Origin of the sequence: Candidatus Pantoea communis (assembly GCF_011752685.1) — a bacterium.
Taxonomy (GTDB): domain Bacteria; phylum Pseudomonadota; class Gammaproteobacteria; order Enterobacterales; family Enterobacteriaceae; genus Pantoea; species Pantoea communis.
In genome coordinates, this window is record NZ_VWXC01000030.1 from 1 (window position 1) to 57,671 (window position 57,671).

Here is a 57,671-nt window from a genome sequence, read left to right on the forward strand (position 1 = left end):
GTTACATCCGCTGGTACAATAGTCATCGGATCAAGCTGTCGCTGGGTGGAGTGAGCCCAGATATGTACCGGCAAAAACTGGGGTTAATATAATCAATCAGTCCAAGAAATCGTCCGCACCCCCAAAACGGTCAATAATCTTGGCGTTGACACGTTGCGCTTGATGACTCCTCCGCCTGGAATGTAACCGCCGACTCTGACGTAGCTAATCTGGCCTTGAATGGCGGAACCGTGCGATTTGCACCGTCTTCCGGCGACGGCTTTCGCACCCTGTCTCTCGGCACTATCGATGGCGGCGGCAGCTTCTACATGAACACCGACGCCGCAGGCATGCAGGGCGACTTTATCGACGTTGCCGGCAGCGCCAGCGGCAGCTATCTCCTGCACGTCGCCAATACCGGCGCCGAGCCCGCGCAGACCGAAGACGCGCTGCGCCTGGTACGCACCGGCGGCGGCGACGCCGGTTTTACCCTGAACGGCGGGCGGGTCGACATCGGCGCCTGGCAGTACACGCTGGTCCGGAATGGCAACGAATGGGATCTGGTTCAGGCCGGTACCGGACCTGCTCCTGATCCCGAACCGGAGCCAGACCCTGAACCGGGTCCGGAGCCTGAGCCCGGCCCGTCCACCTCTGCGTCCACCGACGCCGTGCTGAGCATGGCCTCCGCCCCCAGGTTCATGTTTTACGGCGAGCTCAGCAGCCTGAGCGCCCGCGCGCAGTCCGTCCGCGGTGGCCATCAGAGCGGCGTCTGGGGCACCTACCTGCATAACGGCGACCGGGTTCAGGGTGCCTTGCAGTCCGCTTACCGGCTGCAGCAGGACGGCCTGATGCTCGGCGCGGACGTCGCGCGCGACAACGCTCACGTCTCGCTGGTGACCGGCGCCTTCGTCAGCTCCTCGTCCGGTCGCGTGAAGCACGCCCACGGTGGAAAAAGTCGTATCGACGCCTGGGGTGGCGGTCTGTACGCTACCCAGCAGTCCGGCACGGGCTGGTACGCCGACGCGGTGCTGAAACTGAACCGCTTTGAGAACAGCCTGTCTGCACGCATGGGGGACGGCGCTGACGTCAGCGGAAGCTGGAACTCCTGGGGCTACGGGGGTTCGCTGGAGGCGGGTCGCCAGCTGCAGTACAGCGGCGGCCTGAGCCTGACCCCCTACGTGAGCCTCACCGGCTATCAGAACCAGTCCGGGCGCGTGGAGCTGAGCAACGGGATGACCGCCAGCACGTGCACCGGGCGCTCGGTGCGCGCCGAAGCCGGCGCCCGGGCGGCGGCCACGCTGAGCGCGGGCGGCGTGCCGGTCACGCCTTACCTGCGGGCCGCGCTGACGCAGGAGCTGGCAAAGGGCGGCACCGTGCGCATCAACGACCGCTATGACTTTGCCGACGACTTCGCCGGCAGTGGCGCGCGGGCGGGCGCGGGCGTCAGCGTATCGGTCACGCCTGCCGCGACGCTGTGGCTGGACGCGGGCTGGGCGCGCGGCGAGCGCAGCGAGTCGCCAGTCAGTGCCAGCACCGGCGTTAAAATCGTATTCTGACGGGATTTTTTTAGACAATACAGAATAGGCCACGGACTCAGTGGCGTCTTTGAATGGCCATGATAGAGAACTTTTCCTGAGTCATTTTTCCTCCCTCAGGCGCCGTGTCCGCGGAAGCGGGCAGGGTGCGGGCGTCAGCGTTTGAGGTCTGAGACAAAGCTCACCGGATTCACCAGCACCGGATTAATTGCCCTCAGCGCTTCAAGTGCACGCTCCTGAGCCAGCCGGCGCGGCATCTTTTTACTTCGTGAACGTTTCCCGGCCGCTTCCTGCTCATCCTGTTTTTCCTGCGCCAGGCGCAGTACGGCACCAAGGCGTTTGTTATCGACGATCTCACCCTGATCCACACAGGCCAGCTTGTCGAAAACCTGATAACTCAGCTCCCGCTGAGCATAGCGGAAGCAGATCCTGCCGTCAGGATATTCAAACACGGTGATTTTTTCACCTGCGATGCGGGTGTTCGCATCTGAAGGGTCGATAAGATAGAGCATTTTATCGTATTGAAAAGTCAGAGATTTTGATAACTTCCGCTGGTCCTGCCAGGCAAAGACATCGTCCAGTTCACCCGGTGACAGGCCTGAAGGACGATGCAGATCCTTCGGATACTTTGGCGGTCGCGAAAATCGGCGGTTAAAGTCATCGATAAAGCCGGTTACCCAGCGGTTCGCTTCGCTGATGGAGCTGATATTGTGCAGCCGCATCTCCTTGACCAGCCGGTCCTGCAGAGTCTGGTTCGCACGCTCAACGCGCCCCTTAGCCTGGCTGCTGTTGGCGCAGATCAGCTCAATGCTCAGATCGCGCAGCGCCCGGCCAAACTGCGTGGTGCCACTGCGGCGTGTCTCCGTTCCGTTAACGCGGAAAACGGCGTGCTTGTCACTGTAAAATGCGACGGGTTTTCCATGAACATCAATGTACTCACGCGTTGCCGTCATATAATCGAACGCAGACTCTGAATCACAGAAACGCAGGTGCATAAGGCGGCCGGTCGCATCGTCAACGTACACGAGAAGGCAGCACTTCGGCGCGCGGTCCTCAAACCAGGCATGGTGATCCGTCCAGCTGAACCAGTTCGCCGAGGCAGTCGCGCCGGTGTCTCGGCTGATAGATGTGTGCCTGTCTTCGTGAGTGAGGCCGCCAGAGCCCGTCTGAAATCATCCAGTTGCGGACAGTCTCAACGGAAACCGGAATGCCGTGTCGTTCGAGAAGCTTCTCGGTGGCCAGCGTTGGACCAAAATCCGCGTGGTGTTGCCGGATCAGATGCAAAGCGGCGCAGCGTAAATCTTCGGGAATGCGGTTGTTGCCGGGACGCCCGCGACGTTCTGATACAATCGACGCCGCGCCATGTTCACGATAACGCCGCAGAACGCGCTGAACCTGACGAACGGTGAGTTCGAGAAGGCGCGCAGCTTCACGCTGCAGCAGAGTGTGGTCGTGAACGCGCTGAATGATGCCGAGCCGGTATAGATCCTTATCTGTCATGGTCACCAACATAAAGTCTGCATCCTGAGCTGAGCCTGAGGAGATTTAAGATTAGTTCAGGGACGACATCTGTGAATTGTTCCGTACGACATTAGCGTTTTGGAGTAACAATATAAGTTCGCAAAATACTTATTATGTTAAATAACTTGTACGCACCTGTATGTTCTTCGCTAGGATGCTAATAGTCGAAAAATCTAGCCGGTGGCGGATAACTATTTTCGACTATCACCATTTTATAAAATCGCTATGAGTCGCTGGGATCCTTAACTTAAAAAGGTAGTTTTGCAAGCAAGCTGTTTACTTTTTGAGTATCGGCAGGATGCAGTTTTAAATACCGTTCACATGCCAGACGGACATATTGATCGCAGGCTTCTTCGCTCACAATGACTGTCTCCGCCTCCGAAGGCGGGTAACCTACAGCAAACTCTACACCCTCAAAATGTTCGCTTTCGTCGAAACTGTTCATGTCGGGAAAATTACAATAAGCCCCATCAGTGTTAAAACCAACCTGACCAACAATATGTTCGATAACTTCCAGAAAATTCCTGCTAGATGACATGATGTTGAAATAGCCTACAACAATCTCGTTCAGACCCGAGTCAACATCTGACATGTCGAATAAGTTTTTACTCATTTCCATCTATTAAATGCCTCAGTTTGGGTGGAAGTTGCGTACCCTACCCGTGGTTTTATCAACATATATCCTGAAGCTAACACCGCCTGATATAACATTTGCTGTACCATTCGGACTATTCATCGCTTCCTTAAAACCATTAGCAGCGGCCTGCTGCCCAAGATCTAGAATTTGTTGATCGGTAAATATCTTTGGGTCGTAAATGGTTTTGGTTTCCGGTGATGGTTTATATTCACCAGTCAAGCTCCCATCCCTATTCTTCGTGGGTATCAGATATTTCACCTCCGTAATGCCATTCACGCCCGTTGGAGTTTCACTGACTATCTTCACGTTATACTCTTTGGCTGCATCATAAAACGCATTCGCATTATGACCGCCTGAGATCCCGTTTTTCTGTGTAAATCCTTCGACAGTTGCCAGATGCTTTGGCTGATTAATGCTGAAATTTATACCCGATGGATAAACTACAACGTTCTCTGCCAGCGCGCTGAGTTTGCTCACGGCCGCCGAACCTATCACTGACGTCATCGATGCTGCAACGGTCTTCATACCATCATAGGTTTCGATGTAATTCTCAGCCGTGGCTTTGTCCACGCCAAGCTGAGCCATCGCATAATTCACCATTGCATCTTTGACCTGCTGTTGATTTTGGGCATCAACACTGGTGATATCAAGTAAGTTAACTATCGCGCCATAAGCATCAGCATACTGTTGGCTAGCCCTTGAGTTATAGTTGCCTGTCGTTTCGTACTCTGTTTTAGCTGCAATCACTTGCAATCTTGCATTAGCGCAACCTGAACTTGCGGCTTTACCATTACCGCAGGCATTGATGACTGCAAGATCGCGGCTTATATCCAACTCCATTAACTCAGCAACTTTTTTTTCAGCCGCTGCACGTTCCTCAGGATCCTTGCTGTTTTTAAGCTTTTGTTTTGCTATCTCCAGCTCTGACTTTTCATTTAAACTCAGATAATTGTTTACAACCTCTGTTTTGCCCGCGAATGCACCACTGCCTGCCCCTGTGCTGCCATCAATTGCTCCCCCAGCTGTAGCGCTCGCCAGAGTGACAATGTTAGCAATCAGCATTTTATCGTCTGAAGACAATTCAGAAGCATCCTTGCCGAATAGCAACTGGCTAAGTTTATTCTCGTAGCTGAGCAACCCAGCCGTCAGGCCGCCAGCAGCACCACCGATGCCGCTCCCACCCTGCGCTTTAGCAATCAGACCCGATGCCAGCGTATGCAGCAGTACACGCATTGGCTCATTACCCTGCGACACCTGCTTGACCAATTGCGCCATCAGTGGCGCGGCACCTGCCGCGATGGCCCCGCTGACGTTGCCGCCCGCCAGCCCGGCAAACAGTCCGCTGATGGCCTGCGCCGCAATCTGCAGGTCAGAACCGATGCCGTACTTCTCTTCAACTTTCTGATCAAAATCATCGAGCGTTTTTTTCTTATCCGCGTCTGAGAGTCCGTTGAACGCGGCATCGGTTTTAAGCTTCTCTCTCTCCTGCTCTTTCTCCTGCTTCTTGAGCGCGTCGAAGGTTTGCTGGATAGCCTGCTGCCCCAGAACCGCCATTTCCCGCTGAATGGCAAGACTGTCTTCCGCTTTCTGCGCATCAAACTTATCCTTCAGCGCATTCTCCGCTGCGGCAGTGTCGCGGCTGATTTGCGATACGTCCTGCTTCTGGGCATCCGGGTTGCGGATCTCAATCGTGCCCGGCGAGATGGCGCTGTATGTCGTTGAACTGGCGCTGTCTTTCGTCTGCTGCAGCGTACCCATGGGCGGCGAGTTGCCGCCCGACGGCTGGGGCTGCCCGGATTTCGGAATGTTGTTGATAAAGCTGTCAGACGCTGGCGTGGTGGTTTTTCCCATGCTGCCGCTGACGGCCACGCTGAAGCCATTGCCGCCTGAATTGGCGTGGTTTTCAATATCGGTCCAGCCGAGCGTACCGGTGCTGAGGTGGTTTTTGTCTGGCGTTGCGGAGGAGGCGATGACCGCGCCATCCAGCTGCGTATGGTTGCCGACGTAAATGTTGTAGCCACCGTCACCCGCGCTGATGCTGCTCTGCTGCTGTACAGAATCAAAATCGTTATAAATTTTGCTGCCGCTCATGCTGGCGCTGCCCTCCACCGGCACGCCCGCACAGATAGGCGGCACGCAGATGCTGGCGCTGAAGCCGGATGAGCTCTGATGACTGTCGTAGCTCGCACGATCCTGCTGGCTGGCAATCTCCAGGTTGCGGCCCGCATCGAGGTCAACGTGATGACCGTTGAGGTTCGCGCCTTTCAGCGTGACGTCCTGACCGGCTTTCACCGTCAGGTCGCCCGCTGCGTTCACTTCACTGTTGTGGTGAGTAATGCTGCTGCCGTTGCCGTTTGCACTGTTCTGGCTGGCGGCCAGCTCAATGGAGAAGCCGTTCTGGCTGCCGCCGAGGCCAAAGCCCACGCCGACGCCATACTTGCTGCCGCCGCTGCTCGATTTCTGGCTGCTGCTGTCTGTGGCGCTGCTCAGAGCGATATCGCGGCCCGCACTCAGGGAGACGTTATCACCGCTGATTTTGACGCCTTCGCCGGTGATGTCCTGCTTCGCCGTGACCGCTACGTCGCCGCCCGCTTCGAGTACGCTGCCGCTCTGCTGCGTGCTGCTCTGCTCCACGGACTGATGGCTGCTGCCTGCGGTGGCGCTGACCGTGACTTTGACGGCGGCGGTGTTCTGGGTATAAGCCGACAGCGCGGTCATGGCCGCCTGCGCGGCATAAATCGCCTGCAGACGTGGATCGTCACTCTGTTTGTGCGACTGAGCGAGCTTGTCTGCCGCCTGTGCCATGCTCACGCCGTAGCCGGAGACCTGCGCGGTGATGCCATACTGCGAGGATTTACTGCTGCTGCTGGCGTCGTGCGTATCTTTCGCCGGGTCGAGGTGGATGTTTTCGCCATTGACGTTCAGCGCGTTTCCGGCATAAACGTCTGCGCCCTGCAGGTTGACGTCTTTAGCCGCATTAACGGTCACGTTACCCAGCGTACTGACGATGCCGCTGCGCACGGTGTTCTGCTGCGTGCCCGCGCTGGCGTTTTTCCAGCTGTTGTGGCCCACGCCCACCGTGCCGCTGTAGCCGTCGCCGCCCAGATCGCCAATAGCATGATCTGACCCGCTGGCCGACGCCTGCTGGCGGTCTTCCCCCGCGACGACGCTGACGTTACCCTGCTCCGCGTTTAGCGAGACGCCGGTGGTGCCGGTCAGCGTTGAGCCGGTAATCGCGATGTCGCCTTTGTGGCTGGTCACGTCAACGCTGCCAGCGGTAATCGATGACGTGTGCTGTGTGAGTATGCTGCTGTCGCCGCTCATCTGGCTGTTTTTTGAGCCGTAGTTGGTGCCCGCCGAACCGTTGTTCGGTGAACCGCCGCCGCTGCGCGCCAGCGCACCTATTGAGGCGGAGGTCGTCGCCGACCAGTTCTTGCTGCTACTGCTGCTGGCCGCCTTCTGACTGTCGGCGGCGCTGGTGATGTCGATATTGCGCGTGGCGTCCAGCGAGGCTTTACCGCCAGCGTTCAGGCTGCTGCCTTCGACCAGAATGTTGCCGGTGGCCGTATCCGCATCGCCACGGGCCTTCAGCGTCAGGTTGCCGGTAGCATTCAGCGTGCTGCCACTCTGATAGACGCTTTCAGTGTTCTGGCTGGCTTTGCTGTCTGAACGACCATAGGTCAGACCCGGTGCGGGTGAATCCAGCGCGCTGGCGCCAAACTCGTTACCCACCTGCTTGACCTGGTCGTACACAGAGCTGGTGTTGCTCATGATGTCGCGCAGGTTGCGCACCGTGTCCAGCGGCCCCAGGTTCAGGCTCAGGCCAAACCCGCTGCTTTTTGACTCCTGTTTCGCGGTTTCGCGTACCTGATCCTGACCCGCCACGATGGCGATGTTCTTCGCCGTTACGCTGATGTCGCCGTTCTGACCGCCTGCGACCACGTCACTGCCCTTAATCAGCGCGTTGTTGCCTGCCGTCAGGGTCACCGCACCGTTGCCTGCGCCCACCAGGCTGCGCGCATCGCTCTGCGTGACCTGCTCGCCGTTGCGCTCGCTTTTCGCCGACTGTTTGCCGTAGCTGAGACCGAGGCCGCCGCCCATCAGCCCGCTTTTCTTCACCTCTTTCAGGCTGTAGGTAGAATCGGTGTTGGTGGCGGTAACGATATTCAGGTCATGGCCTGCGCTGAGTGCGACGCCTTTGTCACCGGCGATTGAAGAACCCTGTACGGTGAGGTCATTGCCCGCAATCACGGAGACCGTGTTTCCGCTCAGCTGCGAGGCCTTTTCGCGGGTGACGCTGTCTTCCTGAATGGTGTGCGTAGTGGTCTTTTTGAGGAAACCTTTTTTGGTTTTGGTCTCTTCGCGGTACGCATAGTCGCTTTCGGTCGCGGTGGTGAGATCCACGTTACGACCGGCTTTCAGAGACAGGTCCTGGTCAGCTGTGATGTTACTGGCCTGGCTGATGATGTCGCGACCAGCCGTAAGGGAAGTGCTGCCCTTGCCAGTGATTTCAGTACCCTGCTGGCGCGCAGTTTCGTTGATAATGATTTTATTGCTGCTGCGTTCGCTGTTGCCGGAACGATTCTCTTCTGCAACGAGGCTAATGTCACGACCAGCATGCAGTCCGATATTCCCCTCAGCCACCAGGGCTGCCGCCTGGCTTGTCAGATCCTGCCCGGCATTTAATGTCAGATTGCCGCCGCTGGACACCATCGTGGGCGCTGCAATGGAGCTATGACTTTCTTTATTGCCGATTTGATCATGGGCGCTGGACTGCTGAGATTTTAAATCGAGGTCATTCCCCGCCTTCAGCGACATGTCCTTGCCTGAATTAAGCTGCCCTGACTCGACTGAAAGGTTTTTGCCTGCATTAATCGTTAATGCCGAACCTGCGGATAGCGTACTGCCTACCGCTGCGGTGCTGGCGTTATCACGATTGCGGTTTTTAAAGTTACTGTTGACAGTATTCGCGCCGAGCCAGACATCATTCACTGCCTGAATTTTCAGGTCATTGTCAGCCTTTAGCAGAGAGGCTGTGTTGAGCAGGCTGTCACCAGCCACCAGAGAGAGATTACCTGTAGAGGTAATGGCTGCCTGATTTCCCTGCTCTGTAATGGCGTATTTACTCCAGATTGAGTTATTGCTGGTATTGGAGGTGTTCGTCAGGTTAATAATATTTCCACCGACGCTTTCAAGTGCCACCTGCTTGCCACTTATGGTTGAGCCAATGTTATTGATATTTCCCAGGGCACTCAGGTTTAAGCCTTCGCCCGCCGTAATCAGGCTGCTGTTAATATTCTCAATTTGTGTCTGACTGGTCAGCGCGACATTCTGTGTCGCGGCAATGGTGCTGCCGTTATTGCGGATATTGTCTGCCGTCAGTGTGACGTTATTGCCTGCAATCACGCTGCCGTTGGCCACGGTGGCATCTTTAGGTGACAGGTAAAGTTTCGGCACCATCACCGTCTGGCCATTTATCGTCGCTTGCTCCCACCACAGTATGCTGTGATCGAGTGCAGCTATCTGTTCAGCATTCAGAGATATACCGAACTCTAATCCCAGAGATTGCTGTGCTTTCGCTGCGTTATCCATCAGATAGGACATCTGTTCCAGATCGGAACCCATACCGTTGATATAGTGGTTCCCGGTCTGGCTCAATAGCGCATTGCTGACATAACGGGTATCAAACGCCGCATCGCCAAGAAAGCGATAATCCTGCTCCGGTTTGAGCTGCAAACGATCCAGCAAATAAGAAGACCCAAGGAATTGACCGGCATCGGTATAGGCGCTTCGCGTCTCAGCCGGAGCGGCTGAAGGCTGGCGATGAAGCAGGGTATTGAGATCGCTAAACAGGGTCTGATCGAGATTTCCCAAGCCATTTAGTTTCGGGTTAACGGTGATCAAATAGGGGCTGGAAGGATCCTGCGACACCGTAAAGTAGCCATTCTGCGTTTCCGGAATCGGATAGGCGCTGGTATCGACTTTCTGCCCCTCGGGAAGTCTTCCGGGCTGCGGTATAAATGCATCGTCTGAGTTACCAACCAGAGTAATTTTTTTGCCGCCGGTTTGCAGGGCTACCGTTTTGTCAGTAATGGTATTCAGCCCCCTGACCGCTGTATCAGACGACACAAGGGCTCCTCCGCCATTCACGGTTTGCACCGCACGTGAAACCTGGTCGATCCAGTCAGGGCTGCCCACGGCGACGGCTGAGGCTTGCTCAAGACCAAGACGTTGCAACCCATTGCTGAACTCAGCGTGAGCCAGACTGGCTATCGCTGGTGCGTTAAGCGTTGGCGTAATGGTGCCACGAACATCGCTCGATTCACTGTTATTAACGACAGAGGTAAAATTAGCGCTGACGTTGCCATTCGCCTGAATAACACCGCGAATCGCGGTGGTGCCTTCAGTTCGATAACTATCTGTAGCGGTAAAGTTGATTGTATCAACAAATAAATCTGGGTCAGGATAAAGCGTGTTGCTGTAAGAGTAACCGGGCACGCCTGTTGGCATATTTTTATATGTGGCTACCGCATCATTGACCGGGTCCAGCGTATAGGTTCTGTAAACCGTCTGACTGCCTGAAAGATAAGATTGGTTATTTAATGTTGTTCCTGAAAGAGATAAAGATTTCCCTGCCAGCAAATAACTACCCAGGTTATCTAATGTCTGCGCTGTGCCTGATAAATTTCCTCCAGCACTTATTCTTCCGGCCGTTCCCGACGTTACCGTTGATGAGTTCACGCGGGATACCGCGACTTCAGTTTGAGTTACACCCTCGCGCAGATCCGCAATCGTGCCGTCAAGAACGCGATTTTGATCGCCAATGATTCTAAAACCAAAATTCAGAAATCTGACCTGGTCCGGGGAAAAAAACGTATAAGGAATCGCATAGGTGCCTGGTTGAGGTGAGGTGAAGCTGTTAGCCAGATTTTCTGTAGTGGTTGTACCGGGCTGAATTGACAGCCACTGGTTGGTCAAATGGCGCGTGTTTAACAGTATGTCACCAGACGTTGTTTCAATTGTGCCCGAGGTGTTGATGATTTCAGCGGTCTGATTTCCCGCTGCATCTTTCTGCATCAGGAGATTATTGCCAGCAAGGATATTACCCTGCTGGTTTCGGATGCTGTTGGCAAAAAGATACAGATTCTGCCCGGCATACAGCAGCGCGGTGTTCACAATGCTGCCCGGTGAGGTGATGGTGAGATTGCCGCTCGTACCGGTAAAGCCATTCAGCGCCACATCGCTGCGGCTGGTCAGCACAACATTGCCTCCCCCCTGCAGTGTGCCTGCGCCGTTCATCGTGATGCGATTGCCGCTCAGGCTGCTGTCGCCGATGCCGGTGGTGAGCTGCCCATTGTTCGACAGATCGCCGCTTGCGTTCAGTGTCAGTGCCTGCCCCTGTAACGTGCCCTGGTTGTCAATCGCACCATTGCTGCTGATGCTGAGACGGCCGCCTGCGGCCAGCGTGTTGCGGGTGGTAAAGCCGTTAATCAGTTTCAGCGTCGCGTCGCCCAGCGCCACCACCTGTCCAAGCTGATCAAATCCCGTGCTTTCCAGCAGCAGATTGCCGCCGCTGAACAGCTTACCCGCGGCCAGCTGGGTCACATTTGTCGCTTTGACATTCAGCTGACTGGCGCCGAGCAGCGTGCCGCTGTTGGTGAGTTGCGCATAGTTCACCGCCAGGTTCCCGCCCTGCGCGGTGCCCTGGTTCTGCAGGCTGTTGCCGGTGAGTGTCGCCTGCTGGTCTGCCATCAGCGTGCCGCTGTTGCTGGCGCTGGCCGCGTTGAGGACCAGCTGAGAAGCCTGCAGCCAGCCGCTGTTGACCAGCTGTGGCGCGTTCAGCGTGAGATCCGCCGAAGAGAGTAACTTGCCGCTGTTGCTGGCCAGGCCGCTGGTGGTAATACGGCTGGTGGCACCCTGGATCACGCCGTAGTTATAGAGTTCGGGCGCGGTCAGCGTCAGGCCGTTCTGACTGAGCAACGTGCCGCTGGCGTTATTGGTGAGGCGTCCGCCGGCGTTGAGCTGCAGGCTGCTGTCGCCCTGCATGCGCCCGCTGTTGGTGACGCCGTCGCTGCTGAGTAACAGATCCTTACCCTGCATGCGGCCCGCGTTATCCACGGTGGCTGCATGCACGTCCAGCGTGCCACCGCTCAGCAGCACCGCGTTTTGCTGCTGCGTCAGCGCGCCCGTCAGGGTGGTGGTCAGGCCTTCAACGCCCGAAATCTCACCGCTGTTGTTCAGCGTCGTACCCTGCAACGTGAGGTTGCGGGCAATCCACTGCCCCTGGTTTATGAAACTCAGGGCATTGAGCGCGGCGGTGCCATTGGCGGAGATTTTGCTGCCCGCGTCAGAGGTGAGCGTGTCGCTCAGATTCAGCTGCAGGTCGCCGGCGCTCTGAATGGCACCGCCGTTGGCGAGGCTTGTGGCATCCAGCAGGATCTGCTGTCCCTGCCAGGTGCCGTTATTCGTCACGGCGTCACCGCTGATGTGCAGCGTGCCCTGCGTCAGCAGCTGGCCGCCAGCATTGTTCATCAGCACGCGCGCGGGCTGAGCCTGAACGGCAAGCAGGCGGAACCCCTGGATGGGTGCCGGGCCGAGAGTGAGTGACTTCAGGCCAATCAGGCTGCCCTGATTGGTGACGCTGGCGGGGCGGATGGCGAGCGCATCACCCTGTACCGTACCGCTGTTGTTAAGCGAACTGCCGCTGAGCGTGACGCCTTTTTCTGCCAGCAGTTTGCCGCTGTTATTCAGATTCTGCGCGCCAATCTGCGCTGCGCCCTGAGACAGCAGCCCACCCTGATTATTTAGCTCCCCGCTGACCGATGCCGTGAGGTCAGCGCCGCTCAGCAGCGATCCCTGATGCTGCCAGCTTCCCGCACTGACATTGACGCCCTCACCCTGCAGCGTACCGGAAGTCTCCAGCGTGCCGGCATTCAGCTGCAGCGCTCCCCCGGTCAGAGTCTGACCACCCGCTGACTGAACCAGACGGTCAGATGCCTGCGCATCAAGCGCCGTCGTGCCCTGCCACAGCCCCTGATTACTCAGCGAATCCCCGCGAAGCGTGAGGCTGTCCGCCATTATCTTTCCGCTGTTCGTCAGGCTGCCGGCTGATATGCTGGCATCTCCAGCGGACAGCAGGCTGCCGTTGTTGTCCAGCAGTGTGTCCGAGGTGCCGCTCAGGGAACCGGTGCCGTTGATGGTGCCGCTGCTGGACAGTGAGGTGAAGTGATAGCCAAGGTTTTTGCCCTGCCACACGCCTGCGTTACTGGCCGTCCCTCCCTTCAGGGAGAGTTCGCCACCGCTGACAAGCTGCCCGTGAAGCAGGTTATCGAACTGGGCAAACTCTGCGCTTAGCAGCGCGTCACCCTGCAGCAGGCCCTGGTTCTGCAGCTTCGCGCCAGAGGTTTTGATCTGCTGTGCGGCAACGGTTCCTGCGTTATTCAGGGTGTTGACCTGAAGATCGGCCTGCTGCTGTGCCAGCAGCAACCCGCCCGCACTGTTGTCCAGCGCCCCGTCCAGGTCCACGTTCAGATTGCTTGCCGTGATGCGACCGCTGTTGCTGACGTTGTGTCCGGTCAGACTCAGGTCGCCTGTCACCTGCAGCAGGCCGGCGTTGGTGAGCGTGACGGGTGCAAGGGAGAGCGAATCACCGGTGATCAGCTCGCCGGTGGCGGTATTCGTAATGTCCGCGCTGCTGAGCGAGAGCGCGCTGTTGCCCTGAAGCAGGCCTGAGTTAGTCAGCCGGGGTGCCATGAGGGTCAGGCGGTCTGCTGCCAGCGTCCCGCTGTTACTGAGCTGGTTGCTGAGCAGGTTCATCGCCTGTTCGCTTATCAGCTTTCCGCTGTTATCCAGCGCACCACTGACACTCGCACTGAGCCCGGAATCCGCACGCGCGCTGCCGGCGTTCTGCCAGCTTTCCAGTTTCAGGTCGAGCTGATCCGCCTGGATGCTGCCCTGGTTGTTCAGCGATGAGCCCTGCACGTCTGCCTTGCCGGCCGTCAGTAATTGCCCGTTGCCTTTATTGACGAGCGTATCGCCCTGCAGCGTCAGGGCATTGGTCCCCTGCATCAGCCCGCTGTTGACCAGATCCCCCTGCAGCGTCAGCGCCTGTGCAAGCAGCCAGCCGCTGTTGTCGGTGCTCCCCGTTATCCCGATGTGCTGCTGGCCCAGTATCTTGCCGCTGTTAGTTAACGTGCCGGCAGTAATCGTTGCATCCCCTTCACTCAGCGCATTGCCGCTGTTCTGCCAGTCGCCTGCGGTCAGGTCAAGCTGCTGACCCTGCATCTGACCGCGGTTATCCAGCCGATCCTGCTTCAGCGTCAGCTGACCGCCGCTCAGCACGGTTCCGCTGTTGGTCAGCTGCTGTCCTGTCACCTGCAGCGACTGTTTGCCCTGCAGCGTGCCGCTGTTCTCCACGGTGTTGCTGCTGATAGCAAGCTGGCCGGCGGCTATCTGCCCGGCATTGGAAAGACTGCCGTTTTTCAGCTGCACGGCGTTATCCGCCAGCAGCAGGCCACCCTGCTGATTGCTGAGAGTGTCGTTGTCTGCCGTGATATCAGTGGCGCTGATTTCTCCGGCGTTGGTCAGCGTGCCGCCGCTCAGGTTCAGGGCCGTACCGCTGGAAATCAGCCCGGCGTTGTTCAGCTCCGGCAGATCGAGCCCGAAACTGTTATCAGAGCTGACGGTGCCGTCGGCCAGGTTCGTGAGGCGCTGACCGCTGAAGCGGAGCGCCGTCGTCCCCTGAATCAGGCCGCTGTTGTCGGTTTCACCGCTGCTGAGCTGCAGCGCCTGCTGGCTGAATAGGCTGCCGGTGTTGTTCAGGCTGCCTGTTGTTAACGTCCCTTCCGCCAGGCTCAGCACCTTTCCGCTGTTCAGCCAGTTGCCTGCACTGACATTCATCAGCCGGCCCTGAAGTGAACCCGCGTTATTAAGCCCGGCGGTATCCAGCGTCAGCTGGTCTTCACTGAGTACGGTCCCGGTGTTAGTCAGCTGCCGGCTTTGCGTCTGCAGCGTCTGTTTTGCCTGCAGCGTGCCGCTGTTACTGATGGTGTCGCTGTTGAGGGTCAGCCCGACGGCGGACATTTTCCCCTCGTTGGTGAGCTGCTGGTTGTTCAGCTGCAACGCCTGCCCGGCGAGCAGCGAGCCGCCCGACTGATTCAGCACCACCGCGTTAAACACGCTGAGGTCTGCCGCGTTAATTTCTCCCGCGTTAATCAGCCTGTCGCCGCTTAGCGTCAGCGTGGTGCCGCTGCTGATGAGGCCGCTGTTACTGAGAACCGGCAGGTTGAGCGTGAAGGCATTATTGGAACTGAGGGTGCCGCCGCTGAAATTGTTCAGGCTGCTGCCGCTGAAGCTCAACGCACTGGTGCCCTGCAGCATGCCGCTGTTATCGGTCTGAGCGCTGCTGATATCCAGCACAGGCGCAGAGAACACGCCCTGATTGAGAAGGCTGTCGCTCACCGTCGTCAGGCTGCGGGTCGCGGCGACGCTCGCGCCCTTACTGTTCTGTAACGTACCCGCTTTGACGCTGATGGTACTCGCGGCCAGCGCGCCGCTGTTGTTCAGCTGGCGGGTATCGGCGGAAAGGCTGTCAGCTGCGGTGAACTGACCGCCGTTGCTGATGTGGTTCTGAGCCTGAAGCTGAATGCTGCTGCCGGCGTTGGCGCGGGTGGATTGATCCGCAGTCAGAGTCACCCCGCTCAGCCGGATGTCACGACCCGCCGTCAGGCTGGTGCCGCCGGTGGTCAGGTTGCCCTTCGCCGTCACGGCGATCCCGGCATCGCTGAGCAGGGTTCCCTTACCCAGCGAGGCATCCTGCTGTGCACTGACGTTGATTTGCCCGGTGGCTTTGTTATCACCGTTCAGCGCAACCGATGCGCCATTCGCCGTCAATGCGCCGCTGCTCAGGCTGTTACTGAGCGTCAGTTTACCGTTCGCATCCAGCTGAATATCGCCCTGCTTCGCGGCCAGGTTGCCCAGGTTCACTCCCACGCCCTTCTCGCTCGACACCAGATGGATGCGGTTGGCGTACATGCCGCCCAGCGCACCTGTATCGACCGCCACCGACGGCACCGCGCCCTCGCCGGCTATCGGTGTGACTGAACCGTTCGCGCCCACGCGGTTGGCCCCCACGGTGACAGACAGATCTTTCGCGTGGATCCCGGCGTTGATCTCGGTGGCGCGCGCGACGATCGACACCGCGTCGGCGCCGCTGCCGTCCAGCCCCTTACCTTCAACGGTGACCGAGCCCTTGGTGACTTCCAGCGAAGAGAGGTTGCCGTTTGCATCCAGCTGCGGCTTCCCGGTGGTCAGCGTGACGTTCGGCGTGTTGATAAAGCCGCAGCCGTTACAGGTAATGCCGTAAGGGTTTGCCACCATCACGTTGGCCGCTTTGCCCGCCACCTCGGTATAGCCCTGCAGCTGAGAGCGGTTCGCGCCCGTCACTTCGTTAATGATCGCCTGCGCTTCGTGCCCGGCTTTCAGGTTGGGGTTGTTCTGGATCAGGCCGCCGAGCTGTGTCTGATTGAGCTGACCAGTGGCATTGTTGAGGATCAGCCCTTCCTGGCCGACGTTGTACTGCTGGTACTGGTTGTGCGAGACGCCGGCTGCGTTAGGCGTGGCGATGTTGACCACCGGCACGCCGTTGCCCGCCGCATCCATCTTCGTGCCGGGCGTCACAGGGGTGATTTGTGCGGCGACGACCGGCAGCATGGGCTGCACCGCCACCAGATAACAGATGAGATAGCTCAGCGCGCGACGGGCGAGGGAAACGGGTTGACGATCGTCCATAATCTTTGCCTCTTAGAAAACCAGCCCGACGCGGGCGTAAATGCTGACGTGATCCGGCTGCAGATGACCGGGATAGCTGAACGGAATACCCACGGTGTACTGGGTAAAGAAATAGCGACTGCGGGTGCTGATGCCCACCGCGCTGCCCCACAGCGTGCCGGTGGACTCGCGGTTCTGCGCGTCGATCTTCAGCCAGCCGCCGTCGACGGCGGCCAGCGCGCTGACCTCGCCCATCACCGGCAGCGTGAACAGGCTGTAGTCCAGTTCGTTGCGCAGGTAGCCACCGGCATCGCCGGAGAGGTACTGCTCCTTAAAGCCGCGCACCGAGCTTTCGCCGCCAAGCGTCAGGCGCTCGCTGCCGTAGAGCCGATCCGGCGACCACTGGCCGTAAACGCTGCTGAGCCACCACAGGCTGTTCGTCAGCGGACGCTGGAAGCTGGCGCTGAGGCTCCACTTGCGGAACTGCGCTTTCGGCAGGTCGCCGCTTTTGCCGTCATCGCTTTCGGCATCAAACCACGGCATGCCGCGGCTGAAGGCCGGATTGAGCGTGGCCACGCCGCCGAAGATTTTCTGCGTGTGGTTGAGGCCGAACTGCAGGCTGGTGATTTTGCGGCTGCTGCTGGTGAGCAGCGTGTTATTCAGGAAGTTGTGGCTGGTGTAGTGGTTCAGGCCGAATTGGACGCCGGTTTTGATGTCCCCGTTGCGGAACAGTACCCAGGAGCCGTTCAGGCGGTGCGCGACGTTGTCACCGTTGCTGAGCCAGGTGAAATCATTGTTGATGAAGCTGCTGTGATAGCTGCTCCAGCTGTAGCTGTAGTCGATCAGGCCGTAGCCGTACGGCACGCTGACGCCCGCCTGCAGGCTCTGCGCGTCGCGCCACTGGCTGAAGGCGCTGCTGCGCGCGCCGCTGATAAACCAGCGGTCGGCGAGGCCCAGCAGGTTGTTGCCGGTGAGCGAGGCGTTCAGCTGGCCCACGCCAGTGCTCTTCTGTCCGCTGTTATCAAAGCCCAGCGAAGCGCTGAGCGGAAACTCCGGTTTTGCCGTGAGGTTCACGACGGAATATCCCGCTTTAGGCGACGGCTGAATTTCAATCTGCACCGGCGTTGAGCGTACGCGGTTAATCTGCTCCATGCCCTGCTCAATATCGCGCAGGTTAAGCATCTTCCCTTCCAGGCCGGGAAACGCCATTAACAGCGCGCGCGGGTGCTGCCCGTCGAGGCGTATTTCGTCGAGCTTCCCTTCCAGCACCGGAATAACCAGCTCACCGGAGGATAAATCCTGTTCGGTTAAAAACGCGCGGCTGGTAATATAGCCGCGCTGCATATACCAGTCTGAAATGGCGTGGACCAGCGAATTAATTTCCGTTAAGTTCAGGCAGCGGTCAATATAGGGCGCAGTGATATTCTGCTGTTGGCTCTGTGAGAGTAAAGACGCATTGCGGATGACGATATGATGGACGGGGAAACACGGACTGGATGCACTTAAACCGCCATCCGGTGCGGCCTGCGGGGCGACAGCGTTCCACAGCGCATCGCGCTGGTTCTGGTCCTGCTGCAGACGCTGTTGCTGCTGATTCTGGATGTAATCGCGGTCGCCCGGATTTAACGGTGCCGCTATTGCTGAAGCAGTTAATAAGCTGACGCTCAGCGCCAGTAACTTCCCTGTATGTGCCATCATAAAGACTTAAGTGAAATTGATTGTAAATTTTTTGTAAGCTTGTTTGTGCAGAATATCACCTAAACAATCAGAAAGTTCCTGATGGCGCTATAAAACGAGAATGGGATTTATATTTAACTTAGTGAAGGGTTATTTGTCTGATTAACTCAAATATAAAGTTGATGGTTTTAGGTTGCAGACAAGAGGAAATATTTATTTGTATTATTTGTATCGTTCTGATTAGCAACTGCACTGAAATAAAGCGCGCAGCGTGTCTGATTGATTAGTAATAGCGTAGCGTAAGCATCTCTGAGAACAGCAAATTGAGTCCCTCACGTGCCCGTCGGAAGGTATCCGTTCTTCAGGCCGGCAGGCTTTTGGGCTTCGCCTGAGATGGGATTTTTAGCGGTTACCGCTGTATCGAAGTGATGAATTGTCGGGGAGCGCGCGAGTGCCGGTGCATGCATACGCACACCTCTTCTCGTGAGCAACGTTATTGCTAGCTTTTTAAACAGCGTCTGGCATTTAGTGGTCACTTACGGCCGGAAGGCACTCAAAATGGCGGGCTGTTCAGCTTCGCTAGGACACGAAGTTCAGAACATCATAATTATGTTAAATAAGGTGTTCAATGAGTTTCAGAACCTGTTCTAAGTTTTACCCATCTTTAATACATGCATTTATCTGTATCAATCAGTTTATCCCTTACACTTCTCCCCCTTTGCTAGTTCTGGAGAGCGAAATGTTAGTTTGGTAACTGCTTAAACTCTAAGCTATGTAACGTTATGATTTTAATGATTATTTTTTAATAAACTTAAATCGACTTTAGGTTTATAATAATAACAGTTTCTCTTTTGCTACCCTAGTTGATTAATTTCTCTTCGGTAAAAGGAGTTATCGCATACTTCTTGAAAAAGTATGGACTTAATCTGGGGGAGCAAATGGCAAACGGAAAAATTCTAAGACAACTTTTTAAAGCTGGAACCGTTGGGGATCCAGATGCTTTTCGTCGAGCTTCAGAGGCAATAATTGAGGAAGAACGTCAGAAGCAGCACCATTTATTAGCAAACGATCTTGAGAAAATTTTATATGGTGGCGGTAGCATTCAAGATAATAAAGTCAAAAGACCTCTGCTGACTTATGATATTCCTATAGATAAAGAACGAGGGCTACCACTATTAGACATTCGTCATCCTAGTCGCTCACTAGATGAGATTATACTGCCGGAGTCAAGTATTTCGATGATTGAGGAATTACTTGAAGAACACCGAAGAGTGGATATATTACGTAGCTTTGGTATAAAGCCATCGGGTAAAGTGATATTTTTTGGCCCACCTGGTTGTGGTAAAACACTTGCTGCCGAAGTTATAGCCTTCGAATTAGATAAGCCATTGGCTATTGTAAGACTTGATGTTTTAGTTTCTTCCTTTTTAGGTGAGACGGCAGCAAACCTTAGAAAAGTTTTTGATTTCATAGCTTCTAATAACTTTGTGGTTTTATTTGATGAGTTTGATGCCATAGGAAAAGAAAGAAATGATAATTCTGAGCATGGTGAGTTGCGTCGTGTAGTTAATGCAGTTCTTCAGATGATGGACTCGTACGATGGGTTGAGTTTAATTCTTGCTGCCACTAATCATGAAACTATTCTTGATTCAGCAATATGGCGCCGTTTCGACGATTCGATAGAGTTTCCACTACCAGATAGACAAATTCTAAATTCGCTTTTGAAACTTAAGCTCCGGGGCGTAAGACGCCAGTTTGAAACTGACGATACAGAATTACTGGATTCTTTAGAAGGTAAAAGCGGTTCTGATATTGAAAGAGTTGTGCGTCGAGCTGTAAAAAGAATGATCTTAAAAGGACAAGAATTTTTAACAATTAAAGAAATTCGAAGTGCCTTAAAAAGAGAAAACTCTCGTAATATTTAAATATAATCAAGGATGAAAAAAATTGCCAACATACAATCATCTAAGCTATTTTAGAGAAGAAATAGATAACCGGCGCCGTTCTAAAACTCCACCACGCTTCGCTAAGCAAGATGACTTAGTGGGACATGGGCAAAAGCTTAATGCTTATTTTGCGAAGGCAGTATCGGTCGCAAAACAACAGGTAAAATCATCATCTGATTCCCCTTACGTTTTAAAGCTGCAGTATGATGGCGCCATGACTTTTGATAATTTGAAAGCTCATGGCTTAGAATTTATAAGCCAAGAAAGTAATCAAGTTTGCATCGTCTTTGCTACAGAGCAAGGATTAGCTACCTTCCAAGATCATATTGAAAAACTAGGTTTTTCTGATAAATCATTTACTTATAAACAGATCTTAGAAGCAATTGAAACTATTGAGAATTGGAACTGCGAAGACCGTAAAAGTTGGGCAATAAAGAACTATGGTCTACCTACTGAAGAGTTTTTCCAACTCGACGTTGAACTATGGCCGATTGATGTAATGAACCACCCATCAAGATTAAAATTATGTGGTAATTTTGAAAAATGGTTAGAATCCAACAATATTAAAAAAATTGACAGGATCAATCTTGATAGTCTATTGATGTTTCGGATAGAAATTAATTTTAGTCAAGTTGACCTAATTCTAAATCATTGTGACGTCAGATACGTTGATCTTCTCCCTGCCACAGGAATCAACTTTCCTCAACTGAATAGAGACATTACCGAACTTCCTCATTACATCCCTTCCCCGCCCCCTCACTCCTCTAAAATTTGTATTTTGGATAGTGGGATTAATACAAACCATCCGCTATTGAGATCTTCAATTGCTGAAAGTCAATCATTTATAAATGGAGAAGATGAGTTCGATGATGTTGGCCATGGGACTGCAGTTGCGGGGATAGCTTTGTATGGTGATGTTGAAAACTGTGATTCTAGCAACTACTGGAATCCTGAGGTTTGGATTTACAATGGGAAAATAATGCGTAAATGCCCATTTACCGGTAATGCAATTTACGATTCCGGTACATTGGAAAAAACCTTGAGTGATGCAGTCGAATACTTTTATGGTCAAGGGTGCAGAATATTTAATTTGTCGATTGGAAATTTAAACTCACCATATGATGGTAAGCACGTTAAAGGATTAGCATATATAATAGATGTTCTCGCAAGAAAATTTAATGTTCTTTTTGTAGTATCAACTGGTAACTTTCATGGGTCAGATGATCCTGCAGTTCCGACAGAAAGCTGGCGAGATGAATACCCTGATTATTTACTTAATCAAGCAAGCACACTTATTGATCCTGCACCTGCTCTTAATGCTTTAACTGTTGGAAGCATCGCCAAGCATAATGCAACTTTCGATAGTCAACGTTATTCTGAAATACATCAGTTATCTCCTGCCTCAGAGAATCAGCCTTCACCGTTTACACGGCATGGCCCATCAGTTAAAGGTGCATTAAAACCAGAGTTAGTAGCAGCAGGTGGGAATCTTGCGAGTCCAATGCGACATGAAGGTAATCAGTGGAAATCTGATATGAGGGGGCTTGGAGTTTTAACTCTTAATAACAAATTCCAAGGTAACACTCTATTTAAAGAAATTTGTGGGACAAGCTTTTCAGCACCTTATATTTCTCATTTGGCCGGTAGGCTTCTCAATATTTATCCAGATGCATCTGCAAATACATTAAGGGCACTTTTAGTAAACCATTCTTTCATGAACAATGCGGTTTCTGAAACATTTCCAGATGCTATGAAAACTGCTTATAAGGAAAATAAAGAGACTTATAATAGAGAAATTGCTCGTGATGTAGCTGGCTACGGTTGCGTTAGTGAAAGTGATTTATTTAAATCATCTGACCATTGCGTTGTTTTAATGAGTGAAGAGGTAATTGAAAATGACACCTGTCAATTCTTTGAACTCCCTTTACCTCCAGATTTTTTACGTTCTAAACGTTCAACCAGAGAGTTGACTGTAACATTGGCACACTCACCGGCTGTACGTACAACACGTATTGATTATACTGCTACTCAAATTTATTACAGATTAGTAAAAGGATTGTCTCTGGAAGAGGTTCAGAAGTCGTTCGATCATAAAAATCAGAAGGAACAAAAGTCAAGAAACGACGACAGCACTAACAATCGTGAAATTTCTGCCCAGCTTCGAAGTAAAGGTACAGTTCAAAGCTCCAGATGGAAATTTAAGCAGTTGAATCCTAAGTACAAATGGTTTGTGGTAGTTACCAGGCAGGATAGAGAATGGATTCATCAAGACGTCAAAGATAATGAAAAATATTCTCTGGTTATAACTGTGTCTGATCGAGAAAATGAACATGCTAAATTGTTTACAGAAATTAAGAATTTAGTTGACCAGAAAGTTAAAGTTCGAGAAGAAATACGTCAGAGAGCTTAGATTTTCACTCGCCTCATTTATCAGATTTAATTATTAAGTGAGGCATTTATTAAATTAATTGCCAAATACATCCTTACGTTGTCGAAACTACATTATGAATAATTTTACAATTGAAAATCCCTTTTTTAACTCTTTATTAGAGCCCAATATATATCATTAAGTTTTAACTACGCTCAACTTCATATAATTGGCGTTTTATGAACTTTGCAGATCTTGCCATTACTTTTTGACCCGACGCGTACTCCGGATCCTAGCCTTATATAATAAAGCTTATATAAGTCCAGACAAACCCTAAAAACCCCTGTATCATGCGGATCCGGGCCGGATCCTGAGCTCAACGGCCATTTATACGATACGGCTAGAACCGAACGCTGCGCAGCTGAGCGGGGCCGGTCGCTGGCGGTTAAAACTCCGGCATCGCTACGTGAAATCTGGCGGGCATTTGCCCTGCTCTTTCTTCAGAATTCACGTAGCGATGCCGTCATCAAAACGGGCAAATACTGAGCAGACATGAACGATATATCCGGTTTTACCGGCGTGGCCCTCTGCGGCAGCGCCGGTGACGATCTCACCGCGAAGCTGGCCGCCTTTGTCCGGCACCGCGAGGCTTTCTCACCTAATACGTGGCGCCAGCTTCTGAGCGTGATGCGGATCTGCTGGCGCTGGTCGCAGGAAAACAGCCGTTCATTTCTGCCGATGTCGCCGGAGGACATGCAGGACTACCTGTTTCACCTCCAGGCCATCGGACGGTCAACCTCGACCATCTCGGTGCACGCCGCGCTGATGTCAATGTTACACCGTAACGCCGGGCTGGTGCCGCCAACGGTATCGCCTGACGTAGTGCGTGCTAAAAAGAAAATTAATCGTACGGCCATCGTTTCCGGCGAGCGCACCGGGCAGGCGGTCCCCTTCTGCCGGCCGGACCTGAATCGCCTCGATGCGGCATGGAAGCATTCACCCCGGCTTCAGCACCTGCGGGACCTCGCCTTCATGCACGTGGCTTACGGTACGTTGCTGCGTATGAGTGAGCTGTCCCGTCTGCGGGTGCGTGACATTACCCGGTCGGCCGACGGTCGCATTATCCTCGACGTCGGCTGGACCAAGACCATTCTCCAGTCCGGCGGCATCGTCAAGGCGCTCAGTTCACGCTCATCTGAGCGGCTGATGGAATGGATAAACGCCGCCGGTCTGGCGGGTGAACCCGATGCGGTACTCTTCTGCCCGGTACACCGGTCTAACAAAATTACGTCAGTATCTGAAGTGCCCATGAGTGCGCCCTGCCTGGAAGATATCTGGCGCCGCGCAAGACATCAGGCGGGTGCAAAAACACCCCTGAAAACGAACAAGGGACGCTATTCCAGCTGGAGTGGTCACAGCGCGCGCGTCGGGGCCGCGCAGGATATGGCCAGAAAGGGCATTTCGATCGCTCAGATCATGCAGGAAGGCACCTGGACTCAGACCCAGACGGTTATGCGGTATATCCGTATGGTCGAAGCTCATAGAGGCGCAATGGTAGCGCTCATGGAAAATGATGATGATTAGCAGGATACCTTCTGCACAGGCCTGACTGAACCTGTATGCCGTATGCTCTGAATGAAATTTTTCGATGCGGCTGGTAATATTCGTCTTCCGTTACTGGCTTCAGCTAAGGATGTCGTTAACAGCACGAAGGAGAAAGAATGGCGGTTGATAAAAACGGATACATCACCGAACCTGCCTTCAGCGGCTTTCAGCCTGCTTTCGCCCCAGTGGTTTCTGACGTGGTGCAGAAGCTGAGTTCAGACATGCCTGACCAGATCCACAGCATATATGTGTATGGCAGCCTGGCTGAGGGCACAGGCAGGGAGGCGTTATCCGACCTGGATCTTACGGTGATATTCACGCGGGAACTTGATGACCTTACTGCAGCCAAAATGCAGGTTGTTAAGGCAGAACTGGAACAGCAATATTCAGTCATCAGTAAAATTGATATCGACCCGGGCGTGTTGGATGAGGTGATGCTGCCTGCCAGTGCGAATCGCTGGGGCTACTGGCTGAAACATCACTGCGTCTGCGTGTATGGTGAAGACCTGCGAGAACGCTTTAAACCTTTCAGACCTTCCAGGGACATTGCCGTCGCCGTTAACGGTGATTTTCTCATCGTGCTGAATGGCTATATTTCTCTTATGAAGCCCTCACTGGAGCCTTTGCAACGACATGCGCTACAGCGGGCGGCAGCACGTAAGGCCATTCGTTCGACGAGCATTCTGAGAGACGACAATGATTCGGGCTGGCCGGCAACGCTTGAAGAGCATTGCGCAAAATTTAATGATCGGTATCCAGCTCTTGCGGAAGAAATGGACTACCTGCTGAGTGTCAGCCAGCGGCCGCGAGGCGATATCATGACTTTTGCCAGCAGGATTTCGACATTCGCTTACTGGCTGAATGCTGAATACAGCACGCGATGTCAGTAATCACCATTCGCTGGCTCCCTTTTAAGCGCACACTTTCCTTCCAACGCGGAAGAACGTCTGGCTGACGGACTACAGGAACATGAGTAAAAAAATAACACCGACACCACACGATGCGACATTCAAAGCATTTCTGACGCACCCGGATACGGCGCGCGACTTTATCGAACTACACGTGCCGGCAGAGTTTCGCGCCATTTGCGACCTCAGCACGCTAAGGCTTGAGTCCGGCAGTTTTGTGGAAGAAAACCTTCGCGCCTATTACAGCGACGTGCTTTACAGCGTTAAAACCACCCGTGGTGACGGCTATATCCACGTGCTGATTAAGCATCAGTCTACGCCCGATCGGCATATGGCGTTTCGTCTTATGCGTTACGCTATAGCGGCAATGCAGCGGCATCTTGATGCGGGTCATAAGCAGCTTCCACTGGTGATCCCTGTACTGTTTTACACCGGTCGGCGAAGCCCTTACCCCTATTCGACAGACTGGCTTCAGGAGTTCAGCGATCCGGATATGGCTGCCAGGTTATACGGCACGGCATTTCCACTTGTAGACGTTACGGCTATACCCGATGATGAGATTATGAATCACCGCAGCATGGCAGCGCTGACGTTGCTTCAGAAGCACATCCATCGACGGGATCTGGCGGAGCTTCTCGATCGACTTACGACAACGCTGCTGACCGGACATCTGACGGGACAGCAACTCATATCACTGATAAACTACCTTATACAGGCAGGCGAAACTGAAGACGCTGAAGCCTTTGTACGTAATCTGGCACAGAGAGTGCCGCAGCATGAGGAGGCTCTGATGACCATCGCACAGCAGCTGGAACAGAAAGGTATCGAAAAAGGTATCGAAAAAGGTATGCAACTGGGAGAGCATAAAAGCAGAGTCGATATTGCTGAAAAACTCCTCAAAAGTGGCATGGCTTTGACATCAGTGAAAGAAATGACAGGCCTGTCTGAAGAAGAGCTTTCTAAAATTCGTCATTAAGGCTTTTTATTCCCTGTCTGATACCCTGGCTCCCTGTCAGGATTTTCTGGCTTTGGTCAGTGACTAACTCTCAGATGGGCCATAATAGTAGCCTGACATTGGCTCAAGTGATCCCGAGCTAATGTCAGGGTTGTACTCTGGTTATCTGCCTCATAAACTTCATACGGTTTGGCTGCCTTTACTGAATATCAGTGATTAGAAGATGTAATAGGGGATCATCCACATCTGCTTTGCGTTTCCACCCGGCACGTGACAGTAGCGCATCCACCGCAGAGAGTTCGGCGGTAATACGGGTGGCCAGCGGTTTTATAAGGCTTCCCTGTTCATCAAAACCGGTTTCCAGATCGCTTTTCCGGAGGAAAACAGCCGGGATTTTAGGATTCATCTTCAATGCCTGGCGCCCTTCCCAGTCGGATTCCGTGAGAACGCCGTAATTAATACCCGTCAGCGTAATGGCGTGCATCACGTGCTGGAGGCGGAATAAATCATTTTGCGCCAGCAAATCACTGCTGCTTGCCCGCCAGAGATATTCCAGCTTACCCGGCAGATCCGCCCGAAGCCCTTTCTCCCGGCCTTCTCTGAGCAGCCAGCGAATGTCATTCGCCAGTTCACGCCGGAACAGGCGTTTCTTCTCAGCGGTCGCCAGCCACCTGCATAAAAAGAGATTTTCCTGCGCAGCGGAACTGACGGCTCCGGCCTGACGTGCCATGTTCAGTGCGATAAGTCCGCACCAGGCAAGGTGATCGACGTAGAGGTTTGAGGTATCCATACTTTGATTAATTTTTCTTTGATATGCGGATTTAATTGCCGATCCTAACCCGCGCGGGCTTCAATTTCATCCCTGTTTATCAGGGAACCTCTTTGCCCTTCAGGAGGCGAGGGGACTGACGGAGTAATATCGTGGTGCACACACAGCTACGCTGTTTCAAACGAGAATTTCTGTACTGATTTATTTAACCCGTCATAATGCGGGTTTTTTACAGCATTCCCGCCGGCATTTTCTGGATGTAAATAATTCAGACCATCACGCCTCAGACGGCAGCTGTGTTCGGGCATAAAGGCAAGCTGTATTCAGGGCAGCGCATAAGGAAATCTGAGCATAAATACAGTGAGAGCTGTCTTGTGTTGCCTGCCGTACAGCTCATGGACAATCAGCTGCCTGCCACTCTGGATCCTGACTTCCAGGACTGTCGTGACGCTGGTTGCGGCATTGTTTTCAGCTGATGCGAAACGACGGCCTACCAGTGTAGCCAGCTCCGCCTCGTTTAACCTCAGTATCATGCACCTCTGTTCCCTAAAGATCCTCAATCTAAAGAGGGTAGCTGAAAAGCAGGCATGCGATGACATTTGCGCGCCTTTAATGAGAATGTCCGCCCTGACAGTTGCTGCTGCCGGTGTTCATGGTGCAGGCAATTATATTGACCTGGTCGCCCAGCTTTTCGGCGGCACGCATCACTTTCGCGCGATTTAATTCAGCTACAGATGCGCCGGGCGTGAAGGTCCTGGACACGGCCGAACGGGCAACCCCCGCCAGCCGCGCCACGTCTTCTGCCTTTACCCAGCTTTTACCTTTCTCAGTTATCCGTTCTCCACCCTGCTGATTGCCCGCACTGATTACAAAGGGAAAACTCACATCAGGGCTACAACTTTTTTTAGAGATGCTGGCGGTGCCTCCGGTCAGGCAGGCTGCATTACCGTTTTCTGACGGATGAGTCTGTTAAGTTTTTCAGTGGCCAGACTGATTTCGTTCTGCAGCTGAAGATGCTCCCCCCGGGCCGCGCTCAGGCGTCTCTCGAACAGCAACGTTTCTCCTGCCGTGATTTTCTGTTCTTCCAGCGAATGCAGAATAATTTCTGACTCCCGCAGGTAGCACTTCAGCATTTCGATGTGAACTTCCTGAGCACTCATTACGTTCTCTGCGAGTCTACGAGCCATAACCACCTCAAAATTTCCTTATTCCCCAGGCAGAAAGCGTAATCATAAAAATCATGACTCGCTACTGGCGCAGTGTACTTTTGATTGGTTATGGATCTAATTGCTGAGACACCATACATCTTCGCGAAACCTGACCCCGTTTCGGCGGTATGAGATATTTAAGTTAGCGGACTGAACAGCCGATAAGATTGATATCTCAATTGCCGATAGTGTCTCACTGTCCCCTCACTCCAGAAATAATCCGCAGTTTGATTTCTGCAGGTTTATCTACAACGCTAAGCATGGTTGCCATACCCGAAATGAAACGCTTTTATCTCTTAAATGATGAACTCCAGGAACGTCAGTGACTGATAAAAGGTATCTATCACGATCATTGTTGAGGTTAACCAGTATCGACAGTCTAAAACGGAGTTCAAAATAATGAGCAATGCGATCAAACCTGCCCTTTCCGCCGTCTGGTCCACCGACGCTTGTGACTTCTGTGTTACCAGTCAGGAAAGCCCTGAGGGTCTTCTCCCCGCACTGAAAGGCGTTACGCTGAGTGAATGGCTGGAATTCGCACAGGCTGATAATGACGCAACGATTGCGCAGCAACTCACTGCAGCGCTGGAAATGTTGACCCCTTTTAACATCGAAGTACCGATTAACTGCCTTGACGGGACCAGACGCCGGGTGATCCTGTCTGGTTTGCCGGGATACACGACCAGTAACTCTCTTGGCCATTTCAATGGATTTATCCTTGATATAACCGGTCAGCGTAAAGCCCTTGAGGATGCTCTACGCACGGCGACCGAATACCGATTGTTGATTGAAAACAGCACCGACCTAATCGCGCATTGTGACAGGGACGGCAGGTACGTATCGATTTCGCCTTCTTATAGTGAAATGATTGGATATTCAGTGGACGAGATAGTTGGCCAGCGCGTGGTGGATTTCCTCCATCCTGACGACCGCGTATCCGCCGGAGATGCGTTAATGCATCTATTTGAGGGTGGTGTGCTGCCGGACGTCGTAGAAGTTCGCAAAAGGCACCGGGATGGCCACTACATCACGCTCGGTACTAAGGCTTGTGGGGTAAGTGATCCCTCTACTGGCGATAATATCGGAGCCGTGCTTGTCTCACGCGATATCACGCATGACAAGGAAAAAATGAGAAGGCTTGAGAAGCTTGCTACCCGGGACACGTTGACCGGATTGCCTAACAGGGCCTGGGTTTACGATAAAGTCAGAGGGATGCTGTCTGAGGGAGAAGATCTCACTTTCACAACAGTTCTTTTTATCGATCTTAATGGATTCAAACCCGTTAACGATACCCTGGGGCATGCGGCAGGTGACGTTTTGCTACAGCAGGTGAGTGAGCGATTAAAACACTGCATGCGCTCTGGGGACTCAGTGGCGCGCCTGGGAGGTGATGAGTTCCTCATAGCCGCTAAATGCCTTAATCGCGAGGCGGCTTCAGCGATCGCACAGCGTCTTATTGACAGCCTCCGGGAGCCATTCGTTATTCATAAAATGGAAGTGCGTATCGGGGCATCCATAGGTATCAGCCTTGCAGGCTTCGGATCAGTATCCGTCGATCAGTTATTTGATCACGCTGACAAAGCGATGTATCAGGCGAAAGCGAAAAGAACGGGCTCTTATCAGTTTTATGGTGGCTGAATAAAGGCTACAAAGGAGAGTTGAAAAAAACCGGCACATTGAGTGCCGGTTAAAAATTCAAGTTTCCAAGAGATTGGGTTTCACCCGGCACTAACTATAGATTAATTCAGAAAAAAATCGCTATCTTAAATTTAAAGTGGCTCCGCACAGGGCAGTTTTCAGAATTCCCCTTTGAAGTGAAAATCTTTAGGATGAAATAGACGTACGGCACGAGGGCAGATTACTGGCCAGCCCTGTATCACGTACTTATGCCATGCAATAAAAAAACCGGCATGGCAGCCGGTTTCAGTATCAATTCCAGGGGTTTACCATTTATAGTGGTTAGAATCTTCCCAGTCTTTCAGCTCTTTTTCAGCCTGTTCCTTGCCGTAACCGTAACGTTCCTGGATACGACCTACCAGCTGGTCGCGTTTACCTTCCGCGACATCCATATCGTCGTCGGTGAGCTTGCCCCACTGTTCTTTCACTTTGCCTTTGAACTGCTTCCAGTTACCGCTGATGCGATCTTCGTTCATGTCGGTCTCCTTCGTTAATTCACGGGCTGCCGCCTGGCAATCCCAGTTCAGAACTTCATGCTAATAAGTATGGATCATGCAGGGTATTTTTCCTGCCACTTATCACATTCTCGGAATTTTCCTGAGATAAAATCAGCCAAGCCGCGTAAAGCTTGATACCCGTAACATTGCCCTTATGGCTCTTCTTTAGTTGGCGACTTTCGCTCTATCCCTGCAATTTGTCTGCCCTGGCTTTTAGCTTCGTCATGCACCGCATGGATTTCAGTTACAAAACTATTTTCTTAAGTGCTGAAGGGGAAACGGTAAACTGACCAGGGGCCATGCGTTGCATCTGTACCCTTGTTGTTATCTGCCAGATACTCAATCTGAGGTGCGGGTACATAGATCCAGCCGTCTGAGATAACGAGAGCATCAGGCGTTATGAGCTTCTCATCCTTTATTAGCGTCTTGAGTGTGCCGTCAGGCTGAAGTTTATCGACAGAGCGTTTCTCCACATTGGAAAGATAAATATTCCCTGCCGCATCGATGGCCGATCCACCTATAGAAGGAATATCCGCTACTTTCTCAATTTGCCCCGCCAGTGTTTTATCACTTAACCGCTGATCTTTTAATGAAGCCGTAGGGATACGATAAAGCGGGCCGGCCGGGGGCGCATAGTAAAGCCATTGTCCGTCAGGGCTGACCTCGATAACGTCACTGTGCACGGTGGGGCGTTTTCCGCGGTTATCCTCAAGAATTCGGCCCTGGTAGCCTTTCTGAACGAGCCCATCAGGTTTACGCAGCAATGCATTTCCGGAGAGCCTTCTTATCGTTTTGCCTGTCTCAAGGTCGTGAATGATGACGCCGCCAAGCCCGGAATCAGTCACATACACGGAGTTACCCTTTATGCGCAGGTCGTTAGGCGCACCACCCGGCGGTAAAGCTATTTCATCAAACCGGATAACTGAAGCCGCTTCGCCTGTTGCGATGTCGAATGCGACAAGTTTTGCCGCACCCTTTGAAGGTTGCTCACCCTGAGGTGCACCCTGATCAACCGCCCACAGCCTGCCGTCACCGAAGTGATGGCAGGCATTTACGTTGACAAGGTTGTTGAGACCTTCATCACCCGGCGTCCATTTATTCCAGTGATTACCCGGGAAGGGGGCCAGGCCAGATTCGGTCACGCGCGCAAGCGCCGGAGACTTCTCATGCCCTTTAAAGCGGGGGAAGTTGAGGAACATGGTGCCACCGGCTGAGACAGCAAGGCCGTTGGCAAGCCAGGGTGAAGTGGCGGCAACCTGCAGTTGCGGATTAACCATCGACTCTGCCACAGCGAAGGCTGCCCGCGACAGGCACAATGTTGCGAGTCCGCCCGCAATAAATTCACGTCTTTGCATCGTCTGGCCTCCGGGTAAATGATTCAGACTTCCGGTATCCAGCGCTGCTGGGTGGCTTCAGCGTCATAGCGAATGCCTGAAGGCAGTGTAATGAGCTCGATGAGGACGCCAAAAGGTGTCATGCCGAACCACGTCTGATTGCCTGCCCCCTCCTCCTGAGCAAAGCAGTCGGAAGGGCCTTCAAGCATTTCTGCGCCATGCGCCCGCATTCTTTCCGCTGCCTGGTGAATGTCATCCACATACAGTGAGAAGTGGTTAATTCCCGGCAAGCCTGGATGAGCGGAGTGATCTTTCGCGGAAGGGTCTGTCTGAAATAACTCAACGTTGCACCCATTCTTCAGCCGCAGCATGGAGAGGCCGGTTAACCTGAGTTCCGCAGGGAAGCCATTGAGAGGAGCCATTTTCTTGCCCGGAATAAACTTTTCGGCATCAGCGGGCGGAACGATACGGTAGAGCACAGATGCATCCAGCGCGCCGATGAAGAAATGCTCGGCCTGCTTTAAATCAGAAACGGTAATGCCAATATGTTCAATTCCGCGGATCATCGGTTATATCCTTTTTAAAGTGATGTAAGAGGGCCAGCCGGGCTGTATCTGCAACGCTGGAACCCTACTCTCAGAAAAAACGGTTGAGGTTTAAGCGTGATCGGTCAGCGCCTGCGCCGCACAGATGAGAGCCAGGTGGCTCAACCCCTGTGGCATGTTGCCGCGCCACTCGCCGCTGCGGACATCAAACATTTCATTGAAGGTTTCGACGTTACCGCACTGGCAGAGCTTATCCAGAATCTCTTCCATCGCCTTTTCGGCTGACTGCGCTTCACCCATCGCTGCCAGCGCTTCGACCATCCAGAAAGAGCAGGCAATAAACGTGCTTTCTTCCTGCTCAACGCCGCTGTAACGGTATAGCATCGCGCTGCCGTGACCCAAGTCCTCCCGGATGGCACCATAGGTGGCACGCATGCGTTCCGGGTTAACCGTGTTGCCATAGTGGTGTACCAGTGCCAGAGCGGCATCGAGCTTACCGTCAGCGTGGGGATAGAAGAGGTAAGCCTGCTTTTCCTCTGACCAGCAGTGCTCCTCAATCCATTCACTGATTCGATCCCGCTCCCGCTCCCAGCGCTGAACCCAGGTGGGTTCGATATGTTTAGCTTTTGCCAGTGATACTGCGCTGTCGAGCGCCAGCCAACAGGCCATTTTGGAGTGGGTATAATGCTGTTCGTCCGGCAACTCCCAGATCCCGCTGTCTTTCTGACGCCACTGATCGGCACAGTAGTTCGCGAGCTCTCCCAGCATGCGTGAAGTTTCAAGATCCAGGATGTGGCCGGCACGGATGAAGAGTTCTGCCGTGGCCAGCATGTCGCCGTACATGCTGAGCTGAACCTGATCGCGTGCGTTGTTGCCGATACGAACAGGAAGAGAATGCTGATAACCGCGTAAGGAGGGGTAACTTTCTGCAGGCACCACGCCGCCTTCCAGCGTGTAACAGGCGCGCAGCCGGGTGCCGTGGCGTATGATGGTTTTCGATAACCATGAAAAAGCGGCTTTACAGTCTTCCAGCGCGCCCAGGAAAACGAACGATTTGATAATCAGGCAGGCGTCGCGCACCCATGCATAGCGATAATCATAATTCTTTTCTCCGCCAATGCCCTCGGGCAGTGAGGTGGTTGCCGCAGCGGCCAGTGCACCGGTTGGCGAATACCAGAGGAATTTGAGAGACAGCGCCGAGCGTCTGACGTGATCTGCATAACGGCCTGCGTAGCTTAGGCTGTGCGCCCAGTCGCGCCACGCCGTATGGCTGGTTTCAATACGGGCATCAACGGCTTGCAAATCAGGCACAGCCAGCGGCTCGCGCTCTGTCACCAGCAGGGCAACCAGCGAGTGACTATCAGGTCGGGTACGAAGCGTTGCGCGGATCACTCCATCGCCTCGCTCTGTTATCAGCCAGTCGTCAGACGTACGTAGCATAGCCATCAGTTCGGCAAGATGATAAACGTCACCCTGTTCAGTGTTATCCCGCCACGGAGAGCGGGTCTCGGCCACGGTGCCGAACCGTAATGTCAGGCTCAGTTCAACTTTGCCTTCGATCCCTTCAATACGTCTTGCCAGTTCGCTCCAGGGAAGACGACCGGCCAGCGTGCTGTTAATCGACTCAGTAATGAGTACGCTGCCATCCTGCGTAATAAACCGTGTTTCCAAGACGTTGCTGTCAGGGCGGTAGGCCCTTTCCGTACGGTAATCTGCAATGGGTTCAATCTGGAAAAAACCGCCGATTTCGGGGTCCAGCAGGCGGTCAAATAATGGCGGTGAATCAAGGTTTGGCGCACACCACCAGTCAATAGCCCCATCCGGGGCAATAAGTGCCACAGACCGACCTTCACCAATGGCCGCATAATCCCCAAGGCGGGCAAATCCATCCTCGCGCATCGGCGATCGTAGTACCTGATTATTCATTGCTTTTCCCTGCATGCTGAGACGACAACGTGGCCGCTTGCGGCCACGTTCTTCAAAAAATCCTGCTGATACTCAGACCGTGCCGGTGCCGCCATCGGAGCACCAGACCTGGCCGGAGGTAAAGCTGTTGGTGGTTTCAGCAAAGGTGACATAGAGAGGCGCAATTTCTGCTGGCTGGCCGGGGCGGCCCAGCGGGGCGGTGGCGCCAAACTGCTCAACTTTTTCCTGTGGCTGGCCGCCGCAGACCTGCAGTGGTGTCCAGTAAGGTCCTGGTGCGACAGCGTTAACGCGTATTTGCTGTTCGCCCAGCTGTTTCGCGAGGGCTTTGGTGAAAGCGGCTATCGAAGCTTTTGTCTGAGCGTAATCCAGTAAAATGGCGCTCGGATCGTAGGCCTGTACTGAGGTGGTATTAATGATGGATGAACCGGCAGGCATGTATTCCAGCGCCGCTTTGGTTATCCAGAACATCGCATAAACGTTGGTCTTAAATGTAGCGTCAAAATCTTCCGTAGAGAGCGTACGAATAGATTCATTAAACTGCTGCCGCCCGGCATTATTAACCAGAATATCGAGACCATTTAATTGGCTGGCAGCTTCGTTAACCAGTTTCTGACAAAATTCTTCAGAACGAATATCGCCTGGGATAGCAACAGCTTTTCGTCCTTCGGCTCCGATTAATTTTACGACTTCTGCAGCATCCTGCTCTTCATCCGGCAGGTAATTAATCGCGACATCGGCGCCTTCACGCGCATAAGCGATAGCAACGGCGCGGCCAATACCGGAATCTCCACCCGTAATCAGTGCCTTACGACCGGTAAGGCGTCCAGTGCCCCGGTAACTGGTTTCACCGTGGTCGGGCCGTGGCTCCATTTTACTCGCCAGGCCAGGAACAGGCTGATGTTGTTTTTTAAACGGCGGCTTCGGATATTCCTGTGTGATGAGAGTTTTATTAGTGAATGAGTTCATCTGTGTCTCCTTTTTGGTGATTAAATTAAGCCTGGCAAAGTTGTGATGTTTGTCACGTTAATAGACTCAAAAAAGTAAAAAAAGAAAATTAAGCGAAACGCAATATCTGGTGAATATCAGGCATGAAAGCTGGGATCGAAAGGTAATTACTTAAATTGGGAGGTATTGGAACAGGAACATTCAAAAAAAATCGTCCCGGCACTAACAGCGTTATTGATTAATATCCATTTGCTTAAGAGAACTAACAGACTGCCTGTGACGTTGATATGATAATTTCAGTAGGTGAAGGTTTATTGATTGAACTGTCTGGTTGGGCGTTTAACCGTAAAATGTCACCGATTTTAATCTCAGGGTACTTCTATCAGAAGCCAGCACCAATCATCATCGCGCCTGACTCAATAAACAATGGCCGCTATAAACTGGTCCGTTATACGGCACGCTATGAGCAGCACGCAGGCGAACAGGAAAATGTACATTCAGCTGCCAGTCTGCGCTGAAAACATCATACATACAGTCTGTGTTACTTATTCCCAGCCTGCCTGAACATCCCCCTGCCCGACCGCCCTTTAAGCAGCGGCCTTTCAGGCGCACTGAAGCCAGACGGTCGCAGACGAAAGAAAGAACCCGCGGCACCGCTAACAGCCACGAAGGACCCAGTAGTTACAGCATTCAACCCAAAGCCTTGAACGATTTACCGGCCCTCCGGGCCGGGCGGCGGGGGCTGGTCAGTGGGGGCAACCGGGGTGCAGGTACGGCGCGGGTCCGGGGTGCAGGTACGGCGCGGGTCCGAGGTGAGAGGGGCGCGATGGTTCAGACTGGCTGACTACAGTTATTTCTCTGACTGTTGTAACTAATTGCACTATCATGGGCCCGCGTCCGCGGGAGCTACCTTAAACCTCTGAGTGGCGCGGCCGCTGCAAGCGAAGGCTTTATTTATTCCCGCAGAATGCAGGCATGAACACCTTATTTATTTTTCTGACGGAAGTCATGACGCAGGGAATTAAAAGAAAATATGACGACGAACACAGACGACCGCGTAAATATGCCCGCGGTGAAATGCAGTACCGGAAACTGTGGCTGCCGGAAAATCTGCTGATGGAATTACGCGTGGCGGCGCGCGTCCGGCGATTTACCACCAACGACGAAATTATCAGCCGGTTAATAACGTCGATGCAGTTTTCACCCCGCCGTCACGTCATAAAAACGGATGAGGGACAGCGGCTGGTTGCGCTGGCCAGGAAGTTCTATGAGTTTATTCAGTCGCGTCTGGATATTATCCGGGTGGAGTTTCAGCAGAATGAAATGAGACAGGCAGAAAAGAAACCGTTCGCCCCCGGAAAAAACACGGCCTTCAGCAGCAGCTTTGCGGAGAATTTATGGCGTGACATGGAAATCAGTGCCCGCTTTAACCGCCGCAGCGTGAACATGGAAATACAGCAGCACCTGCTAGCCTCGCTGAATTATTTAACGGAGCAGCAGCTGCCGGAGAACGAAGAGGTCAGAAGGCTGCGCGAGCTGGCCATATTATTTGACGAGTTTATTCTGGAAAAAGAGGTGGTGGCCGAGAATCCGCTCACGGGTAAACAGTAGGAGTCCTGATTTTTTTCATTAAAATTAATAAATAGTCTGCTCATCCACTCCCTTTATTTTCCACAGCAGAGATTAAAACCAGAGGCATGGCCGCCGCAGCGGGAGCATTCACGCACGGCGGCTATGGAAAATAAGATTAGGATAAATTTATTGGGTCATGAGGAAGTGAATAAGTTTAACATTCCTGAGTAAAGATACTGTTATCCACAAGCTTTGTCTGAAATCACTGACAAGCAAAATGGCATACTGAGACTCAACGTCAACGCACTGAAATTTCCAGCCTTAAAGAGTAAGTCACCACACTCTTCACCCTCACCTGAAAAAACCATGGCCTTTTATTTTATCGAATAATCAGGGTTACGGAGTGAATGAATCAGAGAAAGCTCAGGAAATTAAATACCCTTTGCAGTTGGGTCAGGCTCACTAGGCAGGGTACACAGTATCCTGAGCAGCGGATGGTGCATATTCCGGTAGCGTTACGCTACCGGATTTAAATCCTTATGCAGAAAGTGTCACTCTTCCAGAATAAAGTGTTTGCTCTCGGCTTTATCTTCAGCCGTGCTCATTCCTGTCAGGTTCTGGTCAATTATCTCTTCCAGCGCCTGCGGACCGGACTCCCCGCGCAGATGCAGATACATTTCAGTGAGCATGGCCATCATGATGCTGGTTCCCTCACGGGTGCCCGCCACGCGGCGTATTAAATCCCGGTTAAATTCTTCCGCGTCGAATTTATTCCCCTCGCCCTGGTGTTTTTTCACCATCAGACCGATGCCGACGAGTTCATTCACAACGGAGGAAAAGTTAACCTCACCGTGACTGGCACCATTTTGCAGTTCAATCTGCACTAGCTCCTGCACTTCCCTTTCCGTTTTTTCTTTAAAGTAGATGTTCCTGCGCGCCATGCGGGTATTCCTTGTGATCCGGGATTATTTTAATCCTGCCGGGTATGTTTAATTTTAAGTATTTTAATCAGGGAGCAATCCTGAACGACTGCATTCCGGTATAATCTCGTTTACCGTATTATTTACACCGGCTTCAGTGTGTGTCAATCCGGCACTGTTTAATTTATCCGGAAGGTGTGTGAATCCGGCACTGTGGCATATTTTTATGTGTGTCAATCCGGCACTATGGCTGATTTTAATGTGTGTTAATCCGGCACTATGGCTGATTTTAATGTGTGTTAATCCGGCACTATGGCTGCTTTTGATGTGTGTTAATCCGGCACTATGGCTGCTTTTGATGTGTGTTAATCCGGCACTATGGCTGCTTTTGATGTGTGTCAATCCGGCACTATGCCACACCAGTTATAATATAAATTATTGATTAAATTATATAACCACAATTAACACACACTACAGTGCCGTTTGCAGTGCCGGATTGACACACCAAGCGGCACTGCATTAGCACACAATCAGGCACCGCACTAACACACAATCAGGCACTGTACTGACACACAATCCGGCACTGAAAAGTGTGTCAATCAGCACACAATTTAATTCATACTCGCTAAATACAGCTCAGAACACATTCTAAGCATATGTTTTTAAGACACTAAACTGCAAGATAACATCTTGCGTGGGGTGTGATGAAATCTTACCCCTCAAAAGCGGCTTGTTAAATAACGCTATCTTCCTGAATTCTTTATATCCGTGACGAAGTTAATCAGAACCCCGTCAGCGCATCGTGCGCGCCTGTAACGAATTATCTTGCCAGGGATGATCTGAGCGCGTATTTTTCACACCAACCCGCCTGGCGCTTTATGCGCATGCACGTGAGATTATCAGAATGAAATGGTTTGCTGTTCTCGGCCTTGCTGCTGTATTCAGCGCACAGGCCGCACCCGAAATGTGTTTTACAAAAGCCGGTCAGGATTTTGGTATTGATCCGCGCCTGCTGATGGCGCATTCAATACAGGAGTCGCGCATGCGTAATAACGCCCTGAATACAAAAAGCAGCGGCGGAACGCATGACGTGTGTAATATGCAGATCAACAGCTCTCACTTTAATCAGCTGAAAATATTCAATATTACGCGGGAAAGGTTACTCAAAAATCCCTGCATCTGTATTTACACCGGCGCATGGATCGAGGCGCGTAACTTCAGGCAGTACGGCAGGAACTGGGACAGCGTCGGGATGTATAACACCGGACCCAGTCCGAAGCTGATAAAACAGAGACGTGAATATGCGGCCATCATCAAAAGTATTTACCGCGTGCTGATCGCCCGCGATGAGGTGTACGCCGCGATGTCACAGCAGAATAAAAAAACGCCCGCGCCGGAAAGCTTTCTCAGCGCGGACGTTAACACCGTTTCAAAATAGCCCCGGCTACCGGGGCTGACGGTTATGATTTCAGCTTTGCAAACTCTTCGGCCATTTTCCACAGCGCCTGATTCAGCTTAATATCGCCATCAATGCCGGTTACCGGTCGTGTAGTGGTTCTTTTTCCCTTCGCCGTTCTGCCGGAGACGCCGCCCTTAATCAGATTCTCCTGTACGATATTAAATGCGGTCCACAGGTCGGTGCCTTTGTCATACCAGGCGCGCGGCTGAATAATTCGCTCAGCGGATACCGGCGGCTCTTTTCCGTCATATTTATACTCCAGCGCCAGCTGCCCCAGCAGGCGGCGTTCTTCGCTGTTGACCTGAATCGCTTTCATGGTGCCGATATTATTTTCCACCTTATCGAACACGCCCAGCACCTCATAAGCGCCTTCGATAACCTGCGACACAATATCCCCTTTATGCGGCACGCTGATTTCACCGAACGATTTCCAGCACACCAGACCGTTACTGCACACCTTACGGAAAATACCGGGGATCATTTTATAACTGCTGGAGCCGTCATGGCTGTTCAGTAATACGATTTCGGGCACCTCTTCGCCGCCGTTATTATTTCCACGGCGCAGGCGGATCATGTGCTTGGTAAACTCACGACGCTCAGGATCGCGCACGCGCGACTGACTGGCATAAAAAGGTTCAAACCCTTCTTCACGCAGTTTATCCAGCAACGTAATGGTAGGGATATAAGTGTAACGATCTGAGCGCGAATCGTGTTTCTCTTCGGAAAATGCACTCGGCACGACGCGCATTAATTCTTCATTGCTCAGCGGGTTGTTTTTACGGACGGAAACGGGAGCAGCGTAGCGGGTTGATAAACGGACCATAGTAATATTCCTTAAATAAATGAGAGTGAAAAAAATAAATTCTGTAACCGGGCTCACTGCCCGGCGTCGTAGTATTCGCGGACAATAACAAATCCGGTGTCATATTCCTGGACGGCAACGGGATACCCGTTCCGGACGTAAATCTTCAGGGCCTCAGGCTCCGGGGTGGGCTCCTCAATCAGCGTCATGTCGGCAAATCGCGCCCAGTGCACGCCCGCCACGCCGGTAAACTCACCGTTTGCGCGGAGCCAGCTGTACAGGTCCGAAAATTCAGCCGGGCTCAGGACGCTGTTATCCTCGCCCTTCACCCGTGTTTCGGTAGATTCGGCAGCGGCGGTTCTGACGTTCTGTGTGTTCATGCTGGTTCTCCTGTTTTCGGTTGCTGAAACCATGTTTCGGTGAGTTCGTTGCGGCGAAGGGCAAAGGAGCATCGACGAAGAGAGGGCATAAAGGGGCGACGGCAAAAAGTTTTTTGCGGCACCTGGCAAAAAGTTTTTACCGGCGTGCATTTCACCCCTTTCTGCACGAACCGGCGGTGCTACGAAAAGCCCTCCGCAACGGGCTGGCCGGAACATGCGCAGCCGGAGGGGAGATGAGCACGAACACACCCCGGACGGCTCCGCCGGTCCGGGCTTCAGCGGCCACGTCTTTATGTGGCCAGTGAACGCGCGGGCGCCCGCCCGCTGCAGGGGTTGACCTCAGCCATCAGACCCTGGCCGTCAGGCCCGGAACGCGGCCCTTTGCGATCAGGCGGAGCTTACCGGCTATGCCGGTTAGCGCAGTAGGGCTCGACGACCCGGCTTGCCGGGAAGCCGAAGGTGGCCATGTCCCGGAAGTTTTCGTGGCTTCTGAGTGGAGTTTTGACGTTGAAAACGTTCGTTTTTTCAGGGGGAATAACAGGCTGGCAGCGAAATTCGGACGAATAGCGGCGGTGCCTGACTGACTGCACAATGCAATTTAGCGGCGGAATAAACGGCTAAAAATACTCTTATTTTCTCCTGATAAATTGATTTTCAGGTTGCAGGCAGTCACCGTGAACGGCGCTGAAGGCGCGTTTCACGAGGCAGCCACCCCGGCGGCTGTTTTTTTTGCGCCCGTTCATGCGACGGCTGATAGAGCAAAAAAAAGTGCTATAATTCAACACGACACAAACCTCATTGTTGCATTTTCTTCCTCGTTTCAGGACGAAACTAAAGCCGTTCGCGACGTTCCGGTTTTATTCAGAAGTGCCCCAGATTGTGGGGCTTTTTTTAATTCCGGGCATCCCTTCCCCCGGGTCTGTCAGCGCTTCACCGACTTTTCTGAGAGCTTCATGCTCTGATTGCCACAGGTTCGCCGCGTAACCTTCTCTGCCCTGAGGATCCTCAAGCCGCATGAAATCCCAGGCCACGCGCAGCACCTGCTCCAGCGCGGCAAAAATCGCGGCGGCTTCGGGGTGGGCAAAGGCGTAGTCGGTCAGCTGTCGGTGGCGGCGGCAGTACAGCGCGCACAGCTCCGTGTCATCGTGGCGGTCATACATCCAGCTGCGGTGGTTCAGCACCAGTGAAGTGATAACGAGGCCCGCCGCCTCGCTGCTCAGGCGCACATCGCTGTGGTTTGCCATATTAACGAAACGCCAGGTTTCCTCCGCTGCGGGCTTCATAAAGCCACCGCCGGACGGCAGCAGCGCGAAGTCCCACGCGCCGCCGTCGTACTCCCTCAGGTAACGATCGGCGTACAGGTACACGTTGTTTTCGGCGCGCATAAAATCGTCACCGAACAGCGCGGGCAGGAAACGCAGGCGCACGTAGCCGTCAGGGACGCGCGCGGACTCAAAAGCAGGGGTGGCAGTCTTCATCAGAAATCTCCGCAGTCAGGGTGGTAAACCATACCGGCCTGTGCCGTGACTGAATGACAGACCGGCGAAAAGCGGAGTGTTCATGAGCACCGCAGGAAACCGCAGCGCAAGCGAGCCCGAGGCGGGATTACGCACAGCGATGACGCGAAGCATGAGCGGAGGCGCGACGGGAGTAAGCACGCTGAGGCGAGTGAGAACGGATGAGCAGTTGTGTTTAATGTCAATCAGAACGCGGTATAGAAGCACAGTTGTATTAACAGACAAATGTTCACTGTGAGCGATGGGGACGCTATTCCTGAAAGGCGGCGATGACGTATAAAGTGGAGTGAATATTATTGGAAAGGTATCTCTGGCATGAACCCCTATGAGAAACATTACAGGCAACTTCATGCAAATGGCGCTGAAGCCTGGGCTGGAGATGGTTATCTCAGAGCCAAAAAGCAGCAGGAGAAAATATTCAAGTGGCTTGACACACACCAGTATTTGCCCCAGCCGGGTACGCCGGTGCTTGAGATGGGATGTGGGAATGGAGCAATGGCAGCGCAGTCCCTTGCTGAGCTGGGGTATTCTGTCTGGGGGATCGACTGGTCAGAAACGGCTATCTGGTGGGCAGAAAATCGTTTTCAGCAGGCCGGACTCACCGCTAAATTTCTTGTCGGCGATGTCTGCAATCTCAGCCAATGTGAGGCCTCAAAGTTTGAACTGATTATCGATGGCAGTTGTTTGCATTGTCTGATAGATGACACACGTAAACTCTTTTTTGCAGAGGTAAGGAGACTGCTCGCCCCCGGGGGGGCTATTTGTGATCAGCTCTATGTGCGGAACTCCTCGTTATTCCGAAGACATGGGTGCCTATGATCCAGTCAGACATCATTTGCTAAAAGGAGGTCGACCGTGGCGAACCCTGATGCCGCTTTCAAATTTAACTAATGAAGTACAAAAAGCGCATTTTAATGTAGAGGCGATCAGAGTTAATAAAAATAAATGGTGGGACCATGCCACAATAGTCTGTTCGGTAAAGCAGTAAATGGCTGAGTTACCTGCAAAGCGATTCATCCAGTGCATTACATCCTCCGTTTTAACTCACAGCCAACAGCAGACGTTTATTGATGACTGCTAAATATTTTCATCATTTTAAAAATAACATCTCTTGTGCAAATCAAACTCCGACAACAATCGGCTGATGTGTTTTAATCAGGTCCTTTTTGCCCGGATTACATTCCTGTTTTGTACCTGGAAGATAAAATTTACCATCCATATCAGAGTCTGTGCCGCCCGGACAACCAGGCCCCCCGGGGGTGTTATTCGAGCTGCCGCCATCCGAACCGTTCCCACCGTCAGCGCCGTCTGCCCCCTTCTTTCCCATATAACCGCCGGCCCCACCATTACCGCCAGTGCCTCCATGACCGGCACTCACAGAAAAAGCGCACAGTGCGAAAAAACAGGCCAGGAAATATTTACTCATCTGGATCTCCTCATTCGAAAAATCAGACTCTACGGCTGTCAGTACAACTCAGACAGATATACTAATCGTCCAAAAGCTTTATACCGGCTTTACGGGATCAGGCCAGTTCAGATATGTTGTGTCTTATTCTCCCCGTTAACCACATAGAATGGAGATCTGAGATGGACGAACACTTGGCGCTTAAAATTTTCGCCGGATTAGCGGCGATAGCGTCCATCTGGCTGGATTTTAGGCCGAATAAAAGAAAGCAGAATGCAGATCCGGCTATAGCGGAGGCTGATGAACGCGAACGGCACTCATGGCGCTATCCAAGATGGGCTGTCCGGACGATACAGATCCTGCTGGGCGTCTGGCTGCTGTGGCAGGTGGTCAGGTTCATACTGATTTTTCCCTGAAAATTTAACAGATGACTGCTGTTGCGAATCGCGGTTATCGCCGCAGCATCTGCCGCAACCGCTTCTGTTGCCAGCGGCTAATCAGCCCGCGAAAAACAAACGTCCTCATGCCACGAATAGCCAGCAGTGCAAACCAGATCCCCGATACCCACAATGACCATACGCTGGCCGGGGCCGTAAAGTGGTTAAGAACAAGCAGTGCGTACAAACAACGAAAGCGGTAACAACCGACCGGTAAAAACGGCCTTCCTCTGCGAGATTGCTCTTCGCTTCGGCAATTCTCTGGTCGAGCGCGTTATCGCCATGCGCATCAGAGCCAGAAAGATCCACAACGCTCACCTCAAATACAGTTGCAAGGGCGCTCAGTGTTTCCAGGCTGGGTTGATCGCCATTCTCAATACGCTGCACCGTGCGCACACTCAGTCCGGACAGTTCAGCAAGCTGTTCCTGGGACCATGCTCGCGCAAGACGCCGCGATCTAAATTTGTTTGTATTACTCATATTATGTCTCCAAATGGAAAGTGGTCAGTGCACAGTGTTGCCCAGACAATCCTGCAAGACCACGATCATAACCCGACAGTGACCTGACAACGGTCTGACATGCCGGTTTGAGAGTATTGAATCCCAAAATTCAGGAGAATATACAGTCGGTTTTAACATACAAGTTCATATGCTACTTTCGCTTTTGGCACTGAGCGGCCGTTAACCCCAACTCCCAATTGTAGTTGCAATCATATCTTTACAATTTCAATTTTTAATAAGGGACATATTCCTGTCGCAGTTCGGGACCACTAAGCTCTGCTTTTTCTCACCATCCCGGATTATCGCATTTATGATGGTTATCAGCTTCCGCATACATGCGGTCATAGCAACTTTGAAAAATTTGCCTCTTGCGGTCAGGTTTTCATAAAAAGCTTTAATTTCCGGGCTATAGTGAACAGCCGAAAGTACAGCCATATACAACATAGAACGGATATCAGATCGACCGCCCCATATCATCCTGCGCCCGCTGAAACTTCCACTATCTCTGGAGTAAGGACATAGTCCGATAAGAGCACTTATCTTACGGCGATCAAGCGATCCCAGTTCAGGTACCTGAGTGAGTAATGCCGCCATGACGACCGGCCCTACCCCTTTAACATCTCGGAGCAGCTCCACTTTATCTTTCAGTACGGCGATTTTTCCGAGCCTTATAGCGAGGGCTTCATCGATACGCTTTATTTCTGAAGTCAGCCACTGAATGTGGCGACGTATATCGGTCTAAATTTCTTGCTCTGTCTATGCTTCAAGGCGGTTCGTCTCCATTGTGCGATTAGCAACAAGCTGACGCCGGCGAGTGACCATTGCTTTAAGCTTCAACAGTTCCTTATCAGGCTTCTCTCTGACCGGCGGTTCCATACGTATACCGTATTCACAGATTAGCTTGGCGTCCTGTACGTCGGTTTTGACCGAAGCCCCAATGCGCGACTGAAGTTCTTTATCAGGCGCGGATTAACAACTACAACATGGAAACCATGCATTTCCATTACTTCTACAAGTGCTTTGTGGTAGTTACCTGTTGCTTCAACCACGAATGAGCTGATTTCGCGGCTGCTGACTAAATCCAGCAACTCATCAAAACCTTTAGCAGAATTCTTAAAATGATAAGTGCCAGAACATCCACTGACACACACGTCAAAGCTGCTCTTGGCTATATCGACACCTACAACGACTCTTGTGTTCATTTCAGTTCTCCCAATCTTGCAAAATTCGGGCTGGAATTAACCGCCCAGGCAGTTGTTCGGGCTGGTGCTGAAAAAATGCTGCGCTGTACAGCTCACCCTCGGGCTTGTTAACCCAGCAGTCCGGTCGTGCAGCAGCATCGTTTTGCCAGTTTAATGAGGCTTGCTCAACATACAAGCAGTCCGGCGACAGCTCCCTTATATGTCGGGAAATATCTAAACTGACTTTGCAGGTCTGGCGAGGTCCGTGCAGCAGGTGAAGCTTCCGGGGCGCAAGAGCCCGTAAACAAGCGAGTGCGCACGGACTGAGCCACTCATCATTAGCCCGGACAGTTGTCTAAATCTAAATTCGTATCGTAAGGAGGGGCACCATGAGTCAGCCGGATTTGCAGTGCATTGGTATTGATGTGGCAAAGGCCACGCTGGACGTGGCTTCTACAGAGGAGATTATTCCTTTCACCGTCAGTAATGACACTGCAGGTTTTGAGGTAATTACTAACATAATCAGCGGACTTAATATTTCTTTGATTCTGATGGAGGCCACCGGAGGCCTGGAGACGCAGGTAGCAGCGCGTCTGCAGTCAGAAGGCTTTGACGTGGTTATTATCAACCCCTGACAGGCACGCGATTTTGCCCGAGCCATGGGGCATCTGGCGAAAACGGACCGGCTGGATGCCACTATGCTGGCGCAGCTTGCACGCGTGATTAACAGCCATCCTGATCGTAACCGGTATATCCGGCTGATGCCGGACGCGGCCAGAAAGGCACTTACGGCACTGGTCGTAAGACGCCGTCAGCTCAATCAGATGCTGGTTGCGGAACGCAACCGGCTTTATCCCTCCCACCCCGATGGCCGTGAAAGTATCAGTCGGATCATGACGGCCCTCGAGGCAGAGCTTGCTCTTGTGACGCGCATGATGAATCGTCAGGTGCGGCAGCATTTCCGCGATCAGGCCCGCCAGCTGGCCAGCGTGAAGGACGTGGCGGAAATTACTGCCGCCACCCTGCTGGCCGAACTGCCGGAGCTGGGCACCCTGACCCGCAGGGAAATCAGCGCGCTTGTCGGTGTCGCCCCCGTTAACAGGGACTCAGGAAAAATGCGGGGAAAACGAACGATTTTTGGCGGAAGGGCCGGCGTGCGGTGCACGCTTTACATGGCGGTAATAACCGCCATTCAGTTTAACCCGGTTATCAGGGCCTTTTATGTCAGGTTAGTCGAAGCGGGTAAGGCGAAAAAGGTGGCGCTGGTTGCCTGCATGCGTAAGCTGCTGACCATCCTGAACGCCATGGTCAAAAGCGGGATGTACTGGGAGGATCATTTCATGCCACCCCCGCCAATTTAGTGAATTAAAAACTCAGTCCGGTTCTGAGACGAATGTCATCCGAACTGTTTTGATGCCACTCTGAAAAAGTTCTGCAGCGCCATCAGCGCTCTGCCGGTCATGGCTATCTCCGATACCATCACGGCGTCATGCTGTTTCAGCCAGGCCAGGAAGACGGGGTCACTCATGAAGGGGCTGAACGTACCAAAAGCCAGCTTCAGATGCGTCAGGTTGTTGGCCCACACGTCCAGAGAACGATATTCGCCCTCACTCAGTTGCGTAAGCAACTGATCCGTTTGCGCTTTGATTTCTGTAATGCGCCGGTACTTTTCATGCATGCGTTTCCGGACCTCGAAGTGATTGTTTTTGCACCTGACGTACAGCCTGTGCGCCACTCAGGGGCGTGTGCTCACGTGAGAACGGCAGCAGTGAATCCGGTTCAATACAGCCGCCCTCTTCTCACAGGCCTTAGACCCTGAAGGCCTCGACCATTCCGCGTAAAGCGTGTGCCTGCTCAGACAGTGACTGTGAGGCAGACGAGGATTCCTCAACCAGCGCGGCGTTATTCTGGGTCACCCCGTCCATCTGACTGACGGCAATGCTGACCTGAGAGATACCCTGCATCTGCTCGGATGAAGCCAGCGAAATGTTATCCATGGCTTCCGCCAACTCGCCTACCATACCCACACTCTTCAGAATGCTGTGGCCGGTACCTGCCGCAACCTTCACGCCACTCTCTACCTGCTCCACAGCCTGTTCAATCAGCTGCTTTATATCGCGGGCGGCCATCGCACTGCGCTGTGCAAGCGTCCTGACCTCTCCGGCCACCACGGCAAAGCCGCGCCCCTCTTCTTCGGCACGCGCGGCTTCAACTGCCGCGTTTAGGGCCAGAATGTTTGTCTGGAAGGCGATACTCTCAATCACGGCGGTGATGTCCCGCACCTTCGTTGCGCTCAGTGAAATGGCATTCATGGTTTCCGACATGTGCTGCACTTCAGCTTCACCCGTACGGGCAAGTAATGCCGTTTCGCGGGCTAAATCGGCGGTCTGCCGGGCTCCCGCTGAGTTATTTTTTACTGTAGCGGTCAGCTGCTCCATACTGGCGGCCGTTTCCTGCAGTGCCGCAGCCTGCTGTTCGGTACGCGAAGAGAGTTCAGTATTACCCTGAGAAATTTCATCCGCGGCCAGCGCCACTGAGGCGGAGGAATCTTTTATCTGCGACACAAGGCCCCGCAGGTTTGCCTGCATGCCGTCCAGCGAAGCCAGCAGGCTGCTCGTGTCATTACGACGTAGAATGACCGGACTTGTAAGGTCGCCCGCTGCGATTGCCGCTGCAAGCACCTGCGCCTGCGCAGGCTCCCCGCCCAGCTGTCGCATAAGCACGCGAATGGTAAACACGCAGGTAACTGTTGCCACAACAAGTGACGCGGCAGCCATCAGTACTAGGGTTAATGAAGCCCGATCAGCTGCCTGACTGTTCTGCTCAACGGCGGATTGTGTATTTTTCATCTGTATCTGCGTCATGTCGTTCAGCGCATCAAGCAGGGTGCTTTGCGCAGGACGCGTGACGTTCATCAGGTAAGCAGTAGCCTCCTGCGCCAGATTAGCCAGTCCCAGCTTTCCGGCCTGCTCCAGCGAAGCGAGTGCAGAACCTTCTGCCTGTAAAATGTGGCTTAATATCTCGCGGCTCTGTGGAGTGGTTCCATTTTCATCACTCCCTCCAGAGCTTTCCGGTTTTCAATATATAGCGCTTTTTGTTTCTGCAGACGATCCCACTCAGGTTTCATAGTCTCCGGATCAGTCAGTAACGCCATATTGCGTACCGCAATAGCCATATCCCGCAGGCCACCACGCATGTCCAGTGCAATCTGATACTTCTTCATTTTAACGTTGACGGCATCATCCATGCCATCGCTGGCCCTGCTGAGTGCGCTGAGCGCTATGCCGGTACAGATGATAAAAAGCAGGATAAGCAGGCCGAAGCCAGTACAAAGGCGGGTGGAAATTTTCATCAGAGATATCAGTATGATTGATTGTCAGTGATGAGTATCGGCAGAATAAAATGTAACTGGAGCGGAGCTATATAAAATTAAACCGAGGATTATTTCAGAAGTTACCCCCGCACGTTATTTATGCCTTTTACTAAACCAGTAGCAACACAGTTGCTTGTTTGCGAGGCCGTCCGGCTATCCGTTCAGGTGACTTCAAGTTTAAACGTCTTCAACTCCTCCAACCATTGCAAGGATAAACGGTGCTGATAGCTATTCCCACATTCAGCTTTTGACTCGACAAGCGACGGCGAACCACATGGAGGCATTTTCTCACTTAAGGGCGAAAATGGAGAATCACACCTAAGGATTTCTTCAATTTAATTAAACATCATTATCATAAATTTCGAACATTGATTTGATACCAGCAATCGGTGAACAATCAGCGCCTCTATACACCGCTCCCCTTCTGGATTTTTACTCCACGTTTGCATAGGGACTAACCTTACCTCTTTACAAAACTGCCCTGAAAATAATGCCTTGACATAGATTTACGCAGATTAAGGAATGTTAAGCCTTTATTGATAATGATAATGTTTATCAGAATCATTACTTAAATCTTACATTTTATTCAGGGTTGAAAATGAAACGCACTAAGATTGCCACAGCTTTGGCCGTGATTTTGGCCGCTAAGTACAGTTACGCTGCAGATCAGACGATGACCGTATCCGGAAATATTCTGGGCGATTCCCGCGCTGAAGAGGTTAAAACCTGGGCAGGCAGCCGCACGGTTATCAGCAACGATCAATTAGAAAAAGGCGCTAACCGCACCCTCGATGATGCGCTGCAGCGCGTGCCGGGTGTCAAAATTCAGGATGAAACCGGCACCGGTGTTTTGCCACAGATTGCGGTGCGTGGTTTATATGACAGCCGAAGCGGTCGCGCACAGATCCTTGAGGACGGCATTCCACTGGTGTTAGCCCCTTACGGACAGGAAGGCATGTCACTGTTCCCGGTGACCTTCTCAACCATCGATCGCATTGACGTGGTTCGCGGCGGTGCAGCAGTGCAATACGGCCCAAACAACGTTGGCGGCGTCATCAACCTCATAAGCAAACCTATCCCTTTGAAGTGGGAGAATGAAATTGCTGAGCGCGCCACGTTTTACGGCAAGGGACGCAATCTGTGGGATACCTACCTGCGTACTGGCGGCATGTTAAATGATGATTTTGGATTGCAGGTCGAAGCCAATCAGGTGAAAGGCAGCTCATTCCGTGAGCACAGCGACAGTAAAGTTCAGAACTTCCGCGTGCGTGGCCTGTGGAATATTAACGAAGACACCACATTAAACCTCTCTTACCAGTATTACGACGCTCACGCGGATCTCGCAGGCGCCCTTTCAACCGCCGACTATAATCACGACCGTCATCAGAGCACCCGTCCCTGGGATGATTACGACGGTCACACCAAACGTTACAGTGCAGTTTATAACCAGCAGCTGGGATCACTGGGCTTTATTGATAACGCCGAATTCAACTGGATGTTCTTCGGTCATGAGTCAGTCCGTGATTTCCACGTTGGCATGAGCAAAGTAGCCGGTCAGAACTTTAATCCGGCCCTGCCCGCCGATATTGTGCAGAACTCCCCGCGCAGCTTTAAGGTCTGGGGAACAGAGCCGCGCATCAGCATGGACATCAATGGTGACAACGTAAACCAGCAGTGGATTGTCGGCGGTCGCTTTGTCAGTGAGAAAGTGGACTATCAGGTGCGCCAGCGCACGCTGGCAACCGGCACCACCGCCGTCACTCGTGACTGGGACTTCGATGACAAAGCCTGGGCCGGGTACATCAGTAACGCCGTTAAGCTCTTCAGTGACACTTTAACCATCACCCCCGGCATGCGTTATGAAAACGTCAGTGAAAAATACACCGATAAAAAAACCGGGATACGCACCTCCGCGCCTGATACACAGTGGCTGCCGGGTCTGACCGTCGGTTACCAGCTGACACCACAGTGGTTCCTGTATGCGGATATGCAAAAAAGCCTGCGTCCGGCGCAGGTAACGCAGATTGTTAAAGGCGGCGACGTCAGTTCTGAGCTGGCCTGGAACTATGAAAGCGGCGTGCGTTATACCCCGACTGATAACGTCAGCCTGCATGCAGGCCTTTATCGTATCGACTATAAAGATCAGATTTCCTACGACAGTGTGTCTGACAGCTACCTCAACATTGGTCGTACCCGCCATCAGGGTGTCGAGCTGGAAGGATTCTGGAGCCCGGAAGCGGTGGAAGGCCTGAAACTGCATGCGGGCTATGCCTACCTGCAGGCAGAGCAGCGTAACGGCGTGAACCGCGGTAAAGACGTGCCTTACGCCTCCCGCACTCAGCTGACGCTGGATGGCAGCTACGACTGGCGCGATACCACCTTCTCGCTGTCAAGCTACTACTTCAGTAAGTCCTACGCGGACGCCGCCAACACGGTGCAGGAGAACAGCACCGGCTCGGTTGGCCAGATGCCGTCTTACTGGGTATGGAATGCGCAGGTGAGCCGCGACCTGTATAAATCAGGCCGCACCGTGCTTAACGGCTACGTGGGAGTCAATAACATCTTTAACCGCGATTACTGGTTCCGCGGCGTGGATACCAGCCCGTGGGGACGTCAGCCAGCCCCGGGACGTTCTGTCACGGCGGGTGTCAGTCTGAAGTTCTGATCGTTCTGAAGAGTGCCGTTCATCAGAGCGGGCTCTTTTATCATGGCTGGACGTAAAAAAGTCCGCTGTAAGGCATTCCGGTAAAATCGCGATACAGCGATTCTAAATCCGCTTGAGGATCGACATCAGTGAATTGCTGCGGATGAAACAACTTAGCCATTGCCTCCAGCGCCACAACGTTAAAGGGACTGTCGTAAAACTGGTGATAAATCGCCATCACGCGGCCAGATTTTGCTACGGGCAGCACACTGATACTGTCCCGCTGCATCAGCTTTTCGAGCTTTGGTAAGGTACTGGATCGTGTCGCTTCATAGCCCAGAGGTACTGCCTGAGATGTGCCTCCGCGCCTGCTCCAGTCGGCCCCGCTCATCAGATACACATCCGGTCGCGCCACAATCAGCAGCTCAGGACTGATATCGGCTCCCTGCGGCGGCACCTTGTCCGCCATCAGATTACGCCCGCCCGCTTCGGGTATGAATTCTCCAAAACTGTCACGGCCAAATACTGAACAACAGTTCATGCCTGTCATCCCGGCATGATTTTCAAACACCACCCCCGGCCAGTTACTCTTCGGGATCGTCGCGACACGCTGGCGTGTTTGGTCGAGAAGCTGATTCCAGCGCTGAATAAACCGCCCGGCATTCTGCTGCTCTCCGGTTACCGCCCCCAGCAGTTTCATGCTCACAGGCGTGTGGGTCAGCGGCTGCTGACGGAAGTCGATAAACACCACCGGAATGCCGCTTTTCTCAAGCAAATCCAGTGTCCCCTCGCTTTTCAGTTTCGCCAGTATTCCCGTATCGAAAACGATCAGGTCAGGCTTAAGCATCGTCGCTTGTTCAACGTTAAAACTGCTGCGGTAAGGATTGATGAATACAGGAATGGAAGACAGCGACGGGTATTGCTGCGAAAAATACCGCCCCATATCCGGCGCGCGGGTCTGAAGCGAATCATCCCAGCCAGCGATCCCCTTAAGCGCATTCCCTGGATGCAGCAGACTCATTGCTAACAGCATGCGACTGTCCGCCAGGATGATGCGCGTTGCGGGTGTGTTAACCATGACCTGCCGACCGGCGAGATCGGTCACGGTGACAGATTGAGCGACAGCCGCCCACGAACACATTAAGGCAGTTAAACCCAGTATCCACTGGCCTTTCATCTTATCGATTTCCTTACAGAAACGTCTGATTGCTAAATCCAAGTTAAGTATTAACTGGGATGCATTACAGCTGAAAATTACGACACCTGACACAGAATATTACTAAATTGATCACAATATCAAAGATATATCATGGATATGATTTGTGAAAAGCATTCAGGTTACTTCCATTTCATAACTATCACTCAGTGAATATATTTAACCATCTTGTTTAAATCATTTGAAAAACTTAAGGCCAAACGTAATGATAATGTAAATGATAATTATTACTAATACAGGTATTGGCTATGATTTCGCTTGCACTACCCGCTGAGCGTTCCAGGTCAGGAAATGGACTTTTTGGCATCCTGAATTCCGTTCCCCACCCCACCCTGGTGGAGATGATCGCTATCGCAGGTTATGACTTTGTGATCCTCGATCTGGAGCATCTCCCTCACAACGAAACGCTGCTCTGTCAGTGCATACAACTGGCGCAGTTGAATGGTTGCACGCCGCTCGTACGCCTCACCTGCGATGATATTCCACGGGCCGGACGCATTCTGGATATGGGGGCTCACGGCATCGTCCTGTCACGCGCAGAAAGTGCAGAGCAAATCATCTCGCTGCGCAATGCAATGTTCTTCCCTCCGGTGGGTACGCGCGGCATCACCGGCGGCAGCGTAACCGGCTTCGGGACGCTGCCACTCGGAGACTACATCCGCCAGGCCAATGAAAAGTTATGGCTGGTGCCCATGATTGAAACACCGTCGGGTATCCAGGCCATTGATGCCATGCTTCGCGTGCCAGAAGTCACTATGGTGATGGAAGGCGCGCTGGATCTGGCCATGAGCATGCAGCTTGGTCCACAACCCGCACACCCCAGGGTTGAATCAGAAATCCGCCACCTTGCCGATCGCTGCAGGAACGCAGGAATCCCCTTCTGTGCGAATCCCCGTACACCCGAGCAACAGCAATACTGGCAAAGCCATGACATAACACACTGGCTGTGTGGTGAAGATCGTGGCTTCTTTTTCCGTACGCTGAAACAGCGGCTGACAGACATCCAGTCTCTTTAACGTATCCAACTCCAAACCAAACAGGTAAACACATGCTTAACCACAAGCCCTATGTGATAGTCAGTCACGTCGTTAACGCGGCCGTGACCGAAGGTTTTATCCCTGCAGCGCAGCAGTTGGGATATCAGGTCATCCTGCTGACCGACCATGCCATGGCGCACAACGGCGTTGTTGATGAGAGTGTCCGGGTGATCGAATGCGAGGTATTCAACCCCCTGTCGATTCTCGACACCCTCACCGAATGGGGTATTACCCCTGCTGCGCTGTTCTCCAACAGCGATCATCTGCAAACCGCCACCGCCATTGCCGCTACCGCACTTGGCCTGCCTGCGAAGAACTGGGAAATCTGCTATGCCGCTAAAGAAAAATGGCGCATGCGCCAGCGCCTGGCGTCAAAGGGGCAGCCTTCGGTCTGGTCTTCTCAACTGCTGCCTGATGCGGAGGCGGGCACCGACTGGCCCTGGCCGGTCGTCATCAAGCCCGGCCAGGGCGTGGCATCGATGGATGTCCGGTTAATCGAAGATCACAGCACCTGTCAGCACTATCTCGCCTCCCTGCCCGTTCGCCAGACGTTGCTGGTTGAAGCTTTTATGCAGGGTCCGCTGTTTACGCTGGAAACGCTCGGCGACGGTACTGAACTGGTGGCGATTGGTGGCTTCGATGTTGAGTTGTCCGCGCCACCCCATTTTGTGGAAATGAGCGCGCGTTGGGGAGGGGAACACAGCACCCGCTGGAAACAGCAGGCTCTGGCGCAACTCCAAGAGTTTGGCGTGGGTTTTGGTGTGTGTCACAGCGAGTTTATTGTCACCGAAAGCGGCCCCATCCTTGTGGAAATTAATTACCGCAGCATCGGCGATGGCCGTGAGTTCCTTCTGGATCGTCTGCTGCCGGAAGGGTGGTTTACGCCTATTCTGCGCCTGCATCTTGGTGAACCCCTTCCCCCGGTGAAACCCGCTCAGGGCGAGGCACTCATTCATTATCTGGTGGCAGGCCAGAGCGGCACGTTGCACACCCCGCCGCAACCCGCGAGTGCACCGGGCCTGCAGTACCGTCCGCTTAAAACCACCGGTGACCGCATTGAGTTGACGCACTCCAATAAGGATTATCTCGGTGTGCTGTACCTGGAAGCCAGCAACGATACACAGCTCACGCAGCTCACTGACCGCACGCTCGCGGCGCTGAAGTGGGAGATCGTCTGATGAATCAGAATGACTACATTACTCTTCGCATCATCAACGCGTGCCTGCGCGAAAACGTCAGCGGCTTGATTAGCCAGGGCCACATATCCCTGGAAAATAATCACCACTGGCTGAACTGGCAGTCGTCCCGTCAGCTATTGCGTCTGGAAGTTCACGCCTGTGATTACATGCAGCCGTGGCAGGCATTCTCCCCGGTTTGGCAGGTTAAGACAGCACAGGGATGGCAGACACAGTCTGGATATGAAAACTGGCTGGCAGCGCTGATGCCTGACCAGGATCCGGAAACCCGCGAACTTTTTGCCACCTATAAGGAAGAAGCAGACAGCGCGGTCATACAGGGTGAACTCTGTGCAACCGCCTTTACACAGCAGCGGACGTCACTGCTGCGAACTCCGGGTGAAATGAACTGGGGCGAGCGCCTGCGTCACGCCGACCAGCTGGCGAGTTTCCTGGATCATCCCTACTACCCAACGGCACGCGCCAAGTTTGGCTTCAGCGATGCTGACCTGCGCCAGTACGCGCCGGAATTTTGCCAGCCGTTTCGGCTACGTTGGCTTGCCGTGCCGCGACAGTCCCTGACGCTGACCGCCCCGCAAGCACGGCCTGTCTGGTGGCCGTTGCCGTCACAGGTGGGCCTGAGCGATGATCAGTACCACCAGCATGAATTAATCCCGGTACATCCGCTCACCCTGAGCCAGCTATATGATCTTCCTGAGGGGGCGGCCGTTGCACCTGGCGCCTGGCTCAGGGTGTATCCCACTTTATCAGTGCGTACCGTACAGCTCGCCGATTACCCGGATCAGCATCTTAAAGTTCCCCTGACCATGCGCACGTTAGGGCAGAAAAATGTCCGCCTGATCAAACCTTCAACTCTGTATGACGGTCAGTGGTTTGCCGAGGTGCTTGCCACGGTGGGGGAAGCGGACAGCGTGCTGCGCGGTAAATACCGGCATGTCGATGAGAGCTTCTGTGGTCACGTAGCGGAAGAAAAGCAGCTGGCCTTTTTGTTACGCCGCTACGCCGCACCCCGTCCAGGTGAAACCCTGCTTCCGGTTGCGGCTTTGGGCAGCAAGCTGCCGGATGGTCGCTTCTATCTGGCTTCATTTCTTGAACAACCCGGCATGCCTGATGCGGCCGGCTGGTGGCACGAATACTGTCAGCTGATGGCGGATGTTCACCTGACCCTGTGGCTGCGCTATGGCGTTGCTCTGGAATCAAATCAGCAGAATGCCGTGCTCAGCCTGACGCCCGGCGAGAAATTGACGCTGGTGATGAAAGACAACGATGCCGCACGCATTTTACCGGAACGGTTCAAAGCGGCCTGCCCCCAGCTGGCAGAGCGCCTTTCTGCTCTGCGCGATCCGCGCATCTGTGTGGCGGAGGAAGCCGCGCTGGCCCAGATGTTTATTACCATTACCCTGCAGCTTTGTCTGGCGGCGGTGCTGGAGAGCCTTGCCGCAGGGGGACTTATTGAGCGTAAAGCCAGTTATCAGACTTTACGCGATGCGCTTGAGCAGAGTCTGAGCCGCCTTGAAAACGAAGGTGTGGATACCGGCTTTGCGCGCCAGCAGCTGTTTGATTCCCCCACGCAGCCCGTTAAATACCTGCTTCTGAGCGGCAGCCTGCTCAGCAAACAGGCTTCCGGTGCTGCAGATATCAACAAGTTCTACGGTCAGAGTGGTCCCAACTTCCTGCAAAGAGGCGAAAGCTGATGCGCAGTACTTTGCCGGTTGTTATGGCATGCCACTTTCTGGCGGCTTTCACCGTACTGGGTGTTCCGCTCTATCTGCCACGGCTGCTGACCTCATTCGGCCTCTCTGAGCGCAGTCTGTGGGCCGGGGTGCTGTTCAGCCTGCCGGCGGTGATGACGGCGCTCTCCTCCGCGTGGTGGGGCCGATTTGCCGATCGCTTTGGCCGGCGGTTATCATTACAGCGGGCGCTAACAGGACTGACTCTGGCCTTTGTCCTGGCGGGCGTATCGCCTTCATTGCCCTGGCTGATTGTCGCACTGGCATTGCAGGGAGTCGCGGGGGGAACGCTGGCAGCAGCCAATGGTTATCTTTCTCTCCACCTGCGTGGCGAGGATCTGGCCAAAGCACTTAACTGGACGCAGTCATCTGCAAGACTGGCGCTCCTGAGCGCACCGCCGCTCATGGGCGCAATACTGATGTGGCAGCCCGACATTGGCCACCATTTGTGGCTGGGCCTGGCTGTTTTGCCGCTGTGCGGTTTAGTGGTCAGCCTCCGATTAACGCCCGACCCCGTTACTGAATCTCCAGCGCCTGAGACAAAGCACAGGCAAGTGAAAACCACTTTTCCCCATCTGTGGGTGATTCAGTTCCTGTTTAATTTTGCGATGGTGGTGACGTTCCCCTACTTCCTGCCCTATGCCGCACACTGGCTGCATTCAGACGTCCTCATTGGCGTGTTATACAGCTGGCCGCATCTGATCTACCTGCTGCTGTTGCCTCTCTGGCATCGGCTCACAGGGCGCAGTGTCTATTTTGTTCCCGGCATGTTGCTGATGGCACTGGCGGCATTGTGGCATATGCAACTTAACGCAACACCCGCGCTGCTGGTGGCCCGCACTTTGTTTGGTTGCGGCATGCTGCTGGCATACAGCGGCGCCAATCAGATGCTGAGCGACAGCATTCGCCAGCACAGCGCCGGCAAGCAGTTTGGGCAGATTGATGCCGCGGGCAAATGGGCTGGCGTTGCGGCCGGCGTGGCTGCTGGCTGGCTGGTTACGCATTGCTCATTACAGGCGCCATTCCTTGCGTCTGCGCTGGCAGCCTCCGGCGCCATCGCACTTTTTATTTTCTCTCCCTTACGAGGATCAGGTTATGTCCGTATCACTCGCCGTTCGTAAAAATCCCTTACTGGCCCCCAAAGTCAGCCTCGAAAGAGAGCAGGCAGAATTTGCAGGCCTGACTGCTCTGCTGAACTGCTATATCCGGGAATTTGCCCGTCCGGCTGGACGTGTTAAGCAAGTACAGCAGGGTAATATTCCTCTGTCGCTCGCCAGCCGCATGGTCACCGGGAACGTCATTTTGCTGGAGATGGGTAGCGATGGCAGCACGCTGTTCGCTATCCGTGCTTCATGCTGGAGTTTGCTGGACCGTGGCGATTATATCGGCACGCCGTTCATCAAACAGTTTGGCCGCCCATGGCGGGCCGTCCGCTGCAGCGAAGCAATGGCACTGCTCGTCAGTGATATGGTGAATCAGACCGGTCAGATGCCGGATCTGG

The 57,671-nt window shown here is 53.2% G+C and carries 37 protein-coding genes and 7 pseudogenes (1 of these 44 running past the window's edge); 20 read left to right on the forward strand and 24 right to left on the reverse strand.

The features are described from left to right. The first annotated feature begins 5 nt into the window (after window positions 1-5). The gene (locus F3J37_RS25650; RefSeq protein ID WP_444505532.1) at window positions 6-92 is read left to right on the forward strand and encodes an IS3 family transposase; all 87 of its coding nucleotides are present in this window, start codon (window positions 6-8) and stop codon (window positions 90-92) included. A 114-nt stretch (window positions 93-206) separates the two neighbouring features. Further along, a pseudogene (locus tag F3J37_RS25655) lies at window positions 207-1,535 on the forward strand (autotransporter outer membrane beta-barrel domain-containing protein); the annotation flags it as partial. A gap of 134 nt (window positions 1,536-1,669) precedes the next feature. Here the strand turns inward: F3J37_RS25655 and F3J37_RS25660 are convergent. From F3J37_RS25660 to F3J37_RS25675, 4 genes and pseudogenes are all read right to left on the reverse strand, one after another. Then, window positions 1,670-3,014 (reverse strand): annotated as a pseudogene (locus tag F3J37_RS25660) (ISNCY family transposase). 268 nt (window positions 3,015-3,282) lie between these two features. Beyond that, window positions 3,283-3,654, reverse strand: coding sequence for a ribonuclease toxin immunity protein CdiI (gene cdiI / locus F3J37_RS25665; RefSeq protein WP_369410696.1), 372 nt, complete (start codon window positions 3,652-3,654; stop codon window positions 3,283-3,285). A gap of 12 nt (window positions 3,655-3,666) precedes the next feature. Continuing rightward, window positions 3,667-16,461, reverse strand: a complete 12,795-nt coding sequence (locus F3J37_RS25670; protein WP_034830602.1) for a hemagglutinin repeat-containing protein — start codon at window positions 16,459-16,461, stop codon at window positions 3,667-3,669. A 12-nt stretch (window positions 16,462-16,473) separates the two neighbouring features. Further along, window positions 16,474-18,138, reverse strand: coding sequence for a ShlB/FhaC/HecB family hemolysin secretion/activation protein (locus tag F3J37_RS25675; RefSeq protein WP_166936488.1), 1,665 nt, complete (start codon window positions 18,136-18,138; stop codon window positions 16,474-16,476). A 917-nt stretch (window positions 18,139-19,055) separates the two neighbouring features. Here F3J37_RS25675 and F3J37_RS25680 point away from each other — a divergent pair. The 5 genes from F3J37_RS25680 (at window position 19,056) to F3J37_RS25700 (ending at window position 25,920) form a co-directional block, all read left to right on the forward strand. Then, complete coding sequence (locus F3J37_RS25680) at window positions 19,056-20,042, forward strand: AAA family ATPase (RefSeq protein WP_034830633.1); 987 nt, start codon at window positions 19,056-19,058, stop codon at window positions 20,040-20,042. 22 nt (window positions 20,043-20,064) lie between these two features. Beyond that, window positions 20,065-22,473: a S8 family peptidase gene (locus tag F3J37_RS25685; RefSeq protein WP_034830595.1), complete on the forward strand. Its 2,409-nt coding sequence runs from the start codon at window positions 20,065-20,067 to the stop codon at window positions 22,471-22,473. Window positions 22,474-22,983: 510 nt separating this feature from the next. Beyond that, on the forward strand, window positions 22,984-24,015 hold the full coding sequence (locus F3J37_RS25690; RefSeq protein WP_034830594.1) for a tyrosine-type recombinase/integrase: 1,032 nt from the start codon (window positions 22,984-22,986) through the stop codon (window positions 24,013-24,015). 137 nt (window positions 24,016-24,152) lie between these two features. Beyond that, window positions 24,153-24,926 carry a nucleotidyltransferase domain-containing protein gene (locus F3J37_RS25695; RefSeq protein WP_166936489.1) on the forward strand — a complete coding sequence of 258 codons (774 nt, stop codon included), beginning with the start codon at window positions 24,153-24,155 and terminating at the stop codon, window positions 24,924-24,926. A gap of 79 nt (window positions 24,927-25,005) precedes the next feature. Further along, the gene (locus F3J37_RS25700) at window positions 25,006-25,920 is read left to right on the forward strand and encodes an Rpn family recombination-promoting nuclease/putative transposase (RefSeq protein ID WP_034830591.1); all 915 of its coding nucleotides are present in this window, start codon (window positions 25,006-25,008) and stop codon (window positions 25,918-25,920) included. Window positions 25,921-26,098: 178 nt separating this feature from the next. On the opposite strand, the gene F3J37_RS25705 is transcribed toward F3J37_RS25700, so the two are convergent. Further along, complete coding sequence (locus tag F3J37_RS25705; protein WP_166936490.1) at window positions 26,099-26,689, reverse strand: DUF2913 family protein; 591 nt, start codon at window positions 26,687-26,689, stop codon at window positions 26,099-26,101. Between the two features lie 423 nt (window positions 26,690-27,112). Here F3J37_RS25705 and F3J37_RS28545 point away from each other — a divergent pair, with 423 nt between their 5' ends. Beyond that, entirely contained in the window at window positions 27,113-27,391 is a 279-nt protein-coding gene (locus tag F3J37_RS28545) for a hypothetical protein (protein ID WP_166936486.1), read from the forward strand. Here the strand turns inward: F3J37_RS28545 and F3J37_RS28235 are convergent. Further along, window positions 27,293-27,535: pseudogene (locus tag F3J37_RS28235) on the reverse strand (LacI family DNA-binding transcriptional regulator); the annotation flags it as partial. The gene F3J37_RS28545 and the pseudogene F3J37_RS28235 overlap by 99 nt on opposite strands. Before the next feature lie 62 nt (window positions 27,536-27,597). Beyond that, window positions 27,598-27,861 (reverse strand): hypothetical protein, encoded by a 264-nt coding sequence (locus F3J37_RS25720; RefSeq protein WP_166936491.1) that lies wholly within the window; start codon window positions 27,859-27,861, stop codon window positions 27,598-27,600. Between the two features lie 414 nt (window positions 27,862-28,275). On the opposite strand from F3J37_RS25720, the gene F3J37_RS25725 reads away from it, so the two are divergent. Beyond that, entirely contained in the window at window positions 28,276-29,514 is a 1,239-nt protein-coding gene (locus tag F3J37_RS25725) for a sensor domain-containing diguanylate cyclase (RefSeq protein ID WP_034830584.1), read from the forward strand. 305 nt (window positions 29,515-29,819) lie between these two features. Here the strand turns inward: F3J37_RS25725 and F3J37_RS25730 are convergent, their stop codons facing one another. The 5 genes from F3J37_RS25730 to F3J37_RS25750 form a co-directional block, all read right to left on the reverse strand. After that, window positions 29,820-30,029, reverse strand: a complete 210-nt coding sequence (locus F3J37_RS25730; protein WP_017345754.1) for a CsbD family protein — start codon at window positions 30,027-30,029, stop codon at window positions 29,820-29,822. A 281-nt stretch (window positions 30,030-30,310) separates the two neighbouring features. Then, on the reverse strand, window positions 30,311-31,405 hold the full coding sequence (locus F3J37_RS25735; protein WP_052127587.1) for an SMP-30/gluconolactonase/LRE family protein: 1,095 nt from the start codon (window positions 31,403-31,405) through the stop codon (window positions 30,311-30,313). 23 nt (window positions 31,406-31,428) lie between these two features. Continuing rightward, window positions 31,429-31,950 (reverse strand): VOC family protein, encoded by a 522-nt coding sequence (locus F3J37_RS25740; protein WP_034830582.1) that lies wholly within the window; start codon window positions 31,948-31,950, stop codon window positions 31,429-31,431. 90 nt (window positions 31,951-32,040) lie between these two features. Continuing rightward, entirely contained in the window at window positions 32,041-33,855 is a 1,815-nt protein-coding gene (locus F3J37_RS25745) for a glycoside hydrolase family 15 protein (RefSeq protein ID WP_166936492.1), read from the reverse strand. Window positions 33,856-33,927: 72 nt separating this feature from the next. Then, window positions 33,928-34,821 carry an SDR family oxidoreductase gene (locus tag F3J37_RS25750; RefSeq protein WP_034830579.1) on the reverse strand — a complete coding sequence of 298 codons (894 nt, stop codon included), beginning with the start codon at window positions 34,819-34,821 and terminating at the stop codon, window positions 33,928-33,930. Window positions 34,822-35,775: 954 nt separating this feature from the next. Between F3J37_RS25750 and F3J37_RS25755 the strand changes: the two genes are divergently transcribed. Further along, window positions 35,776-36,411 carry a hypothetical protein gene (locus F3J37_RS25755; protein WP_240154174.1) on the forward strand — a complete coding sequence of 212 codons (636 nt, stop codon included), beginning with the start codon at window positions 35,776-35,778 and terminating at the stop codon, window positions 36,409-36,411. A 512-nt stretch (window positions 36,412-36,923) separates the two neighbouring features. On the opposite strand, the gene F3J37_RS25760 is transcribed toward F3J37_RS25755, so the two are convergent. Further along, on the reverse strand, window positions 36,924-37,313 hold the full coding sequence (locus F3J37_RS25760; protein WP_034830575.1) for a relaxosome protein TraM: 390 nt from the start codon (window positions 37,311-37,313) through the stop codon (window positions 36,924-36,926). Between the two features lie 883 nt (window positions 37,314-38,196). On the opposite strand from F3J37_RS25760, the gene F3J37_RS25765 reads away from it, so the two are divergent. Further along, on the forward strand, window positions 38,197-38,730 hold the full coding sequence (locus F3J37_RS25765) for a lytic transglycosylase domain-containing protein (RefSeq protein WP_034831245.1): 534 nt from the start codon (window positions 38,197-38,199) through the stop codon (window positions 38,728-38,730). Window positions 38,731-38,752: 22 nt separating this feature from the next. On the opposite strand, the gene F3J37_RS25770 is transcribed toward F3J37_RS25765, so the two are convergent. From F3J37_RS25770 to F3J37_RS25780, 3 genes are all read right to left on the reverse strand, one after another. Further along, the gene (locus tag F3J37_RS25770) at window positions 38,753-39,574 is read right to left on the reverse strand and encodes a DUF932 domain-containing protein (RefSeq protein ID WP_034831247.1); all 822 of its coding nucleotides are present in this window, start codon (window positions 39,572-39,574) and stop codon (window positions 38,753-38,755) included. A 53-nt stretch (window positions 39,575-39,627) separates the two neighbouring features. Further along, window positions 39,628-39,933: a hypothetical protein gene (locus F3J37_RS25775; RefSeq protein WP_034831249.1), complete on the reverse strand. Its 306-nt coding sequence runs from the start codon at window positions 39,931-39,933 to the stop codon at window positions 39,628-39,630. An 857-nt stretch (window positions 39,934-40,790) separates the two neighbouring features. Further along, window positions 40,791-41,411 carry an antirestriction protein gene (locus tag F3J37_RS25780; protein WP_080748185.1) on the reverse strand — a complete coding sequence of 207 codons (621 nt, stop codon included), beginning with the start codon at window positions 41,409-41,411 and terminating at the stop codon, window positions 40,791-40,793. 354 nt (window positions 41,412-41,765) lie between these two features. On the opposite strand from F3J37_RS25780, the pseudogene F3J37_RS25785 reads away from it, so the two are divergent. Beyond that, window positions 41,766-42,438, forward strand: a pseudogene (locus tag F3J37_RS25785) (class I SAM-dependent methyltransferase). A 132-nt stretch (window positions 42,439-42,570) separates the two neighbouring features. Here the strand turns inward: F3J37_RS25785 and F3J37_RS25790 are convergent. Then, window positions 42,571-42,876 (reverse strand): hypothetical protein, encoded by a 306-nt coding sequence (locus tag F3J37_RS25790; RefSeq protein WP_052127529.1) that lies wholly within the window; start codon window positions 42,874-42,876, stop codon window positions 42,571-42,573. 161 nt (window positions 42,877-43,037) lie between these two features. Between F3J37_RS25790 and F3J37_RS25795 the strand changes: the two genes are divergently transcribed. Beyond that, window positions 43,038-43,271, forward strand: a complete 234-nt coding sequence (locus F3J37_RS25795; protein ID WP_034828061.1) for a hypothetical protein — start codon at window positions 43,038-43,040, stop codon at window positions 43,269-43,271. Between the two features lie 34 nt (window positions 43,272-43,305). On the opposite strand, the pseudogene F3J37_RS25800 reads toward F3J37_RS25795, so the two are convergent. From F3J37_RS25800 to F3J37_RS28245, 4 genes and pseudogenes are all read right to left on the reverse strand, one after another. Continuing rightward, window positions 43,306-43,772: pseudogene (locus F3J37_RS25800) on the reverse strand (helix-turn-helix domain-containing protein). A gap of 246 nt (window positions 43,773-44,018) precedes the next feature. After that, window positions 44,019-44,387, reverse strand: coding sequence for a transposase (locus F3J37_RS28240; protein ID WP_230599170.1), 369 nt, complete (start codon window positions 44,385-44,387; stop codon window positions 44,019-44,021). Window positions 44,388-44,549: 162 nt separating this feature from the next. Continuing rightward, complete coding sequence (locus F3J37_RS28415; protein WP_255464809.1) at window positions 44,550-44,669, reverse strand: hypothetical protein; 120 nt, start codon at window positions 44,667-44,669, stop codon at window positions 44,550-44,552. Window positions 44,670-44,689: 20 nt separating this feature from the next. After that, window positions 44,690-44,995 (reverse strand): IS110 family transposase, encoded by a 306-nt coding sequence (locus tag F3J37_RS28245; RefSeq protein WP_255464811.1) that lies wholly within the window; start codon window positions 44,993-44,995, stop codon window positions 44,690-44,692. 368 nt (window positions 44,996-45,363) lie between these two features. On the opposite strand from F3J37_RS28245, the pseudogene F3J37_RS25810 reads away from it, so the two are divergent. Further along, window positions 45,364-46,335: pseudogene (locus F3J37_RS25810) on the forward strand (IS110 family RNA-guided transposase). A 35-nt stretch (window positions 46,336-46,370) separates the two neighbouring features. Here F3J37_RS25810 and F3J37_RS25815 read toward each other — a convergent pair. Both F3J37_RS25815 and F3J37_RS25820 read right to left on the reverse strand, forming a co-directional pair. Then, a complete protein-coding gene (locus F3J37_RS25815) occupies window positions 46,371-46,652 on the reverse strand; it encodes a hypothetical protein (RefSeq protein ID WP_034828063.1) in 282 nt (93 codons plus the stop codon). Window positions 46,653-46,782: 130 nt separating this feature from the next. Further along, window positions 46,783-48,326 (reverse strand): annotated as a pseudogene (locus tag F3J37_RS25820) (methyl-accepting chemotaxis protein). Window positions 48,327-48,945: 619 nt separating this feature from the next. Here F3J37_RS25820 and F3J37_RS25825 point away from each other — a divergent pair. Beyond that, window positions 48,946-51,012, forward strand: a complete 2,067-nt coding sequence (locus F3J37_RS25825) for a TonB-dependent receptor family protein (RefSeq protein ID WP_166936494.1) — start codon at window positions 48,946-48,948, stop codon at window positions 51,010-51,012. 40 nt (window positions 51,013-51,052) lie between these two features. Here the strand turns inward: F3J37_RS25825 and F3J37_RS25830 are convergent, their stop codons facing one another. Continuing rightward, window positions 51,053-52,168 carry an ABC transporter substrate-binding protein gene (locus F3J37_RS25830; RefSeq protein WP_034828068.1) on the reverse strand — a complete coding sequence of 372 codons (1,116 nt, stop codon included), beginning with the start codon at window positions 52,166-52,168 and terminating at the stop codon, window positions 51,053-51,055. Window positions 52,169-52,455: 287 nt separating this feature from the next. Between F3J37_RS25830 and F3J37_RS25835 the strand changes: the two genes are divergently transcribed. The 5 genes in view from F3J37_RS25835 to F3J37_RS25855 are tightly spaced (at most 32 nt apart) and all read left to right on the forward strand, a layout consistent with a single transcriptional unit that may run on beyond the window. Then, the gene (locus tag F3J37_RS25835) at window positions 52,456-53,223 is read left to right on the forward strand and encodes an HpcH/HpaI aldolase family protein (RefSeq protein WP_034828071.1); all 768 of its coding nucleotides are present in this window, start codon (window positions 52,456-52,458) and stop codon (window positions 53,221-53,223) included. Window positions 53,224-53,255: 32 nt separating this feature from the next. After that, window positions 53,256-54,422: an ATP-grasp domain-containing protein gene (locus tag F3J37_RS25840; RefSeq protein WP_034828073.1), complete on the forward strand. Its 1,167-nt coding sequence runs from the start codon at window positions 53,256-53,258 to the stop codon at window positions 54,420-54,422. Then, on the forward strand, window positions 54,422-56,134 hold the full coding sequence (locus tag F3J37_RS25845) for an IucA/IucC family protein (protein ID WP_034828075.1): 1,713 nt from the start codon (window positions 54,422-54,424) through the stop codon (window positions 56,132-56,134). Before F3J37_RS25840 ends, F3J37_RS25845 begins: the two co-directional genes overlap by 1 nt. Next, complete coding sequence (locus tag F3J37_RS25850; protein WP_166936496.1) at window positions 56,134-57,291, forward strand: MFS transporter; 1,158 nt, start codon at window positions 56,134-56,136, stop codon at window positions 57,289-57,291. Before F3J37_RS25845 ends, F3J37_RS25850 begins: the two co-directional genes overlap by 1 nt. Next, window positions 57,266-57,671 carry the 5' end (the start) of an IucA/IucC family protein gene (locus F3J37_RS25855; RefSeq protein WP_034830864.1) on the forward strand. It continues 1,352 nt past the right edge of the window, so 406 of the gene's 1,758 nt are visible here — the first part of the coding sequence; it begins with the start codon at window positions 57,266-57,268; the stop codon falls past the right edge of the window. The genes F3J37_RS25850 and F3J37_RS25855 overlap by 26 nt, the downstream gene beginning before the upstream one ends.

Bases quoted from the DNA above. Each gene is read 5' to 3' on its own strand.
- cdiI (WP_369410696.1), bottom strand. From the start codon at position 3,654: ATGGAAATGAGTAAAAACTTATTCGACATGTCAGATGTTGACTCGGGT.
- F3J37_RS25670 (WP_034830602.1), bottom strand. From the start codon at position 16,461: ATGGACGATCGTCAACCCGTTTCCCTCGCCCGTCGCGCGCTGAGCTAT.
- F3J37_RS25675 (WP_166936488.1), bottom strand. From the start codon at position 18,138: ATGATGGCACATACAGGGAAGTTACTGGCGCTGAGCGTCAGCTTATTA.
- F3J37_RS25680 (WP_034830633.1), top strand. From the start codon at position 19,056: ATGGCAAACGGAAAAATTCTAAGACAACTTTTTAAAGCTGGAACCGTT.
- F3J37_RS25690 (WP_034830594.1), top strand. From the start codon at position 22,984: ATGAACGATATATCCGGTTTTACCGGCGTGGCCCTCTGCGGCAGCGCC.
- F3J37_RS25695 (WP_166936489.1), top strand. From the start codon at position 24,153: ATGGCGGTTGATAAAAACGGATACATCACCGAACCTGCCTTCAGCGGC.
- F3J37_RS25700 (WP_034830591.1), top strand. From the start codon at position 25,006: ATGAGTAAAAAAATAACACCGACACCACACGATGCGACATTCAAAGCA.
- F3J37_RS25705 (WP_166936490.1), bottom strand. From the start codon at position 26,689: ATGGATACCTCAAACCTCTACGTCGATCACCTTGCCTGGTGCGGACTT.
- F3J37_RS25725 (WP_034830584.1), top strand. From the start codon at position 28,276: ATGAGCAATGCGATCAAACCTGCCCTTTCCGCCGTCTGGTCCACCGAC.
- F3J37_RS25730 (WP_017345754.1), bottom strand. From the start codon at position 30,029: ATGAACGAAGATCGCATCAGCGGTAACTGGAAGCAGTTCAAAGGCAAA.
- F3J37_RS25735 (WP_052127587.1), bottom strand. From the start codon at position 31,405: ATGCAAAGACGTGAATTTATTGCGGGCGGACTCGCAACATTGTGCCTG.
- F3J37_RS25740 (WP_034830582.1), bottom strand. From the start codon at position 31,950: ATGATCCGCGGAATTGAACATATTGGCATTACCGTTTCTGATTTAAAG.
- F3J37_RS25745 (WP_166936492.1), bottom strand. From the start codon at position 33,855: ATGAATAATCAGGTACTACGATCGCCGATGCGCGAGGATGGATTTGCC.
- F3J37_RS25750 (WP_034830579.1), bottom strand. From the start codon at position 34,821: ATGAACTCATTCACTAATAAAACTCTCATCACACAGGAATATCCGAAG.
- F3J37_RS25755 (WP_240154174.1), top strand. From the start codon at position 35,776: ATGAACACCTTATTTATTTTTCTGACGGAAGTCATGACGCAGGGAATT.
- F3J37_RS25760 (WP_034830575.1), bottom strand. From the start codon at position 37,313: ATGGCGCGCAGGAACATCTACTTTAAAGAAAAAACGGAAAGGGAAGTG.
- F3J37_RS25765 (WP_034831245.1), top strand. From the start codon at position 38,197: ATGAAATGGTTTGCTGTTCTCGGCCTTGCTGCTGTATTCAGCGCACAG.
- F3J37_RS25770 (WP_034831247.1), bottom strand. From the start codon at position 39,574: ATGGTCCGTTTATCAACCCGCTACGCTGCTCCCGTTTCCGTCCGTAAA.
- F3J37_RS25775 (WP_034831249.1), bottom strand. From the start codon at position 39,933: ATGAACACACAGAACGTCAGAACCGCCGCTGCCGAATCTACCGAAACA.
- F3J37_RS25780 (WP_080748185.1), bottom strand. From the start codon at position 41,411: ATGAAGACTGCCACCCCTGCTTTTGAGTCCGCGCGCGTCCCTGACGGC.
- F3J37_RS25790 (WP_052127529.1), bottom strand. From the start codon at position 42,876: ATGAGTAAATATTTCCTGGCCTGTTTTTTCGCACTGTGCGCTTTTTCT.
- F3J37_RS25795 (WP_034828061.1), top strand. From the start codon at position 43,038: ATGGACGAACACTTGGCGCTTAAAATTTTCGCCGGATTAGCGGCGATA.
- F3J37_RS28240 (WP_230599170.1), bottom strand. From the start codon at position 44,387: ATGGCGGCATTACTCACTCAGGTACCTGAACTGGGATCGCTTGATCGC.
- F3J37_RS28415 (WP_255464809.1), bottom strand. From the start codon at position 44,669: ATGGAACCGCCGGTCAGAGAGAAGCCTGATAAGGAACTGTTGAAGCTT.
- F3J37_RS28245 (WP_255464811.1), bottom strand. From the start codon at position 44,995: ATGAACACAAGAGTCGTTGTAGGTGTCGATATAGCCAAGAGCAGCTTT.
- F3J37_RS25815 (WP_034828063.1), bottom strand. From the start codon at position 46,652: ATGCATGAAAAGTACCGGCGCATTACAGAAATCAAAGCGCAAACGGAT.
- F3J37_RS25825 (WP_166936494.1), top strand. From the start codon at position 48,946: ATGAAACGCACTAAGATTGCCACAGCTTTGGCCGTGATTTTGGCCGCT.
- F3J37_RS25830 (WP_034828068.1), bottom strand. From the start codon at position 52,168: ATGAAAGGCCAGTGGATACTGGGTTTAACTGCCTTAATGTGTTCGTGG.
- F3J37_RS25835 (WP_034828071.1), top strand. From the start codon at position 52,456: ATGATTTCGCTTGCACTACCCGCTGAGCGTTCCAGGTCAGGAAATGGA.
- F3J37_RS25840 (WP_034828073.1), top strand. From the start codon at position 53,256: ATGCTTAACCACAAGCCCTATGTGATAGTCAGTCACGTCGTTAACGCG.
- F3J37_RS25845 (WP_034828075.1), top strand. From the start codon at position 54,422: ATGAATCAGAATGACTACATTACTCTTCGCATCATCAACGCGTGCCTG.
- F3J37_RS25850 (WP_166936496.1), top strand. From the start codon at position 56,134: ATGCGCAGTACTTTGCCGGTTGTTATGGCATGCCACTTTCTGGCGGCT.